The sequence below is a fragment of the uncultured Bacillus sp. genome (genome assembly GCF_958411575.1).
GTDB lineage: Bacteria > Bacillota > Bacilli > Bacillales > Bacillaceae > Bacillus > Bacillus spizizenii.
Map to the genome: position 1 here is coordinate 57672 of NZ_CATYRA010000011.1, position 57671 is coordinate 115342.

The following is a 57671-nucleotide window of genomic DNA, read 5'->3' on the forward strand; positions in this document are numbered from 1 at the left end:
TTGTTGAGCGGGAGAATATACCGTTTCGTTCAATTGAAATTACAGGATTTAAAAGAAAGCTGTCATTTGAAAACGTCAAGACTGTGATGCGTTTTCTGAAGGGTGTAAAAAAGAGCAAATCGTATTTAGCGGAATTTAAGCCCGATGCCGTGATTGGAACGGGCGGTTACGTATGCGGGCCGGTTGTCTATGCCGCTGCAAAAATGGGAATTCCGACTATTGTCCATGAACAAAACAGCCTGCCGGGCATCACGAATAAGTTTCTTTCAAAATATGTTAATAAAGTAGCGATTTGTTTTGAAGAAGCAAAATCACATTTTCCTGGCGAGAAAGTTGTATTTACGGGAAACCCGAGAGCCTCTGAAGTCGTCTCAATAAAGACGGGCCGATCAATGGCTGAATTTGGGCTTTCTGAAGAGAAAAAAACGGTTTTAATCTTTGGAGGAAGCCGAGGCGCTGCACCGATTAACCGTGCTGTCATTGACATGCAGGATGCGCTGAAAACAAGAGACTATCAAGTGCTATATATCACCGGTGAAGTTCACTATGAAAAAGTGATGAGTGAGCTGAATAGCAAGGGTGCCGCTGATAATATGGTCACAAAGCCGTTTCTTCATCAAATGCCAGAGTATTTAAAGGCCATTGATGTCATTGTGGCCAGAGCCGGTGCGACGACGATTGCCGAAATTACTGCTCTCGGTATCCCAAGTGTCCTGATCCCAAGCCCATATGTAACAGCGAATCACCAAGAGGTCAATGCCAGATCTCTCGGCCAGCATGATGCAGCGATTGTTCTGAAAGAAACAGAGCTCAACGGTGAAAAGCTGATTGATGCGCTTGACCGGATTGTATTGAATGAGCAAACGTTAAAGGAAATGAGCGAACGGACAAAGTCACTCGGTGTTCCTGACGCGGCTGCCCGTTTATACAGCGTACTCGAAGAATTGAAAAAATAATAGAAAAGCAAATGGAATGCGGAGGTTTACGATGGAGAAAGTGATACAAGAATTAAAAGAACGCGAAGTCGGCAAGGTTCTTGCAAACGAACCGCTCGCGAATCATACAACGATGAAAATCGGCGGACCTGCGGATGTATTGGTCATTCCAAGCAGTGTAGATGCTGTCAAAGATATCATGGACGTGATTAAAAAATATGATGTGAAGTGGACAGTCATCGGCCGTGGATCAAATCTTCTTGTTTTAGATGAGGGAATCAGAGGCGTAGTGATTAAGCTGGGGGTAGGTCTTGACCATCTGGAGCTTGAAGGGGAGCAAGTGACGGTCGGAGGCGGTTATTCAGTGGTTCGTCTTGCTACATCATTGAGCAAAAAAGGCTTGTCCGGTTTGGAATTTGCTGCCGGTATTCCAGGATCAGTCGGTGGAGCAGTTTACATGAATGCCGGCGCTCACGGCTCTGATATGAGCGAAATTCTCGTCAAAGCACATATTTTGTTTGAAGACGGCACGATTGAGTGGCTGACAAATGAGCAGATGGATTTCAGCTACAGAACATCTGTATTGCAAAAGAAACGCCCGGGCGTTTGCCTTGAAGCTGTTCTGCAGCTGGAGCAGAAGGATAAAGAATCAATCGTTCAGCAAATGCAAAGCAATAAAGACTACAGAAAAAATACACAGCCGTATTCAAGCCCTTGTGCGGGAAGCATATTCAGAAATCCGCTTCCGAATCATGCCGGAAACCTTGTAGAAAAAGCAGGCTTGAAAGGATATCAAATCGGCGGTGCAAAGATATCGGAAATGCACGGAAACTTCATCGTCAATGCGGGCGGAGCATCAGCAAAAGATGTGCTTGATCTCATTGACCATGTGAAAAAGACAATCCGTGAAAAATACGAGATTGATATGCACACAGAGGTTGAAATCATCGGTGAAAATCGCTGATTCAAGTTCTGACTGAAGCTGTTCATATGATATACTGTAAGCAAACGACAAACGGCATCCATAGTATGCCGTTTGTTTTGGAATAGACAGACTTTTAACAGCTGTTTCATTTGAATGAGGTGAACAGGCAATGAACCCGGGTCATGACCGAGAAAAAATCGTAAACATTGAGGAACGGATTCCTAAAATTAAAGAGCAGCGGAAACAGAAGGCCAACCGCCGTCTCATTTCATTTATTATGCTCTTTTTTATTATGGTGCTGATCATCGTGTACCTGCAGACGCCAATCAGTAAAGTATCAACAATCTCTGTTACAGGGAATGAGAATGTATCCAAAAAGGAAATTATCGAGCTTTCCGATATTAACAGCGGAGATACTGAGTTTTGGAGTTTGGACAAGAAAAAAACAGAAAAGAAGATTCAGCAAAATAAATTAGTAAAAAAAGCGGAGATCAGCAAATCGCTTCCTAATAAAATCAACATTGCGATCGAAGAATATAAAGCGATTGCTTATTTAGAAAAAGACGATGTGTACTATGAAGTGCTTGAAAACGGTTCAGTTCTGCCAAACGAAGTAACGCCGGATGATGCCGGACCGATACTGGTAAATTGGACAAACGCGAAGAAACGGTCTCAAATGGCCAAGCAGCTGGATGCTTTGTCAAATTCGTTAAAACAGTCCATTTCAGAAATTTATTATACGCCTGTAAAAATGGATGAAAACCGTATTAAGTTGTACATGAACGACGGTTATGTTGTCACTGCGTCTATTAAAACCTTTGCAGACCGAATGAAAACGTATCCTTCTATCATTTCGCAGCTTAGCAGCAATAAAAAAGGAATTATTCATTTAGAAGTTGCCACCTACTTCGAAGAGTTTGGAAAAAACGATAAAGCTGCTAAAAAGGAAGATGAAAATTGAGGGGTAAATCAGCAGTCCTCCTTTCTTTGATTATGCTTATCGCAGGCTTTTTGATATCATTTTCTTTTCAAATGACAAAAGAAAACAGCAAAAGCGCGGCTGAGACGGAAGAGTGGAAAAAAGAATATGCGCTGAGAGATGAACTCCTGAAGCAGGAGAAAGAAAATAAAAATCTTGAAAAAGAATTGTATCAAAAGCAAAACAAAGTCCGTCAGGCGGAAAATAAGCTGAAGAAAGAAAAGACGGAATACTATAACGTCCTCGAAGATACAGAAAAATATAGAATGTATATTGGGGAAGTCGGTGTGCAGGGAGAGGGCGTTGAGGTGACCTTGGAAGATGCGTCCTACATACCGGAAGGGGAGAATGTGAACAGTTACATCGTTCACGAAAGCCATATCTTTCAAGTGGTAAACGAACTGTATATCTCGGGTGCGGCGGCCGTCGCCGTTAATGGCCAGCGTTTGACACATGATTCCTATATCAAGTGCAATGGCCCTGTTGTAACGGTAGACGGGGTGCAGCATCCCGCCCCATTTACGATATCTGCTATTGGAGATCCTGATGTCCTGCTGCCTTCGTTAAATATAGCAGGAGGCCTGATCGATCAGCTGTCAATGGATCATATTTCTGTTTCCGCAGAAAAAGAGAAAGACGTACAAATGAAACCGATTCTGAAAACGAAGGAATGACTGAAAAAGCGGGTGAAACAGATTGAAAATAAAGCGTTCCTTCATAAGCATCAGTGTGCTTATGGTCATCTTCGGCCTCATGATAGCTGTTCAGTTTAACTCATTAAAGCACCCTCAAGTCCGAGATACAAGAGATATGTGGGATATAAGGGAAGAGCTAACGTCAGAGCAGAAGAAGCAGGAAAAGCTGCTGGCTGAAATAAACAAATATGATAAACTGCTCAATAGCTATTCGCAAACAAAAGAAATGACAAAAGAAACTGCGCTCAATAATACCTTGCAAACCTTAAAAAAAACAGCCGGGATGACCGATATAACAGGTAGCGGAATTGTCATCACCATTTCCCCGCTTTTTTCTGAAAGCTTAACAGGAGAGCCGATCGAAAATCCGCCTCCAGATTTGCTGAAGAAGCTGATCAATGAACTCAACTCCTTCGGTGCAGAGCATATTTCAATTAATGAGCGAAGAGTTGTGAATCATACCGTCATTAGGGATATAAACGGCACAACGAAAATAGACGGATACGGCCTTGACGATTATCCTTTAACAGTAAAAGTGCTTGCCAAAGATCCGGACATGCTGTACAGCAGAGTGAAGGGGTCAGGACTTGAGGACCTTTTTGCATCTGAAAATTTAGCATTAAAAGCCGGTAAATCTGACAGCAACCTGACACTAAAAGCATACGACAGATCATTAGATGTACAACAGCTGAAACCGCTTAAAGACTGAAAAGGAGGAGAATTGTCATGTGGCTGCCCGTGCTGGGACTGGTGCTCGGAATAGCGATCGGACTGATGACAAACCTAACGATACCGAGTGAATATTCAAACTACTTATCGCTCGCGGTGCTTGCCGCACTTGATACATTAATCGGCGGTATCAGGGCGCATTTACAAGGTACATATGATGAAATGGTATTTGTTTCCGGTTTCTTTTTTAATATTATATTGGCAATAAGTTTAGCTTTTCTGGGAGTCCATCTTGGTGTAGACTTGTATTTAGCAGGTATATTCGCATTTGGAGTCAGATTATTTCAGAATATAGCCGTTATCAGAAGATATCTACTAACAAAGTGGACTCTTTCTAAAAAAAATAAAAAAAATGTGATATAAAAGAGGATATACATAGGATATAACGAATATTTTCAATAAACATAAAATGTGAAGAGCACATAAGGAATATTCCGTTGTTATTTTTTGTTACACACTTGTAAAGCCACATTCATTGTATTGTTGTTCCGCAAATAATAGAATAGAAATGATCGAAATGTGAGGAGGTGCCATAGAATGAACAACAATGAACTTTACGTCAGTCTTGACATCGGTACGTCCAATACAAAAGTGATCGTCGGAGAAATGACAGATGATTCCCTTAATATTATCGGTGTGGGAAATGTGCCGTCTGAAGGGTTGAAAAAAGGCTCAATCGTTGATATAGATGAGACTGTTCATTCTATAAGAAAAGCGTTTGACCAAGCTGAAAGAATGGTAGGTTTTCCGCTTAGAAAAGCTATTGTCGGCGTTAATGGAAATTATATCAATATTCAAGATACAAATGGTGTTGTAGCAGTTTCTAGTGAAAATAAAGAAATTCAAGTTGAAGATGTGCGCCGTGTCATGGAGGCGGCACAGGTTGTTTCAATACCTCACGAACAGCTGATAGTAGACGTCATTCCTAAACAATTTATCGTTGATGGAAGAGATGAAATCACCGATCCGAAAAAAATGCTGGGTGTGCGTTTAGAAGTTGAGGGCACCTTGATCACCGGTTCAAAAACAATCTTACATAACTTACTCCGCTGTGTTGAAAGAGCCGGTATTGAAATAACTGATATTTGCCTTCAGCCGTTGGCAGCCGGTTCTGCTGCATTATCAAAGGACGAGAAAAACCTTGGTGTGGCTCTCATTGATATAGGGGGAGGGTCAACAACCATTGCCGTATTCCAGAACGGACATCTCACTTCTACCCGTGTCATTCCTCTCGGAGGCGAAAATATCACCAAAGATATCTCCATCGGATTGAGAACGTCAACAGAAGAAGCAGAACGCGTGAAAAAGCAATTTGGACATGCCTACTATGACGAAGCCTCGGAAGATGAAGTATTTGAGGTAACCGTTATAGGCACTAATCAAAAACAAACATTTACACAGCAGGAAGCAGCGAATATCATTGAAGCAAGACTAGAAGAAATTCTTGACATTGTTTCAGAAGAGCTTAGCAGTATGGGCATTACCGATCTGCCGGGAGGCTTCGTGCTGACAGGGGGACAAGCAGCAATGCCGGGTGTCATGTCATTGGCACAGGATGTGCTGCAAAACAATGTCAGAGTGGCAAGCCCGAATTATATCGGTGTAAGAGATCCTCAATATATGACGGGAGTGGGCCTGATCCAATTCGCCTGCCGAAATGCAAGAATCCAAGGCAGAAAAATAGGCTTCAAGATGCCTGAAGAAGCGATACAGGAAATTGCAGTCTCATCATCAGAGGAACAAGAGCAGCATCATCACCAAAATGAGGTGCAGCAGCGGCCAAAAGGAAAACAAAAAACACAAGCCGAACATAATAAACAGAGCAAAATGAAAAAACTATTAAGCATGTTTTGGGAATAGATAGATAGTCATTCGGCAGATTAGGAGGATTTAGCATGTTGGAGTTCGAAACAAACATAGACGGCTTAGCATCAATTAAAGTAATCGGAGTAGGAGGCGGCGGTAACAACGCCGTTAACCGAATGATTGAAAATGAAGTGCAAGGAGTAGAGTACATTGCGGTAAATACGGACGCTCAAGCTCTTAACCTGTCAAAAGCAGAAGTGAAAATGCAAATCGGCGCAAAACTGACTAGAGGATTGGGAGCAGGTGCGAATCCGGAAGTCGGAAAAAAAGCCGCTGAAGAAAGCAAGGAGCAGATTGAAGAAGCGTTAAAAGGCGCTGACATGGTATTCGTGACAGCTGGTATGGGCGGCGGAACAGGAACAGGTGCCGCGCCGGTTATCGCACAAATCGCGAAAGACTTAGGCGCATTAACAGTTGGAGTTGTTACAAGACCGTTTACATTCGAAGGACGCAAAAGACAGCTTCAGGCTGCAGGCGGGATCTCAGCAATGAAAGAAGCGGTGGATACACTGATCGTGATCCCGAACGACCGTATCCTTGAAATTGTTGATAAAAACACACCGATGCTTGAAGCATTCCGTGAAGCGGATAACGTACTCCGCCAAGGGGTTCAAGGTATTTCAGACTTGATTGCTACACCTGGTCTTATCAACCTTGACTTCGCTGATGTGAAAACAATCATGTCAAACAAAGGATCTGCTTTAATGGGTATCGGTATTGCGACTGGAGAAAACCGCGCGGCAGAGGCAGCGAAAAAAGCAATCTCCAGCCCGCTTCTTGAAGCAGCCATTGACGGTGCGCAAGGTGTCCTTATGAACATCACTGGAGGAACAAACCTCAGCCTATATGAAGTGCAGGAAGCAGCAGACATTGTCGCTTCTGCATCTGACCAAGACGTAAACATGATTTTCGGTTCTGTTATTAATGAAAATCTAAAAGACGAGATTGTGGTGACAGTGATTGCGACTGGTTTTATCGAACAAGAGAAGGACGTGACGAAATCTCAGCGTCCAAGCTTAAACCAAAGCATTAAAACACATAATCAAAGTGTTCCAAAGCGTGAGCCAAAACGTGAGGAGCCTCAGCAACAAAACACAGTAAGCCGTCATACTTCACAGCCGGCTGATGATACGCTTGACATCCCGACATTCTTAAGAAACCGCAATAAACGCGGCTAATGTAAAGGACAAAATCGTTTTCGATTTTGTCCTTTTTGTTTTTCTCCAAGATTTTTCTTCTTGAAAGTCTTTTTCCCTATGTCTTCCTTCGCATACCAACAAAAAGGACTATTAGACCCATTTATATTTCATGACAATTATATCATTTTCATATATATGGAAGTTAAATGACATAAAACGACAATATCTGTAATGCAGATTGTCTACAGTTAACGTACAGCGATGTTCTGACAAACCATTCATTTTTAAAAGGAGGGACGACATTTTTTTACAAAGTATTTTGAAAAAGGGGGATAAAAATGAGGAAAAAAACGAAAAACAGACTCATCAGCTCTGTTTTAAGTACGGTTGTCATCGGTTCACTGCTGTTTCCGGGTGTAGCCGGGGCAAGCAGCAAAGGCGCTTTAACTTCTGTTAAGCAGGAGCTTCAATCTGCTGAATCCATTCAGAACAAGATCTCGAGTTCATTAAAGAAAAGCTTTAAGAAGAAAGAAAAAATGACCTTTCTGATTAAATTTAAAGATCAAGCTGACACAGAAAAAGCGGCAAAAGCGGCTGTTAAAAAAGCGAAATCGAAGAAGCTGACTGCCGCTAAGACGGAATATCAAAAGCGTTCTGCCGTTGTGTCATCTTTAAAAGTCACAGCCGATGAATCCCAGAGAGATGTCTTAACATACTTGAACAGCCAGAAAAATAAGGGAAATGCAGACCAAATTCACTCTTATTATGTAGTGAATGGGATCGCTGTTCATGCCTCAAAAGAAGTGATGGAAAAAGTAGCGCAGTTCCCCGAAGTGGAAAAGGTGCTTCCAAATGAGAAACGGCAGTTGTTTAAGTCATCCTCTCCATTTAATATGAAAAAAGCGCAAAAAGCTGTCAAAGCAACTGACGGTGTGGAATGGAATGTAGGCCAAATCGACGCTCCGAAAGCTTGGGCACTTGGATATGACGGAACTGGTACGGTTGTCGCGTCCATTGATACAGGCGTGGAATGGAACCATCCGGCATTAAAAGAGAAATATCGCGGATATAATCCGGAACATCCTGATGAGCCGGATCATGAAATGAACTGGTATGATGCCGTAGCAGGGGAAGCAAGCCCTTATGATGATTTGGCTCATGGAACCCACGTGACAGGTACGATGGTGGGATCTGAACCCGATGGAACGAATCAAATCGGTGTAGCGCCTGGCGCAAAATGGATTGCTGTAAAAGCGTTCTCCGAAGATGGCGGCACTGATGCTGACATTTTGGAAGCGGGTGAATGGGTTTTAGCTCCAAAGGACGCAGAGGGCAATCCTCACCCGGAAATGGCTCCTGATGTTGTCAATAACTCATGGGGCGGGGGCTCAGGACTTGATGAATGGTACAGAGATATGGTCAATGCCTGGCGTGCGGCCGATATTTTCCCTGAGTTTTCAGCGGGGAATACGGATCTCTTTATTCCGGGCGGACCTGGTTCTATCGCAAACCCGGCAAACTATCCGGAATCGTTTGCAACTGGCGCGACTGATATTAACAAAAAGCTCGCTGACTTTTCTCTTCAAGGGCCATCTCCATATGATGAAATAAAGCCGGAAATTTCTGCACCGGGCGTAAATATCCGGTCTTCCGTTCCCGGCCAGACATATGAGGACGGATGGGACGGCACATCAATGGCAGGACCGCATGTGTCTGCTGTTGCTGCACTGCTGAAACAGGCGGATGCCTCACTTTCTGTCGATGAGATGGAGGATATATTAACCAGCACGGCTGAACCGCTGACGGATTCAACATTTCCTGATTCTCCGAATAACGGATACGGTCATGGTTTGGTGAACGCTTTTGATGCTGTATCAGCTGTTACAGATGGTTTAGGAAAAGCAGAAGGACAAGTTTCTGTAGAGGGAGATGATCAAGAGCCTCCTGTCTATCAGCATGAGAAAGTAACAGAAGCCTATGAGGGAGCGAGCCTGCCGCTTACTTTGACAGCTGAAGACAATGTAAGTGTGACTTCTGTAAAACTGTCTTATAAGCTGGATCAAGGTGAATGGACACAAGTAACGGCTAAGCGAATCAGCGGTGATCACCTGAAAGGGACCTATCAGGCAGAGATTCCAAACATAAAAGGAGCTGCACTAAGCTACAAGTGGATTATTCAGGACTTTGGCGGCCATGTCGTTGAGTCTGACACATACGATGTACCAGTGAAACCAAGCATCACTGTGGGATATAAGCAGGACTTTGAAACTGCACCCGGCGGCTGGATTGCGAGCGGAACAAATAATAGCTGGGAATGGGGAGTTCCGTCAGTTGGCCCAAATACTGCAGCATCCGGAGAAAAAGTATACGGAACAAATTTGGCAGGAAACTATGCCAACTCAGCAAACATGAATCTCGTGATGCCTCCTGTTCAAGTCCCGGATTCAGGAAACCTGTTTCTCCAATTTAAAAGCTGGCACAATTTAGAGGATGATTTTGATTACGGCTACGTTTTTGTTTTGCCTGAAGATGAAAAGAATTGGGAGCAGACTGGTGTCTATAATGGAAAGACATCAAGCTGGACTGACGAAGAAATTGATTTATCTGCCTATAAAGGCCAAAACATTCAAGTGATGTTTAACCTCCAATCTGATGAAAGTATTACAAAAGAGGGCTGGTACATTGATGATGTAGTGCTTTCTGACAAATCGGCCGGAAAAACAGCCAAAAAGAATAAGCTGGGTGTCGAAAAGCGGTCTGGGAAGCAAAAGAAAAAGCCAATAAATCCGAAAAAAGCTAAGCCATCTGCAAACACAACGGTAAAACATCAGGGTAAAGATATACAGCCTCAAGTTTTGCCGCTCAGGGCACAAGTTAGTGTGGTAGAAACAGGGAAATCGACATATTCAGATCAATCCACAGGGCAGTACACGCTGACGCACAAAGCGGGAGACTATACGCTTATGGCAGAAGCATACGGCTATCAATCGAAAACACAAAAAGTTTCTCTGCAGGCAGATCAGACGACACAAGCTAATTTTACGTTAGAGGAAATGAAGAAGGGCACATTAAAAGGAACAGTCATTAATAAAACGACAGGAGATCCGGTAAAAGGAGCCTCCGTTTATGTAGTAGAAGATGCTGCGGTTGAACCGGCCACGACAAACGACAAAGGCGAATATACGCTTGAGGCCTATGAAGGCGCTTATACGATTAAAGTCGCTGCACCGGGTTATTACAGCGATGAATTTTCCGTTGATTTAAAAGGTGATGTGACAAAAGAGACTGTACTGAAGCCTTTTGTTGGTTATCCGGGTGAGATTGCATATGATGACGGAACGGCGGAGAATGCCAATTCCTATTTTGCTGCCGGTAACGGATGGGCCGTCAAAATGACGCTGGCTGACGGCAAGGAAAAAGGCATGCTTACAGGAGGACTGTTCCGATTCTGGGATACAGAGTTTCCTGATCCTGGCGGCACAGAGTTTAAGGTTGAGGTATACGATGCTACAGGAGAAAACGGAGCACCGGGTAAGAAAATTGCCGGGCCATTTAACGCTGAAGCACTTCGCAATGGCGAATGGACCAAGGTAGATCTCAGTTCAAAAGGGATTATGGTCGATAAAGACTTTTATCTTGTGTATATCCAGTCGAAACCTGACCCGTATTCACCTGGACTGGCTATGGATGAAACCGGTCAGAATTCCGGCCGCAACTGGCAGTATATAGACGGAAAATGGCAGCCAGGTGATGAAGCAGACGGCAACTATATGATCCGCTCATTAGTTGATTATGAAGCTGCTGTACCTGAGATTACTTCACCGGCAGACAAATCATATACAAATAAGGAGAGCGTCACCATAAAAGGAAAAGCCTCTCCTGGTACAACGGTACACATTTATAATGGAGAGAAGGAAGCAGGAGAAACGAAAGCTGCTGCGGATGGCACGTTCCAGGCAGGCATCACACTCAGCAAGGGCGAAAATGAGCTGACGGCAACTGCATCAACAGACAACGGAACAACGGATGCCTCCAGCCCGATCACGGTCACGCTTGATCAAGACAAGCCAGAATTAACGCTGGATAATCCAAAGGATGGCGAGAAAACAAATAAAGAAACGCTGACTGTCAAAGGGGCTGTATCCGATGACAATCTGAAAGAAGTCAAGGTGAATGGCAAAAAAGCAACGGTAACTGATGGTTCATACTCGGCCCGTATTCTTTTGGAGAACGGAAGCAATGAAATCAAGGTGACTGCTACAGACTTAGCAGGCAACAAAACAACGAAAAAGGCTGTTATTGATGTCAACTTTAACCATCCTGTCATCTCCGGATTGATTCCGGGAGAGGACAAAATCTTAAAAGCCGGTGATTCTGTGAAAATCGCTTTCTCAAGCGCTGAAGATTTGGATGCAACGTTTGTCATTCGTCTGCCTTTGACAAATGCAAGAGCGAGTGTACAAAATGCCACAGAGCTCCCGCTAAGAGAAATTTCTCCTGGGAGATATGAAGGCTATTGGACAGCCACTTCTTCTATTAAAGCAAACGGAGCAAAAGTAGAAGTGATTGTACGAGATGATTATGGAAATGAAACAAGAAAAACAGCGAACGGAAAACTTTATATCAATACTGAAAATTAAGTGTAAAAAAGCTGCTGCTAAAGGCAGCTTTTTTTATATCCTTTCATTCATTTCCTCGACAAATTAAGCAGATATCCCTGAAAAATTGTATTTTCCTCTCAACATTAATTGACAGACTTTCCCACGGAGCTTGCTTTATACTATGAAACAAGAAGGGGAACAGCGTGATGCAAGAAAGAAAGGAGTCAGATGTGAAAATCTATTTAGATGTCATTTGGCTGTTAAACTTTTGTTTTGATGCACTTTTGCTTTTGCTCACGGCATTTATTTTAAAACGGCATGTGAAAAAAAGAAGACTGATAGGCGGAGCGTTCATCGGTTCCAGTATCGTCCTTTTGATGTTTACTCCTTTTTCGCCGATCGTTGAACATCCGGCAGGTAAGCTGGCTTTTTCAGTTGTTATTGTGATGGTGACATTTGGCTTTAAGAGATTCCGCTATTTCTTTCAAAATTTGTTTTCCTTTTATTTTGCGACTTTTTTAATGGGAGGAGGAATTATCGGGGCCCATTCTTTGCTGCAGTCAAATTCTGTTGTTCGAAACGGTGTCATGATTACCAATCAAACTGGGTTTGGAGATCCGATCAGCTGGTTGTTTATTGTTGCTGGCTTTCCAGCATTATGGTTTTTTTCTAAGAGAAGAATTGAAGATATTGAAACAAAAAACATTCAATATGAGGAACGAGTCAGCGTACAGGCGGATTTGGGCGGCCAAACGCTTCATGTCAGAGGGCTGATTGATTCCGGTAATCAGCTGTACGATCCGCTTACTAAAACGCCGGTCATGATTATTCACATTGATAAACTGGAACCGATTTTCGGAGCAGCCGAAACGATGATCATTCGGAACACAGATCCATTGGAAGCCACCCAACAGCTCGATGATTCGTTTCGTTTTTTAGATAAACTGAGGCTGATTCCATACAGGGGAGTAGGTCAGCAAAATCAATTTTTACTATGCGTTAAACCGGATCACGTAACGATTATAACGAAAGAAGAAATGGTTTCTGCGGATAAATGCTTAATCGGCATCAGCACAACAAAGCTATCGGCAGATGGAGAGTTTGACGCAATTATTCATCCGAAAATGCTTTCGGGCAAGGCCATCAAACATGTTTCATAATGTTCGCAAATGTCCGTTACTTATCATACTCAAACGACGTGACATTTAGAAGGGAGAGGAAGATGAAAAAACTGAAATTGCGATTGACGCATCTCTGGTATAAGCTGCTGATGAAACTTGGGCTGAAAAGTGATGAAGTCTATTACATAGGTGGGAGTGAAGCCCTGCCGCCTCCATTATCTAAAGATGAGGAGCAGGTTCTGTTAATGAAGCTCCCAAACGGCGATCAGGCGGCTCGCGCTATTTTGATTGAACGCAATTTGCGCCTGGTCGTCTATATCGCCCGTAAATTTGAAAATACGGGAATTAATATAGAGGATTTAATCAGCATCGGTACCATCGGATTAATCAAAGCTGTGAATACGTTCAATCCAGAAAAGAAAATCAAGCTGGCGACCTATGCCTCCCGCTGTATAGAAAACGAAATCCTGATGTATTTAAGGAGAAACAACAAAATCCGTTCAGAGGTTTCCTTTGATGAGCCGCTTAATATTGATTGGGACGGCAATGAGCTTTTGCTTTCTGATGTGCTTGGCACTGACGATGACATCATCACAAAAGACATAGAAGCTAACGTAGATAAAAAGCTTTTGAAAAAAGCGCTTGAACAGCTCAATGAGAGAGAAAAACAAATCATGGAACTCCGTTTTGGTCTTGTCGGCGAAGAGGAAAAGACCCAAAAGGATGTAGCGGATATGATGGGGATTTCCCAGTCCTATATTTCTCGTCTTGAGAAACGAATCATTAAAAGATTGCGAAAAGAATTCAACAAAATGGTGTAAAAAATTTTTTGCGGGTAATCCCTTGATTCTACAAGGATTTGCCAATTGTGACTTTTTTTCGGTCTGAGTAAAGTGCATATTTTTCCCACCCAAGGAGATACTTAACGTTGTACAGCAGCTCCTGTAGGGAGGGAAAAAAGTGTCGAGAAATAAAGTCGAAATCTGCGGGGTGGATACCTCCAAATTACCAGTACTCAAGAATGAAGAGATGAGAAAGCTGTTTAGGCAGCTGCAGGATGAAGGCGATGATTCAGCAAGAGAAAAGCTTGTAAACGGGAACTTGCGTCTTGTCTTAAGTGTCATTCAAAGATTTAATAACAGAGGAGAGTATGTTGATGACTTATTTCAGGTCGGCTGCATCGGACTAATGAAATCCATTGATAATTTTGACCTAAGCCACAATGTTAAGTTTTCAACATACGCTGTACCTATGATTATCGGAGAGATCCGCAGGTATTTACGCGATAATAACCCGATCCGTGTCTCAAGATCACTCCGGGATATCGCTTATAAGGCACTTCAGGTAAGAGAGCGGTTAATCAGTGAGACAAGCAAGGAGCCGACTGCAGAAGACATCGCAAAAGTTCTTGAAGTACCGCATGAGGAAATCGTGTTTGCGCTTGATGCCATCCAGGATCCGGTTTCTCTATTTGAACCGATCTATAACGACGGTGGAGACCCGATCTATGTGATGGATCAAATCAGTGATGAGCGCAATAAAGATTCACAATGGATTGAAGAGCTGGCTTTAAAAGAGGGCATGAGAAGACTGAATGATAGGGAAAAAATGATCCTGAGAAAGCGATTCTTCCAAGGGAAAACTCAAATGGAAGTAGCCGAGGAAATCGGGATTTCCCAAGCACAGGTGTCCAGACTTGAAAAAGCGGCTATCAAACAAATGAATAAAAATATCCATCAATAATGAAATAGAAAGCCTTTAAAACGATTGTGTTTTAAAGGCTTTTCTATTGATTGCGGGCGGTTTACGTTTTGGAAAAAATAAGGTATCCTAGTTCGTACAAAGTTTTATGAAAATTTAAATAATTATAAAAGGGCAGTAAAGAGGAGGACCACGATGATTTTGCAGCTTGACAATGTCTCACTAAAACGGAATGGAAAATGGATACTGAGAGATATTCATTGGAAGGTGGAAGAAAAGGAAAATTGGGTGCTTTACGGACTGAATGGCGCCGGAAAGACAGCCCTGTTAAATATGCTTTGCTCATATTATTTTCCAACATCGGGCGAGATGGAGGTGCTTGGCCATGAATTTGGTAAAACGGAGCTTGGAGAGAAACTTAGACGGAAAATCGGCCTCGTCTCAGCGGCGCTTCAGCAAAAATTTTATCCGGCAGATTCAGCATTTGAAATTGCTTTGAGCGGAGCTTACGCTTCGATTGGATTATATGAAACACCAAGTGCAGAAATCAGGGAAAAAGCGATTGGTTTGTTAGAGGACTTGGGAGCAATTGAATTTGCCGACCGCCGCTATGAAACCCTTTCTCAAGGAGAAAAACAAAGAGCCCTGATTGCAAGAGCGCTTATGGCTGATCCGGAGCTGCTGATACTGGACGAACCGGTCACAGGGCTGGATTTTATTGCCCGGGAAAAGCTGTTAGACACGATTACATACATTGCAAATAAAGAAAATGCGCCATCGATCCTTTACGTGACTCATCATGCGGAAGAAATTTTGCCGGTCTTTGACAAAGCCCTTTTGTTAAAACAGGGAGAGGTCTTTAAATCGGGAGCAATAAAGGAAATGCTTACTGATCACATACTTTCCGCTTTTTTTGATACGCCAATCCATGTATTATGGAATCAGGATCGGCCGTTTTTAACAAGAGCCGAGCCGATAACGAATGCCTGACAAACACATATCGATTCATCCTAGGGGTGCTTTGCGAAGCTGAGAGAGACATTTGTCTTAACCCTTTTGACCTGATCTGGATCATGCCAGCGGAGGGAAGCGGTGAAAAAACGGAGTACATAGGACTCTGTTTGTTTTTATTAAGCCGTTTCATAACATTTGAAACGGCTTTTTTGATTTTAAAGAATAGGAGCGGATCGCATTGAATCAACAAATAGACTCTCTGTTAACAAAGGTGGAAGATCAAAAGGAGGAGCTTATTCAGCTAGCAAAAACGCTGATTTCCTATAAAACACCTGCTCCGCCTGCAAGAAATACCGACGGCATTCAGTCTTGGATTGCTGGGTTTTTAAAGGAAATGCGATTCTCGATCGATAAATGGGACGTGTACCCAGGAGATCCCAATGTTGTAGGTCTACTAAAGGGAACAGATTCAGCAGATTATCATAGCTTGATCATCAATGGCCATGTAGATGTGGCAGAGGTAAAAGAGGATGAGGAGTGGGAGCATGATCCGTTTCATCCAATTGAAAAAAACGGTCTCTTAATCGGGCGGGGCGCTTCTGATATGAAAGGCGGAATGGCGTGTGTGCTGTTTGCGGTGAAATTGATTCGTGAAGCCGACATTGAACTTCCCGGTGATTTTATTCTGCAATCGGTTATCGGGGAGGAAGTTGGAGAAGCCGGCACGCTTGAATGCTGCAAGAGGGGCTATCATGCTGATTTTGCAGTTGTCGCGGATACGAGCGATATGCATATTCAAGGTCAAGGCGGTGTCATTACAGGATGGATTGAAATCAAAAGCAGTCAAACGTTTCATGATGGGACGAGGCGGAATATGATTCACGCAGGCGGAGGAACATTCGGGGCAAGCGCAATTGAAAAAATGGCAAAAATCATTGCGGGGCTCGGAGAACTGGAGCGCCACTGGTCTATCATGAAAAGGTATCCCGGTTTTAAACCAGGCACAAATACGATAAACCCGGCTGTCATAGAAGGCGGCAGACATGCGGCTTTTATAGCGGACGAGTGCCGGCTGTGGATCACAGTCCATTTTTACCCGAATGAAACTCATGAACAAGTGGCAGCAGAAATAGAAGATTACATTAACCGGCTGAGTGACAGTGATATTTGGCTTAGGGAAAACCGCCCTGTCTTCAAGTGGGGAGGTTCATCTATGATTGAAGACAGAGGAGAAATTTTTCCGGCACTGGAAGTTGACCCTGGCCACCCAGGCGTATCAGCGCTTACAGCGTCTCATGAGAAAGTGAAACGTGAGCGCCCGGTTATGGACGTTTCTCAATCCGTTACAGACGGAGGATGGCTGTATAATGCCGGCATTCCAAGCGTGATTTACGGACCTGGAGATCTGCATAATGCACACGCCGTGAACGAGGAGGTATCGATTGAGCAACTGGTAGATTATACGAAAATTATGCTCAATTTTATCATCAGCTGGTGCAGCCGTAAAAAAGAACAGTGACCATGAAAATTTCTTCTTGCTGACAAGGTTCAGCCTGCCCGTTCATATACTTGAAAAAAGGACGGAAAAAGGACGTGATGGAATGATCAGCATTTCAGAATTTCAGGTGAAGGATGTCGTCAATGTCTCAAACGGAAAAAAGCTGGGGAGCATTGGTGATATAGATATCAATGTGACCACTGGAAAAATTCAGGCGATCATACTAGGTGGAAATGGGAAAGTTCTCGGATTTTTTGGAAAAGAAGAGGAATTGGTCATTCCATGGCGAAATATAGTAAAAATCGGGGAAGATGTAATCTTGGTCCGATTAAATGAACCGCATGCATAACTTGTTCGTCTGCTGCGGATTGGCAAATGCCGGAAGTCTGGATTCTTCCGGCACATTTCATTTAGAAATATACAAATCGGCGCTCAACGAATGCAGAAAGATGTGGTAAAATAAGTGGGAAATTCCGCTTTTTTAAATGTTTGTCGAAAGGTTGGATCATCATGAATACATATCACCCATTCAGTCTTACCACACCCTCGACACTCATGATACAAGACTGGACACAAACGAATCAAAACAACAGAGAAGTCATTGCCGGATTTACTACGAAAAACGGCGGTGTCAGCCAAAAGCCTTTTGAATCGTTAAATACAGGATTGCACGTTCATGACAAAGATGCAGATGTAGTTAAAAATCGTGAATATATTGCCGATATGTTTAATATTGATTTGCAGTCTTGGGTATTTGCTGATCAGACACATGATAATCGCGTTCAGAAAGTGACGCAGAGGGATAGGGGAAAAGGCGCCCGTGAGTATCACACGGCTCTAAAAGCAACGGACGGGCTCTATACAAATGAAAAGAATGTGTTTTTGGCATTATGTTTTGCTGATTGTGTGCCTCTTTTCTTTTATAATCCGGTTAAATCGCTTGTCGGGGTCGCCCATGCCGGGTGGAAAGGCACTGTCAAACAGATTGGCAGAGAAATGGTGAAGCAATGGACCGAGCAAGAAGGTTCAAATCTCTCAGATATTTATGCTGTTATTGGACCGTCTATCAGCGGAGCATGCTATACAGTAGACGATCGTGTTATGGATGCTGTCCGGGCATTGCCGGTTTCCGCAGAACGTGCCGTAAATCAGACGGCACAGGCACAATATCAGCTTGACCTGAAAGAGCTGAACCGCCTTATATTGATCGACAGCGGTTTGGCAAATGAACAGATTTCTGTCAGTGGTTTATGCACGGAAAGTGAGCCGTCTCTTTTCTATTCTCATCGCCGCGAACAGGGGAAAACTGGACGGATGATGTCCTTTATCGGAATGAAGGAGGCATAAAAGATCTTGCGTGTTGTTGAATATTTACGACATATAAACGAACGAATAAACGAAGCATGTAACAGATCGGGCCGCAGCTCCGATGAAGTTACGGTTATTGCAGTCACAAAATATGTATCGCCTGAAAGAGCACAGGAGGCAGTGGATGCGGGCATCACCTGCCTCGGAGAGAATCGGGATGCGGAACTGCTCCGTAAACAGGAAATGATAAAAGGGGATCCGGAATGGCATTTTATCGGCAGTCTGCAATCAAGAAAAGCAAAAGCTGTCGTCAATTCGGTTTCCTATATCCATTCCTTAGACCGGCTCTCATTAGCTAAAGAAATTGAAAAACGGGCTGAAGGTACTGTCCAATGCTTTGTACAGGTCAATACCTCTCTTGAGCCTTCTAAACACGGCATGAAAAAAGAAGAAGTCATTCCATTCATACAGGAGCTTTCCGGTTTCGAACACATCGTTGTGGCCGGACTGATGACTATGGCTCCGCTGACTGATGATCAAGATGAGATCAGAAGCTGTTTCAGAGCGCTGAGAGAACTCCGTGATCAGGTTCAGGAGCTGAAACAGCCGAACGCTCCGTGTACTGAACTGTCGATGGGCATGTCAAATGATTTTGAAATTGCAATTGAAGAAGGGGCTACTTATATTAGAATCGGCTCATCGTTAGTCGGAAATGAAACAGGGGGTGTACAGCAATGAGTATGAAAAATAACTGAAAAACTTTTTCTCAATGGAAGATGAAGAATACGAATATGAATATATTGAGACAGAGCAAGAATCTCATGAAGAGCATGAGCAAAAGGAAAAACCGGCTTATACCGCAAACAAACCTGCGGGCAAACAGAATGTAGTGAGCTTGCAAAGTGTTCAGAAATCCTCTAAAGTGGTGTTGAGTGAGCCGCGCGTTTATGCGGAGGCGCAGGAAATAGCCGACCATTTGAAGAACCGGCGGGCAGTTGTCGTCAATCTTCAGCGGATACAGCATGACCAGGCTAAGCGGATTGTTGACTTTTTAAGCGGAACCGTTTATGCCATTGGCGGCGATATTCAAAGAATCGGCTCGGATATTTTCCTCTGCACGCCTGACAACGTAGATGTATCAGGCACAATTTCTGAGCTCATATCTGAAGACGAACATCAGAGGTGGTAAAGCGAGATGATCCTTTATCAAGTTTTTTCGGTTTTAAGCTTATTAATTACAATATACTCATTTGCCCTGATCATATATATTTTTATGTCATGGGTGCCGAGTACAAGGGAAACGGCAGTCGGGCGGTTTTTAGCTTCGATTTGTGAACCATATCTTGAACCATTCAGAAAAATCATCCCTCCGATCGCCATGCTGGATATTTCACCGATCGTAGCTATACTTGTGCTTCGGTTTGCAACAACCGGCTTGTGGGGGCTTTATCGCATGATTGCGTTTTAATGTGACAGTTTGATAGGGGCTTGGCAGCAGCCAAGCCTCTTTACATAGAAGGGAAAGACGATGAGCGATATATATCAGCACTTCAGAAAAGACGAGCGGGCCTTTATTGATCAGGCGCTCGAATGGAAAAGTATTGTCCAGGAGCAGTACAGGATGAAGCTGACTGACTTTTTAGATCCCCGAGAGCAGGTCATCCTCTCTGCTGTTACCGGACAGGCAGACGTCGGGCTTGCTTTTTCCGGCGGCTATGACAGAGCGGAACGAAAACGGGCGATTCTGTATCCAGAGTACCTCACTCCGGAAGAATCGGATTTTGAACTGCAGGCGTTTAACGTCCGTTATGCTGAAAAGTTTGTCTCTGTAGAACACCGTTCTCTGCTTGGTGCATTAATGGGCATAGGCTTAAAGCGGCAAAAGTTTGGTGACATCGTGTTTTCTGAGACATCAGTGCAATTGATTGTCTCAGCCGATACCGCTGATTTTGTGGCTGCACAGCTGACCCAAGCAGGCAAAGCGGCGGTCAGCCTAGAGAAAATTGACTTGTCAGACCTTAACATTCCAGCAGTTGATGTCGAAATAAGAGATGACACGGTTTCTTCTTTAAGGCTTGACGCCGTCTGCGCCTCTATGAGCAGACAATCTCGCCAGAAATCACAGACGCTTGTGAAAAACGGCCTCGTGAAAGTGAACTGGAAGGTAGTTGAGGATCCTTCATACATGGTGGCAGAAGGGGACATGCTCTCTGTCAGAGGCTTTGGACGATGCAGCTTAACAAAAATCGAAGGAAAAACCAAAAAAGACAAATGGAGAGTCACGTTTGAACGACAAAAATAGTCGGTTTTTCAGTTTTTTTCTCCATCTGTGCGAAATTTGTTTTATAATGTGAACTAGATAACCGTACTGAAATGTAAAAATGGAGGTGGCATCATGCCATTAACGCCAAATGATATTCACAACAAGACGTTTACAAAAAGTTTTCGCGGATATGATGAAGATGAAGTAAATGAATTCCTAGCACAAGTCAGAAAAGATTACGAAATCGTTCTCCGTAAGAAAACTGAGCTTGAAGCAAAAGTCAATGAACTTGATGAGAGAATCGGACACTTTGCCAATATTGAAGAAACGCTGAATAAATCGATTTTAGTTGCTCAAGAAGCGGCTGAAGACGTAAAACGCAATTCTCAGAAAGAAGCAAAACTGATCGTTCGGGAAGCAGAGAAAAATGCTGATCGCATTATCAACGAATCTTTATCAAAATCAAGAAAAATTGCCATGGAAATTGAAGAGCTGAAAAAACAGTCTAAAGTTTTCAGAACACGTTTCCAAATGCTGATTGAAGCTCAGCTCGATCTTCTGAAAAATGACGATTGGGATCATCTGCTTGAGTATGAAGTCGACGCAGTATTTGAGGAAAAGGAATAAATTCTCTGATTACCTTGACATTTTCTTAACTTGTCGAATATAATACGTTCATAAATTCAGATGAAAAAACGGTTGAAAGGGACAGTCATGCTTCCTTCAGGCCTTTATAGCGACCCGGAGATGGTGAGAGTCCGGGATGGCCGGAATCATGTAGATCAGCCCTTAAGTTTCCTTTCTGAACTCACAGTAGGTTAGGACGTTCATCACGTTACGATGCTCGAGAGGAAAAAGTGTATGCTTGCTTTTTCTAAAAGGGTGGTACCGCGAGATAAGCTTTCTCGTCCCTTATGGGATGAGAGGGCTTTTTTTATTTTCTGAAAAAATGCAGTGGAGGAATGAAAATGGATTTTAAAGATACGCTCTTAATGCCGAAAACAGATTTCCCGATGCGTGGAAATTTGCCAAACCGTGAGCCTGACATTCAAAAGAAATGGGAGGAAGAAGATATCTACCGTCTTGTACAGGAACGGACAAAAGACCGCCCGAAATTTGTTTTACATGACGGACCTCCGTATGCAAACGGCGATATCCATATGGGACACGCGCTTAACAAGATTTTGAAGGACTTCATTGTCCGCTACAAATCAATGAGCGGATACAACGCGCCGTATGTACCGGGCTGGGATACACACGGATTGCCGATTGAAACGGCTCTCACAAAAAACAAAAAAGTCAACCGCAAAGAAATGTCAGTAGCGGAATTCCGCAAACTGTGCGAAGAGTACGCTTGGAAGCAAATCGAGGGACAGCGTGAGCAGTTTAAACGCCTTGGTGTCCGCGGTGATTGGGAAAACCCATATGTGACATTAAAACCGGAATACGAAGCGCAGCAAATCCGCGTATTTGGTGAGATGGCAAAACGAGGTTACATTTATAAAGGTCTTAAACCGGTTAACTGGTCACCTTCAAGTGAATCTGCTTTGGCTGAAGCCGAGATCGAATATCAAGACAAACGTTCAGCATCTATTTACGTTGCTTTCGGTGTGAAAGACGGAAAAGGCGTTCTTGAAAACGGCGAGCGCCTCATCATTTGGACAACAACACCTTGGACAATTCCGGCGAACCTCGGAATTTCAGTGCACCCTGATCTTGAGTACAGCGTGATTGCAGTAGGTGAAAATCGCTTTGTCGTAGCAAGTGCTTTAGTCGAAAATGTTGCATCTGCATGCGGATTTGATCAATATGAAGTGACAAGAACGATCAAAGGGAAAGACCTTGAGAACATTATCGCCGAACACCCGCTATATGGCAGAGACTCTCTCGTTATGCTTGGCGAACATGTAACAACTGATGCCGGAACAGGCTGTGTTCATACAGCGCCGGGACACGGGGAAGATGACTTTATCATCGGCCAAAAATACGGTTTAGATGTGCTATGCCCAGTTGATGCAAAAGGTGTAATGACAAGCGAAGCTCCAGGCTTTGAAGGCATGTTCTATGATGATGCGAACAAAGCGATCACACAGCAGCTTGATGAAAAAGGTGCGCTTGTGAAGCTTGAATTCATTACTCACTCTTATCCGCACGATTGGAGAACAAAGAAACCAACCATTTTCAGAGCGACAGCGCAATGGTTTGCGTCTATTAAAGATTTCAGATCAGACCTGCTGGATGCCATTAAAGAAACCAAATGGGTTCCTGAATGGGGCGAGCAGCGTTTGCACAACATGGTTCGTGACCGCGGAGACTGGTGTATTTCCAGACAGCGTGCATGGGGTGTGCCGATCCCGGTATTTTATGCTGAAAACGGAGAACCGATTATTACAGATGAAACCATTGAACATGTTTCTGAATTGTTCAGACAGCACGGATCAAACATTTGGTTTGAAAAAGAAGCGAAGGATCTTCTTCCGGAAGGCTTTACGCATCCTGGCAGCCCGAACGGCACATTTACAAAAGAACAGGACATCATGGATGTTTGGTTTGATTCAGGATCTTCTCATCAAGCAGTGCTTGAAGAGCGTGAAGATCTCGTTCGCCCGGCTGATTTATATCTAGAAGGATCTGACCAATATCGCGGTTGGTTTAACTCATCTCTTTCTACAGCAGTAGCTGTAACAGGAAAAGCGCCATATAAAGGAGTGCTCAGCCATGGGTTCGCACTGGATGGAGAAGGACGCAAGATGAGTAAATCGATCGGTAACGTCGTTGTTCCAGCTAAAGTTATGAAACAGCTTGGTGCCGACATCTTGAGATTATGGGTGTCTTCAGTTGATTATCAGGCGGACGTTCGCGTATCTGACGCCATTTTGAAGCAGGTTGCTGAAGTATACCGTAAAATCCGCAATACGTTCCGTTTCCTTCATGGCAACTTATTCGATTTTGATCCAAAAACGAATGCGGTAGCTGTCGAAGACCTTCGCGAAGTGGACCAATATATGCTGATTAAACTGAACAAACTGATTGATAAAGTGAAAAAAGCGTATGACGAGTACGAATTTGCAGTTGTGTATCACAGCATCCATAATTTCTGCACAATCGAATTGAGCTCGTTCTATCTTGATTTCGCAAAAGATATTGTGTACATCGAGCATGCGGATCATCCGGATAGACGCAGCATGCAGACAGTATTCTATGAAACGCTTCTTGCATTAGTGAAGCTTTCAGCGCCTATCCTTCCTCATACGGCTGACGAATTATGGTCTCATTTAACATTTGTTGAAGAGCAGAGCGTTCAGCTGACAGATATGCCGGAAACAATAACGGTTCCAAACAGCGAAGCGACAGAAGATAAATTTGACCGCTTTATGGCTTTCCGTGATGATGTCCTAAAAGCGTTAGAAACTGCGCGGAATGAAAAAATTATCGGTAAATCATTGGAAGCCAACCTGAAATTGTATCCAAATAAAGAAAACCAAGAGCTCTTGGCTTCCATTAAAGAAAATCTTTCTCAGCTGTTTATTGTTTCTGAACTGACAATCAGCGAAGAAAATGAAGCGCCGAACGATGCGCAAAGCTTTGCGACAGGTAAAATCGCTGTCGAGAAAGCTGAAGGTGAAATGTGTGAGAGATCACGTGTGATTTCAAAAGATGTAGGTGCAAATCCGAAATATCCTACACTTTCACTGCGAAACGCTGAAATCGTTGAAAAGTACTATCAAAAATAAAGGAAAAGGGCCCGGCGTAAAAGCCGGGCTTTTTTTTGTGCCAAGAGTGACATCGTTTAGAACGGCAGGAAAAATCTTATGGGCTTTAGATCATCATTCACAGGCAACAATATAGGTACTACGTTAAGAGCAGGAGTTGTGATGAATGAATGATCAACTGACCGCAATATATACGGAACTTCTTCTGACGAAAGAAGAATTACAGTCGAGATTATTTGAGTATTCTTGCTTTCAGGCTTCAACAAGCCCGCAAGCAGCAATCAATCATAAACAAAAAGCAACTCTGATCTATCACATTAAAGAAGAGCTTCAAGACGTTCTCCTCGCATTGTCCAAAATCGAAAACGGTACATTCGGATACTGCGAAGAAACTGGGGCTCCCATTCCCCTTTCAAAGCTTGCTGTGCTGCCGACTGCCCGTACAGCAAACGATTTTCTTTACTCTGTCCAATTTGAAAAAAAAACGCTTCCGCTGTGGAAATCAACGGATATCGAATATGGTCAGGCACTGTATGAATAACAGTGTCTGGCCGGTTAATATGCCTGATATTTCTTTACTCCAGTGCTTTTTATTGATAAAATGCATAATGGATTAAAGTAACCGTAAACTGGAGGAACGTTTGTGCTGTATTATGTGATCGCACTACTTATTATTGCAGCCGATCAATTGACAAAATGGCTTGTCGTTAAGAACATGGAGCTTGGACAAAGCATTCCGGTCATTGATCAGGTATTCTATATCACCTCCCATCGCAATACGGGTGCTGCATGGGGGATATTAGCCGGTCAGATGTGGTTTTTTTACCTCATTACAACCGCGGTTATTATTGGCATTGTTTATTACATACAGCGTTATACAAAAGGACAAAGGCTTCTTGGCGTGGCCCTCGGACTAATGCTTGGCGGTGCCATCGGCAACTTCATTGATCGGGCTGTCAGACAGGAAGTTGTGGATTTTATCCATGTCATTATTGTGAATTACAATTACCCGATTTTTAACATCGCAGACTCTTCATTATGTGTCGGCGTAATGCTTTTATTTATACAAATGCTGTTGGACAGCGGGAAAAAGAAAAAGGAGCAATAGCATGAATCAAATTGATATAACCGCTTCAGAAGAACAAAAAAGTGAGCGGATTGATAAATTTCTGGCATCGACTGAGAATGATTGGTCGAGAACACAGGTGCAGCAATGGGTGAAAGACGGACAAGTTGTCGTGAACGGAAGCCCTGTAAAATCGAATTATAAAATTCAGCCGGGGGATCAGGTGACCGTCACTGTGCCTGAGCCTGAAGCGCTCGACGTGCTGGCAGAACCTATGGATCTGGATATTTACTATGAAGATCAGGATGTGCTGGTCGTCAATAAACCTCGCGGAATGGTTGTGCACCCAGCTCCCGGGCATCTTACGGGTACACTTGTAAACGGCCTTATGGCTCATTGTACGGACCTTTCCGGAATAAATGGCGTGATGCGTCCGGGGATCGTCCATAGAATCGATAAGGACACGTCCGGCTTATTAATGGTGGCGAAGAATGATATGGCGCACGAGTCACTTGTAAACCAATTGGTCAACAAAACGGTCACGCGGAAATATACGGCAGTTGTCCATGGGCTTATTTCTCACGATGACGGCACAATTGACGCGCCGATCGGACGGGACAAGAAAGACCGTCAAAGCATGACTGTGACGCGTGATGGCAAAAATGCCGTCACTCATTTTCATGTGCTTGAGCGTTTTCAGGATTTTACGTTGGTGGAATGTCAGCTTGAAACCGGAAGAACGCATCAAATTCGTGTTCATATGAAATATATTGGATTTCCATTAGCCGGCGATCCAAAATACGGTCCGAGAAAAACGATCGATTTTAACGGTCAGGCCCTTCACGCCGGTATTTTAGGATTTGATCATCCTCGCACTGGCGAATATGTCGAATTTGAAGCGCCGCTTCCGGAGGATATGGCAGAATTAATCGAAAACCTGAGAAAAAACGATTGACAGACTGTTTCTTTTCTGAAATAATAAACGAAGCTGAATAGATTCTTTAAAACAGTCCAGAGAGGCTGAGAAGGATAACGGATAGACGGGATGCGTGTATATACGCGCACCTTGTCCTAGAACCCCTCTATGCTCTGGCAGGAGGGGTTTTTCTTCTATATGAACTGTGAGGTGTCACACATTGAATCAAAAAGCTGTCATTCTCGACGAACAGGCAATTAGACGGGCGTTGACCAGGATTGCTCACGAAATGATTGAACGCAATAAAGGAATGAATAACTGCATCCTTGTCGGCATCAAGACAAGAGGGATTTACTTGGCAAAACGCCTTGCGGAACGAATCGAACAGATTGAAGGGAATCCTGTAACAGTAGGTGAAATTGATATTACTCTATACAGAGACGATCTTTCCAAAAAAACGAGCAACGAAGAACCGCTTGTGAAAGGCGCAGATATTCCGGTAGACATCACAGATCAAAAAGTGATCCTCGTAGATGATGTTCTGTACACCGGAAGAACGGTCAGAGCAGGTATGGATGCGCTTGTTGATGTAGGCAGACCTTCCTCTATTCAGCTGGCTGTACTAGTTGACAGAGGACACCGGGAGCTGCCGATACGAGCGGATTATATCGGGAAAAACATCCCGACATCAAAAGCTGAAAAGGTTATGGTTCAGCTTGATGAGGTAGATCAAAACGATCTCGTCGCCATTTATGAAAATGAATAATAGATCACCTTTTTAAAGGCAATCCAGAGAGGTTGCAAAGAGGTGCACAACAAAGTCCCGAAAGTGTTCGGCAGGTCTTTGTATGCCTCTTTGCGTAAAAATAGCAAAGAGGTTTTTTTATACAGTCATTGAGTCAACCTAAAATGAAAGTTAACAATCAGGGGGAAAATCATCATGAGTAAGAAAAAAGTAAATTTAGGAGTCAGGGATGTCCCGACACCTTTCTCTTGGGTTTCATTCAGTCTGCAGCATTTGTTTGCCATGTTTGGCTCAACGATTTTGGTACCGAAGCTGGTCGGAATGAGTCCTGCTGTGGCACTGGTGACAAGCGGCATCGGGACACTTGCTTATCTTCTTATAACGAAAGGGCAAATTCCGGCGTATCTCGGTTCATCCTTTGCCTTTATTTCTCCGATCATACTGGTAAAAGCGACCGGCGGGCCGGGAGCGGCAATGGTCGGGGCGTTTCTTGCAGGGCTAGTATACGGACTGATTGCCTTATTGATCAGGCAGCTTGGAACCGGTTGGCTGATGAAGATTCTCCCGCCTGTAGTCGTAGGCCCCGTTATTATCGTCATCGGGCTGGGGCTGGCAAGTACTGCAGTAAACATGGCGATGTATGCTGATCCGAACGCGAGTGAATTGGTCTACAGCTTAAAGCACTTCAGTGTCGCAGGAGTTACGCTGGCGATCACGATTATTTGCGCAATTTTCTTACGAGGATTTTTAAGCCTGATTCCGGTTCTGATCGGAATCATCGGCGGATACCTGTTTGCCCTTACTCAAGGGATTGTCAACTTCCAGCCGGTGCTTGACGCGAAATGGTTTGCAGTGCCTGAATTTATCATCCCGTTTAAAGACTATTCACCGTCAGTAACACTCGGCATCGCAGCAGCAATGGTTCCCGTCGCGTTTGTGACAATGTCGGAGCATATCGGCCACCAAATGGTGCTGAGCAAAGTTGTTGGACAAGATTTCATTAAAAAGCCGGGGCTGCATCGCTCCATTATGGGTGACAGCGTGGCGACAATCCTTGCTTCCCTGATCGGCGGTCCGCCGACAACGACTTACGGGGAAAACATTGGCGTGCTGGCCATCACAAGAGTATTCAGCGTCTTTGTCATCGGCGGCGCGGCGGTGATTGCCCTTTGCTTCGGCTTTATCGGCAAAATCTCAGCACTGATCAGTTCAGTGCCGTCAGCGGTCATGGGAGGCGTCTCCTTCCTGCTGTTTGGAATCATCGCTTCGAGCGGTCTAAGAATGCTGATTGACAACAAAATTGATTATGAAAACAACAGAAACCTTATTATTACATCAGTTATCCTTGTGATCGGTGTAGGAGGGGCTTTTATCCAAGTGTCTCAAGGAGGATTCCAAGTGTCAGGAATGGCGCTTGCCGCAATTGTCGGTGTCATCTTAAACCTGATTCTTCCGCAGGCGAAGGAAGAGCAGGCGGACACATCTGAACAACATCATATCTAAAACCTTTTAATGAAAGTCCAGAGAGGCTTGGAAGGGTTATAAAGAGACGGAAGCTTCAATGCTGCCCTCTATTTAACCATACCCCGAGTCTATCTAAGACCGGGGTTTTTTCAGCCTTAAAGTTGAAACGAGAGGGGAAAGAACATGAAGCATTTAACGACGATGAGTGAACTCAACATTGAGGAAATCAAAGATTTGCTTCAAACAGCACAAGACCTCAAAAGCGGAAATACAGACAATCAGCTTACGGGAAAGTTTGCTGCGAACCTGTTTTTCGAACCAAGCACGAGAACGCGATTCAGCTTTGAGGTCGCAGAAAAAAAGCTGGGTATGAATGTGCTGAATCTTGATGGAACAAGCACAAGCGTGCAAAAAGGAGAAACCTTATATGACACCATCCGAACGCTCGAATCAATCGGTGTGGACGTGTGCGTCATCAGGCACAGTGAGGATGAGTACTACAAAGAGCTTGTCGGACATGTAAATATCCCGATTCTGAATGCGGGAGACGGGTGCGGCCAGCATCCGACACAATCACTGCTTGATTTAATGACAATTAATGAAGAGTTCCATACGTTCAAAGGGCTTACCGTCTCCATTCACGGCGATATCAAGCACAGCAGAGTGGCTAGATCAAATGCGGAAGTTTTGACAAGACTAGGTGCCCGTGTCCTGTTTTCAGGCCCTTCGGAATGGCAGGATGAAGAAAATCCATTCGGCACGTATGTCTCAATGGATGAAGCAGTTGAGTCTTCCGATGTCGTCATGCTGCTTCGCATTCAAAATGAAAGACACCAGTCCACTGTAAGTCAGGACGGCTATTTAAACAAATACGGCTTGACCGTAGAGCGGGCTGAGCGTATGAAGCAGCATGCGATTATTATGCATCCAGCTCCGGTAAACAGAGGAGTGGAGATTGATGACTGCTTAGTAGAAAGCGAAAAATCAAGAATCTTCAAGCAAATGCAAAATGGCGTATTTATCAGAATGGCAGTGATACAGCGTGCCTTACAAACCAAAGTGAAAAGAGGAGAAGCAGCGTATGTCATATCTCATTAAAAACGGCTGGATACTTAACGAAAATGGTGAAAAAACAGAGGTGGATATTCGAGTGACTGGAGAAATCATTTCCGAAATCGGCAGGCTTGATGCAGCGGATGAAGAAACCATAATTGATGCAAAAGGCTTGCTCGTTTCTCCTGGGTTTGTTGATCTCCACGTACACTTCAGAGAGCCAGGCGGAGAAAAAAAAGAAACCATTGAAACCGGAGCAAAAGCAGCGGCGCGCGGCGGCTATACAACAGTAGCAGCAATGCCGAATACGCGGCCGGTTCCTGATACGAAGGAGCAGATGGAATGGGTGCAAAACCGTATTAAAGAAACATCATGTGTCAGAGTTCTTCCATATGCATCCATTACGATCAGACAAATCGGTGATGAGATGACAAACTTTGAAGCTTTAAAAGAAGCCGGAGCATTTGCTTTTACAGATGACGGCGTCGGTATACAGACAGCAGGAATGATGTATGAAGCGATGAAACGGGCAGCTGCGATCGACAAAGCGATTGTCGCACATTGCGAAGACAACTCCTTAATTTACGGAGGAAGCGTTCATGAGGGGACATTCTCCAAAGCGAACGGGCTCAACGGCATTCCTTCTGTGTGTGAATCCGTTCATATTGCCCGCGATGTATTGCTGGCTGAGGCGGCAAACTGCCATTATCATGTATGCCATATCAGCACGAAAGAATCCGTCAGAGTCGTGCGTGATGCGAAAAAAGCGGGAATTCGGGTGACAGCAGAAGTTTCACCTCACCATTTACTGCTTTGTGATGAAGACATTCCGGGGCTGGATACCAATTATAAAATGAATCCTCCGCTCCGCGGCGCAGAGGACAGAGCTGCTTTAATCGAAGGTCTTTTAGACGGAACGATTGATTTTATTGCAACAGACCATGCGCCGCATACAGAAGAAGAGAAAAATACAGAAATGAGGCTGGCGCCATTTGGAATTGTCGGCTTAGAAACAGCGTTCCCGCTCTTATACACACACTTTGTCAAAAATGGCAGCTGGTCGCTGAAACAGCTGATTGATTACATGACAATCAAACCATGCGAAGCGTTCGGTCTCCCATATGGAACATTACAAACGGGGCGAGTTGCCGACATTACGTTAATCGATTTGGAAAAAGAAGCAGTTATAGACAAAGAGACGTTTTTATCAAAAGGAAAAAACACACCATTTAACGGCATCAGCTGCACCGGCTGGCCGGTCGCTACAATTGCGGCAGGGAAGCTTGCTTATGAAGAAGGGAGACTTGTCAAATGAAGAGACGATTAGTACTGGAAAACGGAGCGGTATTTGAGGGCAAAGCCTTCGGGAGCTTGGAGCACAGCATGGGGGAAGTCGTTTTCAATACCGGTATGACAGGCTATCAGGAAATTTTGTCAGACCCTTCTTATTGCGGGCAGATTGTTACGTTAACATATCCGCTTATCGGAAATTACGGCATTAACCGTGATGACTTTGAATCCATTACACCTTTTGTTAAAGGATTGATTGTAAGAGAATTATGTGAACTGCCTTCCAACTGGCGTTCAGCGTACACATTGGATGAGTATTTAAAAATGAAAAACATTCCGGGACTGCAAGGAATTGATACAAGAAAGTTGACGAGAATGATCCGCACGGCCGGCGCGCTAAAAGGAACGTTTGCCTCACCTGATGAAGATATCGAATCGGTACTGAAAAGACTGAACGAAACTGAACTGCCGAGAAATCAAGTATCCCAAGTGTCAGCTAAAACAGCATACCCTAGTCCGGGAAGAGGTAAACGCATTGTCCTGGTGGACTTTGGCATGAAGCACGGCATTTTAAGAGAGCTGAACAAACGGAAATGCGATGTCATCGTTGTGCCTTACAACGTAACAGCAGAAGAAGTCCTTCAGCTGAAGCCAGACGGCATCATGCTATCTAACGGACCTGGAGATCCGAAAGATGTGCCTGAAGCGATTGAAATGATTAAAGGTGTTCTTGGAAAAGTGCCATTATTCGGAATATGTCTCGGTCACCAGTTATTCGCGCTGGCGTGCGGAGCGAATACTGAAAAAATGAAATTTGGCCACAGGGGCTCAAACCACCCGGTAAAAGAGCTGGCTACCGGAAAAGTCGCCTTAACATCTCAAAACCATGGCTATACAGTCTCATCCATCAGCGAAACAGAACTGGAAGTGACACATATCGCAATTAACGACGATACGATTGAAGGGCTGAAGCATAAAACACTGCCGGCATTTACGGTTCAATATCATCCTGAAGCCTCACCTGGTCCTGAGGATGCCAACCATCTATTTGACAGATTCATCGAAATGATCGAAACAACAGAGAAAGAAGGGGAAGCGGTATGCCAAAACGCGTAGACATTAACAAAATTTTAGTAATCGGATCTGGACCGATCATCATCGGCCAAGCAGCAGAATTTGACTATGCGGGAACACAAGCCTGCCTTGCTTTGAAAGAAGAAGGCTATGAGGTCATCCTTGTCAACTCAAACCCTGCCACGATCATGACAGATACAGAAATGGCTGACCGGGTTTACATCGAACCGCTCACTCCTGAATTCCTGACACGAATCATCAGAAAAGAGCGCCCGGATGCTATTCTTCCTACTCTTGGGGGCCAAACCGGTTTGAATCTTGCGGTTGAGCTTTCTGAAAGAGGCGTACTGGCAGAATGCGGCGTCGAAGTGCTTGGCACGAAGCTGTCTGCGATTCAGCAGGCTGAAGACCGCGATTTGTTCAGAACACTTATGAATGATCTGAATGAACCGGTGCCAGAAAGTGAGATTATCCACTCTCTGGAAGAAGCAGAAAACTTCGTCAGTCAAATTGGTTTCCCTGTCATTGTCCGCCCGGCATATACACTAGGCGGAACAGGCGGAGGCATCTGTTCGAATGAAACCGAACTGAAAGAAATTGTTGAGAACGGCTTAAAATTAAGCCCGGTGCATCAATGTCTGCTTGAAAAAAGCATCGCGGGCTATAAAGAAATCGAGTATGAAGTGATGAGAGACAGCCAGGACCACGCGATTGTCGTTTGTAATATGGAGAACATTGATCCAGTCGGAATCCACACTGGAGACAGTATTGTTGTCGCGCCAAGCCAAACGCTGAGTGACCGCGAATATCAGCTCTTGCGGAATGTATCGTTAAAACTGATCCGCGCGCTTGGAATCGAAGGTGGATGTAACGTACAGCTCGCTTTAGATCCAGACAGCTTCCAATACTACATTATTGAAGTAAACCCGCGGGTCAGCCGTTCATCTGCCCTTGCCTCAAAAGCAACAGGATATCCGATTGCAAAGCTCGCTGCTAAAATCGCTGTCGGCCTTTCATTAGATGAAATGATGAACCCGGTGACAGGAAAAACATATGCAGCATTTGAACCGGCTCTTGACTACGTCGTATCCAAAATTCCGCGCTGGCCGTTTGATAAGTTTGAATCAGCAAACAGAAAGCTCGGCACGCAAATGAAAGCGACGGGAGAGGTCATGGCGATTGGCCGCACGCTTGAAGAGTCATTGCTGAAGGCTGTGCGTTCACTGGAAGCGGATGTGTATCATCTTGAATTGAAAGACGCTGCTGACATTTCCGATGAGCTTCTTGAAAAACGAATTAAAAAGGCCGGTGATGAACGCTTATTCTACTTAGCTGAAGCGTACAGAAGAGGCTACACGGTAGAAGACCTCCATGAATTTTCCGCGATTGACGTCTTCTTCCTGCATAAGCTGTTCGGAATCGTACAGTTTGAAAAAGAATTGAAGGCAAATCTGGGTGATACTGACGTACTGAGGCGGGCAAAAGAACTCGGATTCTCTGATAAGTACATCAGCCGTGAGTGGGAAATGAAAGAATCGGAGCTTTACAGCTTAAGAAAACAAGCGGGAATTGCGCCGGTATTCAAAATGGTGGATACGTGCGCGGCGGAATTTGAATCAGAAACGCCATACTTCTACAGCACATATGAAGAGGAAAATGAATCTGTCGTTACAGAAAAGAAAAGTGTGATAGTGCTTGGTTCGGGGCCGATTCGAATCGGTCAGGGTGTTGAATTCGACTATGCGACTGTTCACTCTGTATGGGCAATTAAACAAGCAGGCTATGAAGCCATTATTGTCAATAACAACCCGGAAACCGTTTCAACAGACTTCAGTATCTCAGACAAGCTGTACTTCGAACCGCTTACGATTGAAGATGTCATGCACATCATTGACCTCGAACAGCCAATGGGCGTTGTCGTACAGTTCGGCGGACAAACTGCCATTAACCTTGCTGACGAGCTTTCTGCACGTGGAGTGAAAATCCTTGGGACTTCGTTAGAAGATTTAGACCGTGCGGAAGATCGGGATAAATTTGAACAAGCGCTTGGAGAACTCGGTGTTCCGCAGCCGCTTGGCAAAACAGCGACATCAGTTGATCAGGCGGTAAGCATCGCGAGTAATATCAGCTATCCGGTACTGGTGCGCCCTTCCTATGTACTTGGCGGCCGGGCGATGGAGATTGTTTATCATGAAGAAGAACTGCTTCATTACATGAAAAACGCAGTCAAAATCAATCCGCAGCACCCTGTATTAATTGACAGGTATTTAACTGGGAAAGAAATTGAAGTAGATGCAGTATCTGACGGTGAAACAGTCGTCATTCCGGGAATTATGGAGCACATTGAACGTGCGGGCGTTCACTCCGGAGACTCAATCGCTGTTTATCCGCCTCAGTCTCTCACAGAGGACATTAAGAAAAAAATTGAACAATACACAATCGCACTAGCTAAAGGGCTGAACATTGTCGGTTTGCTCAATATTCAATTCGTCTTATCACAAGGCGAAGTGTACGTGCTCGAAGTAAATCCGAGATCAAGCAGAACCGTACCGTTCTTAAGCAAAATCACGGGTATTCCAATGGCGAACCTTGCTACAAAAGTCATTCTCGGCCAAAAGCTGGCTGCGTTTGGCTATACAGAGGGCCTTCAGCCTGAACAGCAAGGTGTATTTGTAAAAGCGCCGGTCTTCTCCTTCGCTAAGCTGAGAAGAGTGGACATTACGTTAGGGCCTGAAATGAAATCAACAGGTGAGGTCATGGGGAAAGATTCCACCCTTGAAAAAGCGCTTTATAAAGCTCTGATTGCATCAGGCATTCAAATCCCTAACTACGGATCCGTGCTTTTAACAGTGGCTGACAAGGACAAAGAAGAAGGGCTCGCCATCGCTAAGCGGTTCCATGCGATCGGCTACAACATTTTAGCGACGGAAGGTACAGCAGGTTATCTGAAAGAAGCTTCGATTCCGGCGAAGGTTGTTGGTAAAATCGGCCAAGACGGCCCGAACTTGCTTGATGTGATTAGAAACGGAGAAGCACAGTTTGTCATCAATACGCTGACAAAAGGAAAGCAGCCGGCAAGAGACGGATTTAGAATCAGACGTGAATCAGTAGAAAATGGTGTTGCCTGCTTAACATCTTTAGATACGGCTGAAGCGATACTGCGAGTGCTGGAAAGCATGACATTCCGTGCTGATCAAATGCCGGCAGTCAACACAAATCAGGAGGCGGCAGTCACTATATGAAAAAAGCGTATTTGACAGTATGTTCAAACCAGCAAATTGCAGACCGGGTGTATCATATGGTTCTGAAAGGGGAGCTTGTCCAAGGGTTTACAACCCCGGGACAGTTCCTTCATCTTAAAGTGAGCGAAGCGGTTACGCCTCTTTTGAGAAGACCAATCAGCATCGCTGACGTCAACTTTGAAAAAAATGAAGTCACCATCATTTATCGAGTAGATGGGGAAGGAACAAGACTCTTGTCGATGAAGCACCAGGGAGAACTTGTGGATGTCCTCGGACCTTTGGGAAATGGCTTTCCTGTCAATGAAGTCCAACCCGGAAAGACGGCTTTGCTGGTAGGAGGCGGTGTAGGTGTCCCGCCTCTCCAAGAGCTGTCGAAACGCTTGAAAGAAAAAGGGGTAAAGGTCATACACGTGTTAGGGTTCCAATCGGCAAAGGATGTTTTTTACGAAAAAGAGTGCCGACAGTATGGAGACACGTATGTGGCAACAGCTGACGGAAGCTACGGGGAAACCGGGTTTGTCACAGATGTCATAAAACAGAAGAATCTAGAGTTTGATATTCTCCTCAGCTGCGGGCCAACACCGATGCTGAAGGCATTAAAACAGGAGTATGCACATAAAGAAGTTTACCTGTCTATGGAGGAACGAATGGGCTGCGGAATCGGCGCCTGCTTCGCGTGTGTGTGCCATACAAACGAAAGTGAGACATCCTACGTAAAAGTATGTCTCGACGGACCTGTATTTAAAGCTCAGGAGGTGGCGCTGTAATGCTAGAGGTCAAACTGCCTGGACTTGAATTGAAAAATCCGATCATTCCTGCATCAGGCTGCTTCGGTTTTGGAAAAGAATTTGCGCGTTTTTATGATTTATCTTGTCTCGGAGCCATTATGATCAAAGCTACGACAAAGGAACCTCGCTTCGGGAACCCGACGCCTAGGGTAGCTGAGACTGGCGCTGGAATGCTCAATGCGATCGGTCTCCAAAATCCGGGGCTGGAAAGCGTTTTGCAAAATGAGCTGCCGTGGCTTGAACAGTTTGATACGCCGATCATTGCAAATGTCGCAGGTTCTCAAGTCGAGGATTATGTTGAAGTCGCAGAGCATATCAGCAAAGCGCCTAATGTTCATGCACTTGAATTGAACATTTCCTGTCCTAATGTGAAAACAGGCGGAATTGCTTTTGGCACGAATCCTGAAATGGCTGCTGATTTGACGAAGGCGGTTAAAGAGGTTTCGGATGTACCCGTTTATGTAAAGCTTTCCCCAAACGTGGCAAATATCACAGAAATTGCATCTGCGATCGAAGAGGCGGGAGCGGATGGTCTAACGATGATTAACACATTAATCGGCATGAGGCTTGATTTAAAATCAGGAAAGCCGATATTAGCGAATAAAACAGGGGGGCTTTCCGGACCTGCCGTGAAGCCGGTTGCTATTCGCATGGTGTACGAAGTCAGTCAAGCGGTCAATATCCCGATTATCGGAATGGGAGGCGTGCAGACGGCCGAAGATGCACTGGAGTTTCTTCTCGCGGGAGCAAGCGCGGTCGCTGTCGGAACAGCAAACTTTGTAAATCCTTTTGCATGCCCGGACATTATTGAACAGCTTCCATCTGTTTTGCTTCAATACGGCTATCAATCAATTGAAGAATGCATCGGAAGGAGCTGGAACCATGAAAAACAACCTGCCCATCATCGCGCTTGATTTTGCATCAGCTGAAGAAACACTTGCGTTCTTAGCGCCTTTTCAGCTAGAACCGTTATTTGTAAAGGTTGGAATGGAGCTTTTTTATCAAGAAGGACCATCTATAGTTAAACAATTAAAAGAAAGAAATTGCGAGCTGTTTTTAGATTTAAAGCTTCATGACATCCCGACCACTGTAAACAAAGCGATGAAGCGCCTTGCCGGTCTCGGGGTGGACCTCGTCAATGTTCATGCGGCCGGGGGCGAAAAAATGATGCAAGCAGCTCTGGAAGGCTTAGAAGAAGGAACGCCGTCCGGAAAAAAACGCCCGTCACTTATCGCGGTAACCCAGCTGACAAGCACATCTGAACAAATGATGAAGAATGAACTGCTGATCGAAAAACCTCTGATCGACACGGTTGTGCACTACAGCAAGCTGGCAGAAGAAAGCGGACTTGATGGAGTGGTCTGCTCTGTTCATGAAGCAAAAGCCATTTACCAAGCGGTGTCGCCTTCATTTCTGACTGTCACTCCGGGGATCAGGATGTCAGAGGACGCTGCGAATGACCAAATTCGCGTAGCGACACCTGCAATTGCAAGAGAGAAAGGTTCATCAGCGATTGTGGTAGGACGCTCGATTACAAAAGCGAAAGACCCAGTAAAAGCCTATGAAGCTGTCAGACTCGAATGGGAGGGAATCAAATCATGAAACAAATCATCGCAAAACATCTATTAGATATCCAAGCTGTATTTTTACGCCCGAACGAGCCATTTACATGGGCGAGCGGCATTTTATCGCCAATCTACTGTGACAACCGCCTTACGCTATCTTTCCCGGAGGTCAGAAATGATGTCGCTTCAGGCATCAGCAAGCTTGTCGAAGAGCATTTTCCTGAAACTGAAATGATTGCTGGAACAGCAACAGCAGGTATTCCTCATGCTGCTCTGGCCGCTGACCGTTTGAATCTTCCGATGTGTTATGTGAGAAGCAAGCCGAAAGCGCATGGAAAAGGCAATCAGATTGAGGGAGCTGTTCAAACGGGGCAAAAAACTGTCGTCATTGAAGACTTAATTTCCACAGGAGGAAGCGTGCTTGAAGCTGCGGCAGCTTTACAAGCGGCTGGCTGTGAAGTGCTCGGTGTCGTCTCAATTTTTACTTACGGACTCCCTAAAGCGCAGGAAGCCTTCGCAAAGGCAGAACTGCCATACTACTCTTTAACTGATTATGATACGCTCACAGAGGTCGCGCTCGAAAACGGAAATATTCATTCAGACGATCTAGAAAAGCTGAAAACGTGGAAACAAAATCCCGAGTCAAAAGATTGGTTTAAAAAATAAGAAATAAATTTCGGTAATGTAAATAGGCTTCAAAGCCTTGCTGTACTTGAAAACAGGCCTCTCGGCCTGTTTTTTTATTAATCCTATAAAAAAAGTCGGGTTGACTTATGTTAGAATTGTGCTAAAATTTACTACAAATCTAAAAACTTATCAAGAGCGGCTGAGGGACTGGACCTATGAAGCCCGGCAACCTGCATAGTTTGTAAGGTGCTACTTCCAGCAAAATGAATTCCATTTTGAAAGATAAGGGCTACATGCTGTTCCTGTCTTTCTTTCCGCCGGATTGAAAGTTTTTTATTTTAAGAGGAAAAAAGGCTGTTTGTGATAGCAGCCGCGTATCACAATACAATTGGGAAAAGACAACCGGCAGAAAGCTACTGTTTGTTTGTCTCCGAAAGGAGGAAAGAAGAAATGTTAACGTACGATAATTGGGAAGAACCAACGATTACATTTCCGGAAGACGATCCTTATAAAGGAGCGCTGTCAGTTTTAAAGTGGGCATACGGCCATTACGGCAATCAGCTTGTTTATGCCTGCAGTTTCGGAATTGAGGGAATCGTTCTGATTGACTTAATTTATAAAGTGAAAAAAGACGCAGAGATTGTGTTTCTTGATACAGGACTTCATTTTAAAGAAACCTATGAAACGATTGAACGAGTGAAAGAACGTTATCCAGGTCTTAATATCATCCTGAAAAAACCAGACCTTACCCTTGAGGAGCAGGCCGAAGAACATGGTGACAAACTGTGGGAAAGAGAGCCGAATCAGTGCTGCTATCTTAGAAAGGTTGTTCCTTTAAGAGAGGCGCTTTCAGGACACCCAGCCTGGCTTTCCGGTCTGCGCCGCGATCAAGGGCCAAGCCGTGCCAATACGAATTTCTTAAACAAAGACGAAAAATTCAAATCAGTAAAAGTATGCCCGCTTATCCATTGGACTTGGAAAGACATTTGGAGATACACATCCCGGAATGAGCTGGACTACAATCCGCTTCATGACCAAGGGTATCCAAGTATTGGCTGCGCGCCTTGTACGGCTCCTGCTTTTACCGCAGAAGATTTACGTTCAGGGAGATGGAATGGTATGGCGAAAACAGAATGCGGACTGCATGAATAAGGAGCTGCAAAATGGAACTAGCCGCTATTTTATTTAGCTTATTTTTCGCGATGAATATTGGTGCAAGCGGCGCTGCAGCTTCGATGGGAGTTGCTTACGGCTCTGGAGCCATCAAAAAGAAAACCTACGCTTTGATCCTATGCGCAGTCGGTGTGCTGGCCGGGGCGGTCATTGGCGGGGGTGAGGTTGTAAAAACCATCAGCTCCGGGATTATCCCCGAGCAGACGATTACACTGACGATTGTTTGCATCATTATTGGAGCCGCTGCGCTGTCGCTCTTTACGGCTAATCTCCTCGGCATTCCTTTGTCGACAAGTGAAGTAACAGTCGGCGCAGTTGTCGGCGTGGGAGTGGCTTACAAAGTATTGTTTGTGAACAACCTGCTGGTCATTGTGTCGTTTTGGATTTTTGTCCCGCTGTTCGCTTTCGGTTTCACATATTTTGTATCTAAGCTGTTTCGTTATTTTAAGATTGAAATTAAATCTTCTAAAAAGCAAAAAATCCTTGGCATTGTTTTGTTAGGTGCCGGATTTTTTGAAGCATTCTCTGCCGGTATGAACAACGTGGCAAATGCCGTTGGCCCATTAGTGGCGGCCGGTGTGCTGGATGTGACGAAAGGAACCTTGTACGGGGGAGCTTTTGTTGCTCTCGGCGCGTTGTTATTAGGTCGGCGGGTGTTAGAAACCAACGGGAAGAAAATTACGAGATTCTCAAAAGGAGAAGGCATTCTCTTATCCGGTACAGGAGCCGGACTGGTGATCATCAGTTCTGTATTTGGGATGCCGGTGCCATTGGCGCAAGTCACGTCATCGTCTATTATCGGAATAGGCATGGCAAAAAACGGTCCGAACGTGTTCCATAAACAAGTTGTTCAAACGATGCTGAAGGTATGGATCGTATCGCCGTTTTTATCTTTATCAATTTCTTATCTGCTTGTATCCTTGTTTTTAAAAGCGGATTATTATTCAATCTTTATCATGGTAAGTGTGCTTTTAGCGGCGGGCGGTGCCGTCAGCCTGACGAAGGCCATACGTAAAGAGAGACGCTCTGTCCACGAACAAGGCGGAGGAATCTGATCATTAATCTGAGTTATTTTATATGTTAACTAGGAGGAAATCGATATTATGAGCTTAGCACCACACGGAGGAACATTAGTAAACAGAGTAGATGAATCATATGATGTGAGCAGCATTCAAAAAGAAATTGAACTTGATTTGATTTCTTTTGCAGATTTGGAATTAATCGGAATCGGTGCATACAGCCCGATCGAAGGCTTCTTTAATGAAAGAGATTACGTATCTGTTGTCGAAAGCATGCGTCTTTCTTCCGGCGTTGTCTGGTCCCTTCCAATCACGCTTCCGGTTGATGCGCAAAAAGCAGCGGAACTGTCAGTCGGTGAAACGGTAAAGTTAACGTATGAAGGAGAAACATATGGCGTTATCCAAATCGAAGACCTGTACGTGCCTGACAAACAAAAAGAAGCTGTCAATGTGTATAAAACGGATGAGCAGGAGCACCCGGGTGTTAAAAAGCTTTTCAGCCGCGGCAATACATACGTCGGCGGACCAATCACATTGATTAAAAAAGCTTCAAAACAGTTCCCTGAGTTTACGTTTGAACCAGCGGAAACAAGACGCCAGTTTGCAGAAAAAGGCTGGGAAACCATTGTTGGTTTCCAAACAAGAAATCCTGTTCACAGAGCGCATGAATACATTCAAAAAACGGCTCTTGAAACAGTAGACGGCTTGTTCTTAAACCCGCTGGTAGGTGAAACAAAATCTGATGACATCCCAGCTGATGTGCGGATGGAAAGCTACCAAGTGCTTCTTGACAATTATTACCCGAAAGACCGCGTGTTCCTCGGCGTCTTCTTAGCGGCGATGCGTTATGCAGGACCGAGAGAAGCGATTTTCCACGCACTTGTCAGAAAGAACTACGGCTGCACGCATTTCATTGTCGGCCGCGATCACGCAGGTGTAGGTGACTATTACGGAACATACGAGGCACAGGAGCTGTTTGACACATTTAAACCTGAAGAGCTCGGGATTACACCGCTGAAATTTGAGCACAGCTTCTTCTGTGAAAAATGCGGAAACATGGGAACGGGGAAAACGTGCCCTCACGGCAGAGAACATCACGTCATTTTATCAGGAACTAAGGTAAGAGGCATGCTGAGAGACGGTGTGCTCCCGCCTGCAGAATTCAGCCGCGCAGAAGTTGTAGAAGTGTTAATCAGAGGGATGAAGAAAAAAGAAGAAGCAGGCGTATCTTAAGGAGGACTGGCAGTGACAAATCGCGATATCGTATGGCATGAAGCCTCTATTACAAAAGAAGAGTATCAGCAAAAAAACAAGCACAAAAGCTCCATTCTCTGGCTGACAGGGTTGAGCGGTTCAGGCAAATCAACTATTGCCAATGCCGCTGCGAGAGAATTGTTTGAGCAGGGCTACCAAGTCATTGTGCTGGACGGGGATAATATCCGTCACGGCTTAAATAAGGATCTTGGTTTTTCTGATGAAGACCGAAAAGAAAATATCCGCCGAATCGGAGAGGTGGCAAAGCTTTTTGTTCAGCAGGGCACCATTGTGATTACTGCTTTTATCTCTCCTTTCCGCGAGGACAGAGAACAGGTTCGCCATCTTGTGGAAGCAGGCGAATTCAATGAAGTATACATTAAATGCGACCTCGATATTTGTGAACAAAGAGATCCGAAAGGGCTTTATAAAAAAGCAAGAAACGGGGAAATTCCGTTCTTTACAGGAATTGATTCTCCTTATGAAGAGCCGGATGCACCGGAGCTCGTTCTTGATTCAGGACAGCATGACCGTGAAGCTTGCAAAAACCAGCTGATCGAGTTTGTTAAACAAAAACTGAGCTAAATATGATCTGCAGTGTTCTTCTCAGATGCCGGAATGCAAACGAGAACAACATCACAGTGAATGTTCTGGAAGAACTCGAATAGATCGGGGGAAATACGATGGGGAAAGTATATATTGTAGGAGCGGGTCCCGGTGACCCTGATCTGCTCACAATTAAAGCGCTAAATGCCATTGAAAAAGCTGATGTCATCTTATATGACAGATTAGTAAATAAAGAGATTTTACAATATGCCAAAGAGCAAGCAGACCTGATCTACTGCGGGAAGCTTCCAGATCTTCATACGATGAAGCAGGAAACCATCAATCGATTTCTTGTAAAGTATGCGCAAAAAGGGAAAACCGTTGTTAGACTGAAAGGCGGAGACCCTTTTGTGTTCGGCAGGGGAGGGGAAGAAGCGGAATGTCTCTCTGAAAACGGAATTCCGTTTGAAATCATCCCCGGCATTACGTCAGGAATTGCGGCAGCAGCTTATGCCGGGATTCCTGTTACTCATCGGGATGCGGGCTCTAACGTCGCTTTTGTAACTGGTCATTATAAAAAAGACGAAGATTTTGAGGAAAAGTGGAAAGCGCTCGCTACAGGAATTGATACACTTGTCATCTATATGGGTATCAAAAACGTGCAGCAGATTGAAAGAAAACTTCTTGAAAACGGCCGGGACGGTTCTACGCCGGCAGCCTTTATTCACTGGGGAACAACGGACAAGCAAAAATCTGTTTTTTGTACAGTTGACACCCTTTCAGAAACGGTGATAAAAGAAGACATTAAAAATCCGAGTTTAATTGTCATTGGAAATGTTGTAAATTATCACTATAAGCTGGAATGGTTTGAATCTGAGCTGAAAAAACACGATTTAAGCGAGGCGTTGTAAAAATGAAACAAGCGATTTTATATGTCGGTCACGGCAGCCGAGTAAAAAAGGCGCAGCAAGAAGCCGCAGCCTTTTTGGAAGGATGCAAGGCGCACGTTTCTGCGCCTGTACAAGAAATCAGTTTTTTAGAGCTTCAGGAGCCGACAATTGAGACAGGGTTTGAAGCATGTGTGAAGCAAGGCGCCACTCATATCGCAGTGGTGCCTCTGCTTCTTTTAACAGCTGCGCATGCAAAACATGATATACCGGAAGAAATTGCGCGTGCTGCATCCCGATATCCTTCAATCCGTATTTCATATGGAAAGCCGATCGGGATTGACGAAGAAGTAGTCAAAGCTGTATATCACCGAATGAAGGACATAGGTGTTCCGTATGAAAATGCCAGAGTGGTGCTTATCGGAAGGGGAAGTTCAGATCCCGATGTAAAAAGAGACGTAACCGGTATTGCCAATCTTCTTCAAAACATGATTCCGGTCAAGGAAGTCATCCCGTGCTTTTTGACAGCATGCGGTCCGAATTACAAAGAGGTTCTTTCAGAACTTAAAAAAGATGACGGCGTGACAACCTTTGTTGTGCCATATTTGCTTTTTACCGGCATGCTGATGAATGAAATCGAACGAGAGGTTCAGACATTAAAGGCTGATAATCCAAATGTCTACCTTTCTTCTTATATCGGTTTCCACCCTCATGTGAAAAACGCATTTTTGAACCGTGTGAGAGAAACTGCCGAAAATCCAGAGGGACAATTTGATTTTGACGGAGGTTCATATGCTCCCGCTGCACATTAGCCTGGAAAAGAAGAAGGTTGTCATTGCGGGCGGCGGCGGCATCGCTCTCAGAAGGCTGAAAACGGTGCTTTCTGAGGGAGCTGATATTACGCTTGTCAGTCCGGATGTTGAACCGGAAATCAAGCAGATGGCAGAAAATCGCCGTATCAGATGGGTCTGCCGTACGATTGAAAAAGAAGATTATCTCGATGCTTTTTTGATTATTGCCGCGACGGATAACGCGGCAGTGAACAAAGAAATTGTTCAAACCGCTTCGCCTTTTCAGCTTGTCAATTGTGTCAGTGACGCTGAGCTTGGCAATGTATATATGCCGAAAATCGTAAAAAGAGGGCATGTAACGGTGTCTGTCTCTACAAGCGGAGCCAGTCCAAAGCACACAAAAGAGCTTGCTGAAAAAGTGGATAAACTGATTGAAGGCGATTTTGTTGCTGAAGTTGACAGGCTTTATCAGGTAAGAAGAAAGAAATAAGCCAGAGCATACAATGCTCTGGCTTTTCTTTGTGCTGCTAGCTTTTTTTCAGCTTGATGACAGTATCTGCATCAGGTGTGACAAAGACAGTATGCTGGCTGTCATAGGTGACGAAGCCGGGCTTCGCGCCGTTCGGTTTTTTAACATGCCTAATTTTTGTATAATCTACAGGCACTGAACTTGAATCTTTAGCTTTTGAAAAATAAGCTGCAATGGTCGCTGCTTCAATGATTGTTTGCTCATCCGGTTCGCTGCTTCTGATTACAACGTGGGAGCCTGGAATATCTTTCGTGTGAAGCCAAATATCGTCTCTGGCTGCCGCTCTTGTTGTTAAATATTCATTTTGGCGGTTGTTTTTACCCACTAAAATTGTCAGGCCTGTAGAGGATTCATATGTTTCTAAAACCGGGTTGTGCGGTTTTTGTTTTTTCTGTCCTTTTTGCTGCTTAGGGCGTAAATATTTGCCCTCCACAAGCTCCTCCCTAATTTCGCTGATATCACGAGGAGAAGCGGACGAAAGCTGCTGAATCAGCTGGTCAAAGTATTCGATCTCTTCCTGCGCCAGCCTGATTTGCTCCTCGACAACTGCGACCGAATTTTTCGCTTTTTGATACTTCGTGAAGTAGGCCTGAGCGTTTTCAGAAGGCGTTTTGTTCGGGTTTAAAGGAATCGTGATTGTCGGACTTTCTTCATCGTAATAGTTGATGACCTCAGCCTGTTTATCACCTTTTTTCAGCATATATAAATTAGCAGTTAACAGCTCCCCGTAAAGCTGAAATTCCTTCGCGTTTTCCGAATACTCCAGTGTTTTCTCTAATTTTTTGATTTTGTTGGCATTTTTCTTCCGTTCATTGACAACAAATCGTTCAAGATCCTGGGCCTGCTGTTTGACCCGGTCTCGTTCAGCTTTTCCGAAGTAAAAACGGTCGAGCAGCTCGCTTAATGAATCAAAACGGCGCGCTTCGCCTTTGAGGTGAGTCAGCTCCAGCAGGTAAAAATATTCCTTTGCGTTTACAGTTGTAATGTTGGGAATAAAGCGGTGCTCTTTTACTTCGGCAAAAAGCTCCAGCAATGATTTTGGCAGTGTGACTTTGTTGGCTAGACCCGCTCTGTGAACCGCTTCTTTGGCAAAGAGCGGAGACACACCTGAAAAGTGTTCGACAATTTGTTTATCCAGCCGTCCTTCTTGAAAACTGAGATGACGTAAAATATCGTCTTCTGTCGCCTCAAGCGGAGAGATTTTGTTCTGGGCTGGCGGAAGCTTATAATCTTGGCCAGGCAGTACTGTACGGTAGCTGTTCATTGACGGCGATAAATGCTTAAGCCCGTCGATGATCACATTTTCTGCTCCGTCTGTCAAAATGATATTACTGTGGCGTCCCATAATTTCTACATAAAGCTTTCGGACGGTTTCATCGCCAATTTCGTTTCGGCTTTTGATATGAAAAATCATAATGCGGTCTAAGCCCGCTTGTTCAATTTTTTCAATAAATCCGCCTTCGATATGCTTTCTCAGCAGCATGCAAAACATTGGCGGTTCGCTTGGGTTTTCATAAGCTTGCGTCGTGATGTGCACCCGTGAATAGCTCGGGTGTGCCGATAATAATAGTTTTTGGTTTTTTCCATTGACGCGGATGTGAAAAATCACATCGTGCTTATATGGCTGATGGATTTTCGTAATTCGTCCGCCCGTCATTTTCTCGTTAAGTTCGTGTGTCATTCCGTATGTAAACATGCCATCAAACGACATATGCAATACACCCTCTCATTCTTCCTGCATTCGATAATTATAGCATGAAATGGGACGAGTCAGAATAAGCATGCTTATAGAGTGATATCTCTATAAGAGAGCAGGGGAGTGGACGAGCGGAATGAAGTTTCATGAAATGGGACAAACAGATTTACTAGAGGCAACCAATACGTCCATGAAACAAGGATTAACAGAAAAAGAGGTGAAAAAACGCCTCGATAAGCATGGACCAAACGAGATGCAAGAAGGAAAAAAAACATCAGCGCTTCTCTTGTTTTTCGCGCAGTTCAAAGATTTTATGGTGCTTGTGCTTTTGGCGGCAACGTTAATCTCAGGATTTCTTGGTGAATACGTAGACGCGGTTGCGATTATTGCGATTGTGTTTGTGAATGGCATACTCGGTTTCTTTCAAGAAAGGCGGGCTGAGCAATCTCTTCAGGCTTTAAAAGAGCTTTCAACACCGCATGTCATGGCGCTCAGGGAAGGAAGCTGGACAAAGATTCCTTCTAAGGAACTTGTGCCGGGCGATATTGTGAAATTTACGAGCGGTGACAGGATTGGAGCAGACGTTCGAATTGTCGAAGCAAGAAGCCTTGAAATAGAAGAATCAGCGCTGACTGGGGAATCCATCCCGGTTGTGAAGCATGCCGATAAATTGAAAAAACCGGATGTTTCGCTCGGCGATATTACGAATATGGCATTTATGGGAACGATTGTGACCCGCGGCAGCGGTGTCGGGGTCGTCGTCGGCACCGGAATGAATACGGCAATGGGCAAAATTGCCGACATGCTTGAATCGGCAGGGACACTGTCAACCCCGCTGCAAAGAAGACTGGAGCAGCTCGGGAAGATTTTAATTGTTGTTGCATTGCTTCTGACGGTACTTGTCGTTGCTGTCGGTGTCATCCAGGGTCACGATCTGTACAGCATGTTTTTAGCGGGTGTGTCGTTAGCAGTAGCCGCGATTCCGGAGGGGCTCCCGGCGATTGTAACAGTGGCACTGTCGCTTGGCGTACAGCGGATGATTAAGCAAAAATCAATCGTAAGAAAGCTCCCTGCGGTTGAAACGCTTGGGTGTGCGTCTATCATTTGTTCGGATAAAACAGGGACAATGACGCAAAACAAAATGACGGTGACACATGTCTGGTCCGGAGGGAAAACATGGAGAGTGACGGGGGCAGGCTATGAACCGAATGGAAGCTTCACACTGAACGAAAAAGAGATCAGTGTGAATGAGCATATGCCGCTTCAACAGATGCTTCTGTTCGGAGCGCTTTGTAACAACTCCAATATTGAGAAAAGAGACGGCGAATATGTGCTTGACGGAGATCCAACAGAGGGAGCGCTGCTCACCGCGGCAAGAAAGGGCGGTTTCTCAAAGGAGTTTGTTGACTCACATTACCGAGTGATTGAAGAGTTTCCGTTTGATTCGGCACGGAAAATGATGACTGTCATTGTAGAGGATCAGGACAGAAAGCGGTATATCATTACAAAAGGTGCACCAGATGTCCTGATGCAACGCTCTTCCCGTATTTTTTATGACGGCTCAGCAGCTCTTTTCTCAAATGAGAGAAAAGCAGAAACAGAGGCGGTATTAAGACATCTGGCATCCCAGGCGCTCAGAACGATAGCGGTCGCCTACAGGCCGATAAAAGCAGGTGAAACACCGTCTATGGAGCAGGCGGAAAAAGATCTGACGATGCTCGGTCTTTCGGGCATTATTGATCCGCCGCGGCCGGAAGTCAGACAGGCGATTAAAGAATGCCGTGAAGCGGGAATTAAGACCGTCATGATTACAGGCGATCATGTGGAGACAGCTAAAGCGATAGCGAAAGACTTGCGCCTCCTTCCGAAAAGCGGCAAAATCATGGACGGCAAGATGCTGAATGAGCTTTCTCAAGAAGAGCTTTCTAATGTGGTGGAGGATGTGTATGTATTTGCCCGCGTTTCTCCTGAGCATAAACTAAAAATCGTAAAAGCCTATCAGGAAAACGGGCATATTGTGGCGATGACGGGAGACGGCGTTAATGACGCCCCAGCCATTAAACAAGCTGACATCGGAGTCGCTATGGGTATTACAGGGACAGATGTGGCAAAAGAAGCGTCATCTCTTGTTCTCGTGGATGATAATTTTGCGACGATCAAATCTGCGATAAAAGAGGGCAGAAACATCTATGAAAATATCAGAAAATTTATCAGATATCTGTTGGCTTCTAACGTCGGAGAAATTCTTGTCATGCTGTTTGCGATGCTGCTTGCCCTTCCTTTGCCGCTCGTGCCGATTCAGATTTTGTGGGTCAACTTGGTGACGGACGGATTGCCGGCAATGGCTCTCGGCATGGATCAGCCGGAAGGAGACGTGATGAAGCGGAAGCCCCGTCATCCGAAAGAAGGAGTGTTTGCCCGCAAGCTTGGATGGAAGGTCGTCTCCAGAGGGTTTTTAATCGGAGCAGCCACTATTTTAGCGTTTATCATTGTGTATCACCGGAATCCGGAGAATTTGCCTTATGCCCAGACGATCGCGTTTGCCACTTTGGTGCTGGCTCAGCTTATTCACGTTTTTGATTGTCGCAGCGAGACCTCTGTTTTTTCCAGAAATCCGTTTCAAAATCTGTACTTACTGGGCGCAGTATTGTCATCAATTTTGCTGATGCTTGTTGTGATCTACTATCCGCCGCTTCAGCCAATTTTCCATACCGTTGCCATCACGCCTGGAGACTGGATGCTCGTCATCGGTATGTCCGCCATCCCTACTTTTTTGCTGGCTGGGTCACTTTTGACAAGAAAAAAGTAAATTCATATGATATAATCTTAGGGGTAATAGCATGTCTATTGCCCTTTTATTATGAGAACAGGGAAGAATTGGGTGTTTTAAAATGATACGAAGTATGACAGGCTTCGGCAGTGCAAGCAAAACACAAGATGATCTCTCTGTAAGCGTTGAACTTAAATCTGTGAACTACAGGTTTAAAGAAGTGAACGCTCGTTTGCCAAGGCCTTTGCTATATTTTGAAGATAAGCTGAAACAGACCATTCTGCAGCATATCCAGCGCGGAAGAATTGAGCTTTTCGTATCAGTTGACAGCGATATGCTTGTAGAGAAAAGGCTTGAAATTGATTGGCCGCTGCTCGATGAGTTTGTCGCAGCTGCGGGAGAAATGAAGAAGCGGTATCAATTGTCTGCAGAGCCTGATGTAATGGATTTCTTTAAGCTTGACCATGTCGTCCAGATTCATGAAGAACAGACGCAAACTGACAAGCTGGAGGCGTTAATCACTGCTGCTGCAGAGGAAGCGGTAAAAGGTCTCTGTGAAATGCGTGATAAAGAGGGGCTGCTTTTAGCGAAAGACTGCCTGAAGCATATTGATCAGCTTGAAGAGCTGGTGAAAGAAACTGAATTGCTGGCAGCGGATGTCGTATCTCGTTATCGGGAACGGCTGTACGCCAGAATAAAAGAATGGACTGAAGATGTATTAGACGAGAGCCGGCTTGTAACAGAATGCGCAATTTTTGCAGACCGCTCTGATATCACTGAAGAGATTACCAGGCTGAAGAGCCACTTCGCCCAGTTTCGTGATATATTAGCTGGTGGCGGAGCTGTCGGGCGCAAACTCGACTTTCTCGTTCAGGAGCTGAATCGGGAAGCAAATACAATCGGCTCAAAAGCAAATGATCATCAGATCACAAAGCTTGTCGTCGAAATGAAAAGTTCTATTGAAAAAATAAAAGAACAAGTGCAAAATATAGAATAGTGACTGTGCGTATTGTTTACAGACGGTCTTACTAGGCTAAACTAGAGACGTCTATTTTACAGGGGGAACGTAGAAGATGACGATTAAACTGATTAATATCGGATTTGGCAATATTATCTCCGCTAATCGGATGATTTCGATTGTCAGCCCGGAGTCTGCGCCAATCAAACGGATGATTCAGGATGCAAGAGACCGCGGAATGCTAATTGACGCTACATACGGACGAAGAACCCGTGCAGTTGTCGTCATGGATAGTGATCACATTATCTTATCTGCCGTCCAGCCTGAGACAGTTGCACACAGACTTTCTGTTAAAGAAGAAATTATGGATGAAGGGCAGGGATAATTGCCGCATGAAAGAAAGAGGGTTATTAATCGTTCTCTCAGGTCCCTCAGGAGTTGGTAAAGGAACGGTTCGGCAAGCGATTTTTTCGCAGGAAGACACAAAATTTGAATACTCGATTTCAGTAACCACAAGAAGTCCGCGAGAGGGCGAAGTGAACGGAGTCGATTATTTTTTCAAAACGAGAGAAGAATTCGAGCAAATGATTGCAGACAACAAGCTGCTTGAATGGGCAGAGTATGTCGGCAATTATTACGGAACGCCTGTCGATTATGTTGAACAGACGCTTCAAGAAGGAAAAGACGTCTTTTTAGAAATCGAAGTTCAAGGCGCTCTTCAAGTGAGAAATGCTTTCCCGGAAGGCCTGTTTATTTTCCTTGCGCCTCCAAGCCTTTCTGAACTAAAGAACAGAATTGTGACAAGAGGAACGGAAACAGACGCTCTGATTGAAAATCGAATGAAAGCCGCAAAAGCTGAGATCGAAATGATGGATGCTTATGATTATGTCGTTGAAAACGATAATGTCGAAAAGGCTTGTGATAAAATCAAAGCAATCGTTCTCGCTGAACATTTGAAGCGCGAGCGCGTTGCGCCTAGATATAAGAAAATGCTGGAGGTTGAATAACCAATGTTAGATCCGTCAATTGACTCTTTAATGAATAAATTAGATTCCAAATACACGCTTGTGACTGTTTCTGCGAGACGTGCCCGAGAAATGCAAATCAAAAAAGACCAAATGATTGAACATACGATTTCACACAAATATGTAGGCAAAGCTTTAGAAGAAATTGATGCAGGCCTGCTTTCGTTTGAAAAGGAAGACCGCGAATAGTAGCACCAGTAGCAACCTATATCATGTAGGTTGTTATTTTTTTCCGTGCGGTTTTTGTAAAGTGCAGAGGGGGAGAAGTCATTGCTTAACAATCGAAATGTGTTACTTTGCGTGAGCGGAGGCATCGCTGTTTATAAAGCCTGTGCGTTAACGAGCAGGCTGGTTCAGGCAGGAGCAAATGTCAAAGTGATTATGACTGAGTCAGCTTGCCGATTCGTTTCACCGCTGACATTTCAGGCATTGAGCCGCCACGAAGTCTATACAGATACATTTAAAGAACAAAATCCAAGCGTCATTTCTCATATTGATGCCGCAGACTGGGCCGACTTGGTTATCGTGGCGCCGGCTACGGCTAATGTAATTGGAAAACTGGCAAACGGTATTGCTGATGATATGCTGACAACAACATTGTTAGCAGCAACGGCTCCCGTGTGGATCGCACCGGCGATGAACGTGCACATGTATGACCATCCAGCAGTTAAACGAAATATATCTGTTCTTTATCAGGATGGCTATCGTTTTATTGAGCCAAGCGAGGGCTATTTAGCATGCGGTTACGTAGGAAAAGGCAGATTGGAAGAGCCTGAAAATATCGTGAAGCTAGCTGAAAAGCATTTTGCTGAAGAAAAAATTGCTCCTTTAGAAGGCAAACATGTGGTCATTACAGCTGGCCCGACACGGGAAGCGATTGATCCTGTCCGATTTTTCACCAATAAATCAACGGGCAAGATGGGATACGCATTAGCGGAGGCTGCTGTCCAGCTCGGCGCACGGGTAACTTTAATCTCTGGCCCTGTTTCGCTGGATCAGCCGAAAGGCCTTGCTCAGTTTATCCCTGTTCAATCGGCTGCGGATATGCGCGAAGCAGTACTCTCTGTGTATGACTCGAGTGATATTGTCATCAAAACAGCTGCGGTAGCCGATTTTACGCCGAAAACAGTATTTGACCATAAAATGAAAAAACAAGACGGCGGTATGACCCTGGAACTGGAAAGAACGGTCGATATTTTAAAAGAATTAGGCGAGAGAAAGCAGGAGCAGCTGTTAGTCGGATTTGCAGCTGAAACTCAGGATGTTGAACACTATGCCCGTAAAAAGCTCGCTGCCAAAAATCTTGATATGATTGTGGCTAACGATGTGAAAGCAAATGGGGCCGGTTTTGGTGCTGATACGAATATCGTAACAATCTTTTTCAAAGACGGACGCAAACGCGAGCTTCCGATCATGTCGAAGCTTGATGTTTCTTTTGAAATCCTTCAGGAAATCGCAGTTCTCTCAAAACAAACCGGAGAGCACTCATGAATTTTGCCGAAGTCATCGTTGATGTCAGCACCAAAAATATAGACAGGCCTTTTGATTACAAAATCCCAGACCATCTCAAAGGCATGATCAAAACGGGCATGCGAGTCATTGTTCCGTTTGGTCCCCGTAAAATTCAAGGGTTTGTGACAGCTGTGAAAGAAGCATCTGATCTCTCGGGGAAATCTGTCAAGGAGGTAGAGGATTTATTAGATCTTACACCTGTTTTGACAGAGGAGCTTATGAATCTGTCATCATGGCTGTCTGACAAAACGCTGTCTTTTAAAATAACGGCGCTTCAAGCGATGCTGCCTGCCGCATTAAAGGCGAAATATGAAAAAGAACTAAGGGTCGCATATGATGCCGAGCTACCTCCGCAAGTGGAACGGCTGTTTTCTGAAACAAAGACTCTTCTGTATTCGGATATACCCGATCACGATACGCTGAAACTGATTCAAAAGCATGTTCAAAAAGGCAGCATTGATGTGACATATAAAGTTGCGCAAAAAGCCAACAAAAAAATGGTCAGGCATATTCAGGCAAATGCGAGTAAAGAAGAGCTTAGCAAGCAGGCTGAGGGCTTATCCCGCCAAGCAGCCAAGCAGCAGGCGATTCTTCACTTTTTCATCGCAGAGCCTGAAGGGGTGAAAATCCCTGCAGCGGATTTGTGCAATAAAACAGACGCGAGCTCTGCGACCATCAAAACCCTTATCCAAAAGAGGCTTTTGAAGGAAAGCTATGAAGAGGTTTACAGAGATCCCTATCAGGACAAAATGTTCAAAAAAACAGAGCCGCTCCCGCTGACAGACGAACAGAGCGCTGCCTTTCAGCCAATACGTCAGACATTGGACAACGATGAGCATAAAGTGTTCCTTCTTCACGGCGTAACTGGAAGCGGAAAAACAGAAATTTATCTGCAATCAATTGAGAAAGTACTGGCGAAAGGAAAAGAAGCCATTGTCCTCGTACCGGAAATCTCACTGACTCCACAGATGGTCAATCGCTTCAAGGGCCGTTTTGGCTCTCAGGTGGCAGTCATGCACAGCGGATTATCCACAGGGGAAAAATATGATGAGTGGCGTAAAATCCACCGGAAGGAAGTGCGGCTTGTCGTCGGCGCCAGATCGGCTATTTTTGCACCGTTTGAAAATCTCGGAATGATTATCATCGATGAAGAGCATGAGTCCTCTTATAAACAAGAAGAAATGCCGCGCTATCATGCGAAAGAGGTGGCGATCAAGCGGGCTGAGCATCACAGCTGTCCGGTTGTACTGGGCAGTGCTACGCCGACATTAGAGTCATATGCACGTGCGCAAAAGGGTGTATACGAGCTTCTTTCGCTGAAGCACCGCGTGAACCATCAGGTGATGCCTGAGGTTTCGCTTGTTGATATGAGAGAGGAGCTCAGAAGCGGCAATCGCTCAATGTTTTCAGTTGAATTGATGGAAAAGCTTGAAGAAACGATTTCCAAGGGCGAGCAGGCTGTGCTGTTTTTAAATAAAAGAGGCTATTCTTCATTTGTGATGTGCAGGGATTGCGGATATGTCCCACAATGCCCGCACTGCGACATTTCTATGACATACCATCGTTACGGGCAAAGGCTGAAATGCCATTATTGCGGACATGAAGAGCCTGTCCCGCATACTTGTCCAGAATGTGCAAGCGAGCATATCCGCTTTTTTGGGACGGGGACACAGCGAGTGGAGGAAGAGCTGACAAAAGTTCTGCCAAATGCGAGAGTGATTCGAATGGATGTTGATACGACTTCAAGGAAGGGCGCCCATGAAAAATTATTGTCAGCTTTCGGAGAAGGAAAAGCGGATATTCTTCTCGGAACGCAAATGATCGCGAAAGGGCTTGATTTTCCGAATGTCACACTTGTCGGAGTGTTAAGTGCTGATACCACACTCCATATTCCTGATTTCAGATCGGCCGAAAAAACATTTCAGCTGTTAACGCAAGTCAGCGGCCGGGCAGGCAGGCATGAAAAACCCGGCCAAGTCATCATTCAAACGTATACACCGTCCCATTACAGCATCCAGCTGACGAAGACGCACGATTATGAAACGTTCTATCAGCATGAAATGGCGCACAGGAGAGAGCAATCCTATCCGCCTTATTACTATTTGGCTCTTGTGACTGTTTCTCATGAGGAAGTAGCGAAAGCAGCTGTTACGGCTGAAAAAATCGCTCACTTTTTGAAAGCAAACTGCGGAGCTGACACGAAAATTCTCGGGCCAAGCGCGTCGCCGATAGCCAGGATCAAAGATAGATATCGCTATCAATGCGTGATAAAATACAAACAGGAAACCCAGGTATCCGCTTTATTAAAAAAGATACTGGAACATTATAAACGAGAAATTGAACAAAAGCATGTAATGATTTCAATTGATATGAATCCTTATATGATGATGTAAGATCTCACGTCTTGGAGGGTAACAAATTGGCAGTAAAAAAGGTCGTCACACATCCAGCGGAGGTTTTGGAAACACCGACGGAAAGCGTGACTGTTTTTGATAAAAAGCTAAAAAAACTGCTGGATGATATGTACGACACCATGCTTGAAATGGATGGAGTCGGACTGGCAGCGCCGCAAATCGGCATCTTAAAAAGAGTGGCTGTCGTGGATATCGGGGATAACAGCGGCAGAATTGATCTCGTTAATCCCGAGATTTTAGAAAAAAGCGGTGAGCAAACCGGAATTGAAGGATGCCTGAGCTTTCCTGGCGTCTATGGTGATGTCACACGTGCTGATTATGTCAAAGTACGTGCGTTTAACCGTCAGGGAAAACCGTTCATTCTGGAAGCGCGTGGCTTTTTAGCGAGAGCCGTACAGCACGAAATGGACCATTTAGACGGTGTGCTGTTTACATCTAAGATAAGTAAATACTATACAGAAGATGAACTAGCGGATATGGAAGGATGATTTGATGACGAGAATCGTATTTATGGGGACGCCGGATTTTTCAGTTCCTGTTTTAAGAACCCTGATAGAGGATGGTTATGAAGTAGTGGGGGTCGTCACACAGCCTGACCGTCCGAAGGGCAGAAAAAAAGTGCTGACACCTCCTCCGGTAAAAGAAGAGGCATTGCGTCACGGCATCCCGGTTCTTCAGCCGGAAAAAGTCAGATTAAAAGAAGAAATTGAGAAAGTGTTGGCGTTAAAGCCTGACCTTATTGTAACAGCGGCATTTGGACAAATTTTGCCCAAGGAGCTTCTCGACAGCCCGAAATACGGCTGCATTAACGTTCACGCGTCTCTTTTGCCGGAATTGCGCGGCGGTGCTCCGATCCATTACTCCATTCTGCAGGGAAAGAAAAAAACTGGGGTTACTATTATGTATATGGTAGAAAAATTGGATGCCGGCGATATGATCTCAAAAGTGGAAGTGGACATCGAAGAAACCGACAATGTCGGAACGCTGCATGATAAATTAAGCGTAGCTGGCGCAAAGCTATTGTCTGAAACGGTTCCAAACGTTATTGCCGGCAGCATATCACCTGAAAAGCAAGATGAAGAGAAAGCGACATATGCGCCTAACATCAAAAGAGAGCAAGAGCTGCTCGACTGGTCTAGAACGGGTGAAGAGCTTTACAACCAGGTCCGCGGCTTAAATCCTTGGCCTGTTGCCTATACGACTCTTAATGGACAAAACTTGAAAGTGTGGGCGTCGAAAAAAACACCCGCACCTACAAAAGCTGAGCCCGGTACAGTTGTTGCGGTTGAAAAGGAAGGCATTATCGTTGCCACAGGCAACGATACGGCCCTGTTATTAACCGAACTTCAGCCAGCCGGCAAAAAACGCATGAAAGGCGAGGATTTTGTGCGCGGCGCTCATGTTGAAGCTGGTGAAAAGTTAGGAGTAAACAATGAAAAAAAATAGTGTTCGTGATATCGCCCTTGAGGCACTGATCAAACTAGAACAAAACCAGGCATACAGCAACCTGCTCCTGAAATCGGTGATTAAATCAAATGAACTGAGTGATCAGGACAGAGCGCTTTTGACTGAACTTGTCTACGGGACATTGCAAAACAAGATCGCGCTTGATTATATGCTCAAACCGTTTATTAATAAGCCTCAAAAAGTAAAGCCGTGGGTGATTCAGCTTCTTCGCCTATCCTTATATCAAATGGAGTATCTGGAGAAGATTCCAGACAGGGCTGCCATTCATGAAGCGGTCGAGATTGCTAAAATCCGCGGACATAAGGGCATTGCTTCATTTGTCAACGGTGTGCTTCGTTCCATACAGCGCGAAGGTGTTCCATCCTTTGACGCCATCGAAGATCCTGTCCGCCGGTTGGCGACAGAGACAAGCCATCCGGAATGGCTCGTAAAAGAGTGGACGGATGCGTATGGATTTGATGCGGCTGAAAAGATTTGCCGCATCCACCTCATTCCGCCAAGGCAGACACTGCGTGTCAATCAAATGAAAGCAGATAGAGCGGATTTGCTTGATCAAATGGCTGCTGAGGGAATCGAAGTTGAAAATGGTGACCTCGCAGAAGACGCGGTGAAGCTCTTAAAGGGGTCAATCGCTGGAACTCATTTCTTCCAAAACGGTGAAGTTTCCATTCAGGATGAGAGCTCCATGCTCGTTGCCCGCGCCCTTGATCCTAAGCCCGGTGAAACGGTGCTTGACGCGTGTGCCGCGCCTGGAGGAAAGTCGGCTCATATCGGAGAATTGATGGAGAACAAGGGAAGCGTTACATCACTTGATCTTCACAAGCATAAAGTGAAGCTGATCAAAGAAGCGGCAGACAGGCTTGGCCTTACAATCATTGACGCGAAAACAATGGATGCGAGAAAAGCAGGAGAAACGTTTGAAAATGGACAGTTTGACCGGATATTGGTCGATGCCCCGTGCTCAGGTTTTGGCGTGATCCGAAGAAAGCCGGACATGAAGTACACGAAAAAGCCTGACGACAGCACACGGCTTGCTGAAATCCAGCTGTCGATCTTGAGGGAAATCGCACCATTAGTAAAAAAAGGTGGCACTCTTGTCTACAGTACGTGTACAATGGACCGGACAGAAAATGAAGAAGTAATACATGCGTTTATACAAGAACATCCTGATTTTGAACCCGATTTGTCTCTTGAAAAGCGGCTGCCCGAAAAGGCGAGACCCTTTGTTCGGGATGGAAGGGTGCAAATCCTTCCTCATTATTTCGGAACAGATGGTTTCTTTATTTGCAGCATGAGAAAGAAGGGATAACAATGGCAGAACTTAAAAAAACAAAAGCAAGAAAAGAATTGCGGACAGAGCGTCCGTCTATTTA

Annotated in this window: 53 protein-coding genes, 1 pseudogene, 2 riboswitches and 1 other annotated feature (2 of these 57 cut by a window edge); of the genes and pseudogenes, 53 read left to right on the forward strand and 1 reads right to left on the reverse strand. The window is 44.7% G+C overall.

Features of this window, described 5'->3' with window-relative positions; translation table 11 throughout:
- From murG to sirC, 42 genes and pseudogenes are all read left to right on the forward strand, one after another.
- Window positions 1-956 carry the 3' portion of an undecaprenyldiphospho-muramoylpentapeptide beta-N-acetylglucosaminyltransferase gene (gene murG / locus Q5C82_RS16855; RefSeq protein WP_003221423.1) on the forward strand. 136 nt of this gene lie to the left of the window's left edge, so 956 of the gene's 1092 nt are visible here — the last part of the coding sequence; its start codon lies off the left edge, out of view; it ends in the stop codon at window positions 954-956.
- A gap of 31 nt (window positions 957-987) precedes the next feature.
- The gene (gene murB / locus Q5C82_RS16860) at window positions 988-1899 is read left to right on the forward strand and encodes a UDP-N-acetylmuramate dehydrogenase (protein ID WP_003221425.1); all 912 of its coding nucleotides are present in this window, start codon (window positions 988-990) and stop codon (window positions 1897-1899) included.
- A gap of 130 nt (window positions 1900-2029) precedes the next feature.
- Entirely contained in the window at window positions 2030-2821 is a 792-nt protein-coding gene (gene divIB / locus Q5C82_RS16865; RefSeq protein WP_003221428.1) for a cell division protein DivIB, read from the forward strand.
- Window positions 2818-3513 (forward strand): DUF881 domain-containing protein, encoded by a 696-nt coding sequence (locus tag Q5C82_RS16870; RefSeq protein ID WP_003221430.1) that lies wholly within the window; start codon window positions 2818-2820, stop codon window positions 3511-3513. Before divIB ends, Q5C82_RS16870 begins: the two co-directional genes overlap by 4 nt.
- A gap of 22 nt (window positions 3514-3535) precedes the next feature.
- Window positions 3536-4243 (forward strand): DUF881 domain-containing protein, encoded by a 708-nt coding sequence (locus Q5C82_RS16875; RefSeq protein WP_003221432.1) that lies wholly within the window; start codon window positions 3536-3538, stop codon window positions 4241-4243.
- 17 nt (window positions 4244-4260) lie between these two features.
- Window positions 4261-4626 carry a small basic family protein gene (locus Q5C82_RS16880; protein WP_003221434.1) on the forward strand — a complete coding sequence of 122 codons (366 nt, stop codon included), beginning with the start codon at window positions 4261-4263 and terminating at the stop codon, window positions 4624-4626.
- 174 nt (window positions 4627-4800) lie between these two features.
- Complete coding sequence (gene ftsA, locus Q5C82_RS16885) at window positions 4801-6123, forward strand: cell division protein FtsA (protein WP_003221436.1); 1323 nt, start codon at window positions 4801-4803, stop codon at window positions 6121-6123.
- A gap of 35 nt (window positions 6124-6158) precedes the next feature.
- A complete protein-coding gene (ftsZ, locus tag Q5C82_RS16890) occupies window positions 6159-7307 on the forward strand; it encodes a cell division protein FtsZ (RefSeq protein WP_003221440.1) in 1149 nt (382 codons plus the stop codon).
- Window positions 7308-7606: 299 nt separating this feature from the next.
- Window positions 7607-11908, forward strand: coding sequence for a S8 family peptidase (locus tag Q5C82_RS16895; RefSeq protein ID WP_003221442.1), 4302 nt, complete (start codon window positions 7607-7609; stop codon window positions 11906-11908).
- Between the two features lie 191 nt (window positions 11909-12099).
- The gene (spoIIGA, locus tag Q5C82_RS16900) at window positions 12100-13029 is read left to right on the forward strand and encodes a sigma-E processing peptidase SpoIIGA (protein ID WP_032727329.1); all 930 of its coding nucleotides are present in this window, start codon (window positions 12100-12102) and stop codon (window positions 13027-13029) included.
- A 62-nt stretch (window positions 13030-13091) separates the two neighbouring features.
- Window positions 13092-13811: an RNA polymerase sporulation sigma factor SigE gene (gene sigE / locus Q5C82_RS16905; protein WP_003221446.1), complete on the forward strand. Its 720-nt coding sequence runs from the start codon at window positions 13092-13094 to the stop codon at window positions 13809-13811.
- 139 nt (window positions 13812-13950) lie between these two features.
- The gene (gene sigG / locus Q5C82_RS16910) at window positions 13951-14733 is read left to right on the forward strand and encodes an RNA polymerase sporulation sigma factor SigG (protein WP_003221449.1); all 783 of its coding nucleotides are present in this window, start codon (window positions 13951-13953) and stop codon (window positions 14731-14733) included.
- A gap of 153 nt (window positions 14734-14886) precedes the next feature.
- Window positions 14887-15681 carry an ABC transporter ATP-binding protein gene (locus Q5C82_RS16915; protein ID WP_003221451.1) on the forward strand — a complete coding sequence of 265 codons (795 nt, stop codon included), beginning with the start codon at window positions 14887-14889 and terminating at the stop codon, window positions 15679-15681.
- 12 nt (window positions 15682-15693) lie between these two features.
- Window positions 15694-15796: riboswitch (TPP riboswitch) on the forward strand.
- 87 nt (window positions 15797-15883) lie between these two features.
- Window positions 15884-17164, forward strand: a complete 1281-nt coding sequence (locus Q5C82_RS16920) for an acetylornithine deacetylase (protein WP_003221453.1) — start codon at window positions 15884-15886, stop codon at window positions 17162-17164.
- Between the two features lie 82 nt (window positions 17165-17246).
- Entirely contained in the window at window positions 17247-17492 is a 246-nt protein-coding gene (locus Q5C82_RS16925; protein ID WP_003221455.1) for a YlmC/YmxH family sporulation protein, read from the forward strand.
- Window positions 17493-17653: 161 nt separating this feature from the next.
- The gene (gene pgeF, locus Q5C82_RS16930) at window positions 17654-18490 is read left to right on the forward strand and encodes a peptidoglycan editing factor PgeF (RefSeq protein WP_003221457.1); all 837 of its coding nucleotides are present in this window, start codon (window positions 17654-17656) and stop codon (window positions 18488-18490) included.
- 6 nt (window positions 18491-18496) lie between these two features.
- On the forward strand, window positions 18497-19189 hold the full coding sequence (locus tag Q5C82_RS16935; RefSeq protein WP_003221459.1) for a YggS family pyridoxal phosphate-dependent enzyme: 693 nt from the start codon (window positions 18497-18499) through the stop codon (window positions 19187-19189).
- A pseudogene (sepF, locus tag Q5C82_RS16940) lies at window positions 19186-19640 on the forward strand (cell division protein SepF). The gene Q5C82_RS16935 and the pseudogene sepF overlap by 4 nt, the downstream one beginning before the upstream one ends.
- A gap of 6 nt (window positions 19641-19646) precedes the next feature.
- Window positions 19647-19919, forward strand: coding sequence for a YggT family protein (locus Q5C82_RS16945; protein ID WP_003221463.1), 273 nt, complete (start codon window positions 19647-19649; stop codon window positions 19917-19919).
- 60 nt (window positions 19920-19979) lie between these two features.
- On the forward strand, window positions 19980-20753 hold the full coding sequence (locus Q5C82_RS16950; RefSeq protein ID WP_003221465.1) for an RNA-binding protein: 774 nt from the start codon (window positions 19980-19982) through the stop codon (window positions 20751-20753).
- Window positions 20754-20846: 93 nt separating this feature from the next.
- Window positions 20847-21341, forward strand: a complete 495-nt coding sequence (divIVA, locus tag Q5C82_RS16955) for a septum site-determining protein DivIVA (RefSeq protein ID WP_003221468.1) — start codon at window positions 20847-20849, stop codon at window positions 21339-21341.
- Between the two features lie 62 nt (window positions 21342-21403).
- Window positions 21404-21630 (forward strand) — a binding site (T-box leader).
- Between the two features lie 52 nt (window positions 21631-21682).
- Complete coding sequence (gene ileS / locus Q5C82_RS16960; protein WP_003221469.1) at window positions 21683-24448, forward strand: isoleucine--tRNA ligase; 2766 nt, start codon at window positions 21683-21685, stop codon at window positions 24446-24448.
- 145 nt (window positions 24449-24593) lie between these two features.
- Window positions 24594-24968: a sporulation-related RNA polymerase-binding protein YlyA gene (gene ylyA / locus Q5C82_RS16965; RefSeq protein WP_003221471.1), complete on the forward strand. Its 375-nt coding sequence runs from the start codon at window positions 24594-24596 to the stop codon at window positions 24966-24968.
- A 102-nt stretch (window positions 24969-25070) separates the two neighbouring features.
- Window positions 25071-25535 (forward strand): signal peptidase II, encoded by a 465-nt coding sequence (gene lspA, locus Q5C82_RS16970; RefSeq protein WP_003221473.1) that lies wholly within the window; start codon window positions 25071-25073, stop codon window positions 25533-25535.
- 1 nt (window position 25536) lies between these two features.
- Entirely contained in the window at window positions 25537-26448 is a 912-nt protein-coding gene (locus Q5C82_RS16975; RefSeq protein WP_003221475.1) for an RluA family pseudouridine synthase, read from the forward strand.
- A gap of 181 nt (window positions 26449-26629) precedes the next feature.
- Window positions 26630-27175: a bifunctional pyrimidine operon transcriptional regulator/uracil phosphoribosyltransferase gene (gene pyrR, locus Q5C82_RS16980; protein WP_003221477.1), complete on the forward strand. Its 546-nt coding sequence runs from the start codon at window positions 26630-26632 to the stop codon at window positions 27173-27175.
- A gap of 174 nt (window positions 27176-27349) precedes the next feature.
- Window positions 27350-28657 carry a uracil permease PyrP gene (pyrP, locus tag Q5C82_RS16985; protein ID WP_003221479.1) on the forward strand — a complete coding sequence of 436 codons (1308 nt, stop codon included), beginning with the start codon at window positions 27350-27352 and terminating at the stop codon, window positions 28655-28657.
- 144 nt (window positions 28658-28801) lie between these two features.
- Window positions 28802-29716, forward strand: a complete 915-nt coding sequence (locus Q5C82_RS16990; protein ID WP_003221482.1) for an aspartate carbamoyltransferase catalytic subunit — start codon at window positions 28802-28804, stop codon at window positions 29714-29716.
- Window positions 29700-30986 carry a dihydroorotase gene (locus tag Q5C82_RS16995; protein WP_003221483.1) on the forward strand — a complete coding sequence of 429 codons (1287 nt, stop codon included), beginning with the start codon at window positions 29700-29702 and terminating at the stop codon, window positions 30984-30986. Before Q5C82_RS16990 ends, Q5C82_RS16995 begins: the two co-directional genes overlap by 17 nt.
- Window positions 30983-32077, forward strand: a complete 1095-nt coding sequence (locus Q5C82_RS17000; protein WP_003221485.1) for a carbamoyl phosphate synthase small subunit — start codon at window positions 30983-30985, stop codon at window positions 32075-32077. The genes Q5C82_RS16995 and Q5C82_RS17000 overlap by 4 nt, the downstream gene beginning before the upstream one ends.
- Entirely contained in the window at window positions 32062-35277 is a 3216-nt protein-coding gene (gene carB, locus Q5C82_RS17005; RefSeq protein WP_003221488.1) for a carbamoyl-phosphate synthase (glutamine-hydrolyzing) large subunit, read from the forward strand. Before Q5C82_RS17000 ends, carB begins: the two co-directional genes overlap by 16 nt.
- Complete coding sequence (gene pyrK, locus Q5C82_RS17010; RefSeq protein WP_003221490.1) at window positions 35274-36044, forward strand: dihydroorotate oxidase B electron transfer subunit; 771 nt, start codon at window positions 35274-35276, stop codon at window positions 36042-36044. The genes carB and pyrK overlap by 4 nt, the downstream gene beginning before the upstream one ends.
- Window positions 36044-36979, forward strand: a complete 936-nt coding sequence (locus Q5C82_RS17015) for a dihydroorotate dehydrogenase (protein ID WP_003221492.1) — start codon at window positions 36044-36046, stop codon at window positions 36977-36979. Before pyrK ends, Q5C82_RS17015 begins: the two co-directional genes overlap by 1 nt.
- Entirely contained in the window at window positions 36948-37667 is a 720-nt protein-coding gene (pyrF, locus tag Q5C82_RS17020; RefSeq protein WP_003221494.1) for an orotidine-5'-phosphate decarboxylase, read from the forward strand. Before Q5C82_RS17015 ends, pyrF begins: the two co-directional genes overlap by 32 nt.
- Window positions 37664-38296 (forward strand): orotate phosphoribosyltransferase, encoded by a 633-nt coding sequence (gene pyrE / locus Q5C82_RS17025; protein WP_003221496.1) that lies wholly within the window; start codon window positions 37664-37666, stop codon window positions 38294-38296. Before pyrF ends, pyrE begins: the two co-directional genes overlap by 4 nt.
- 144 nt (window positions 38297-38440) lie before the next feature.
- Window positions 38441-38546: riboswitch (SAM riboswitch) on the forward strand.
- 161 nt (window positions 38547-38707) lie between these two features.
- Entirely contained in the window at window positions 38708-39409 is a 702-nt protein-coding gene (locus tag Q5C82_RS17030; RefSeq protein WP_003221498.1) for a phosphoadenylyl-sulfate reductase, read from the forward strand.
- Between the two features lie 11 nt (window positions 39410-39420).
- A complete protein-coding gene (cysP, locus tag Q5C82_RS17035) occupies window positions 39421-40485 on the forward strand; it encodes a sulfate permease (RefSeq protein WP_003221500.1) in 1065 nt (354 codons plus the stop codon).
- Window positions 40486-40533: 48 nt separating this feature from the next.
- Window positions 40534-41682: a sulfate adenylyltransferase gene (sat, locus tag Q5C82_RS17040; RefSeq protein WP_003221502.1), complete on the forward strand. Its 1149-nt coding sequence runs from the start codon at window positions 40534-40536 to the stop codon at window positions 41680-41682.
- A 12-nt stretch (window positions 41683-41694) separates the two neighbouring features.
- Window positions 41695-42288, forward strand: coding sequence for an adenylyl-sulfate kinase (gene cysC, locus Q5C82_RS17045; RefSeq protein WP_003221504.1), 594 nt, complete (start codon window positions 41695-41697; stop codon window positions 42286-42288).
- A gap of 98 nt (window positions 42289-42386) precedes the next feature.
- Window positions 42387-43160, forward strand: a complete 774-nt coding sequence (gene cobA / locus Q5C82_RS17050; RefSeq protein WP_003221506.1) for a uroporphyrinogen-III C-methyltransferase — start codon at window positions 42387-42389, stop codon at window positions 43158-43160.
- Window positions 43161-43162: 2 nt separating this feature from the next.
- Window positions 43163-43948, forward strand: coding sequence for a sirohydrochlorin chelatase (gene sirB, locus Q5C82_RS17055; protein WP_003221508.1), 786 nt, complete (start codon window positions 43163-43165; stop codon window positions 43946-43948).
- The gene (sirC, locus tag Q5C82_RS17060; RefSeq protein WP_003221510.1) at window positions 43929-44417 is read left to right on the forward strand and encodes a precorrin-2 dehydrogenase; all 489 of its coding nucleotides are present in this window, start codon (window positions 43929-43931) and stop codon (window positions 44415-44417) included. Before sirB ends, sirC begins: the two co-directional genes overlap by 20 nt.
- Before the next feature lie 37 nt (window positions 44418-44454).
- Here sirC and rqcH read toward each other — a convergent pair whose 3' ends face one another.
- Window positions 44455-46167, reverse strand: coding sequence for a tRNA modification protein RqcH (gene rqcH, locus Q5C82_RS17065; RefSeq protein ID WP_003221512.1), 1713 nt, complete (start codon window positions 46165-46167; stop codon window positions 44455-44457).
- A 121-nt stretch (window positions 46168-46288) separates the two neighbouring features.
- Here rqcH and Q5C82_RS17070 point away from each other — a divergent pair, with 121 nt between their 5' ends.
- The 11 genes from Q5C82_RS17070 to rlmN form a co-directional block, all read left to right on the forward strand.
- Entirely contained in the window at window positions 46289-48961 is a 2673-nt protein-coding gene (locus tag Q5C82_RS17070; RefSeq protein ID WP_003221513.1) for a calcium-translocating P-type ATPase, SERCA-type, read from the forward strand.
- An 82-nt stretch (window positions 48962-49043) separates the two neighbouring features.
- The gene (locus Q5C82_RS17075) at window positions 49044-49919 is read left to right on the forward strand and encodes a YicC/YloC family endoribonuclease (RefSeq protein ID WP_003221516.1); all 876 of its coding nucleotides are present in this window, start codon (window positions 49044-49046) and stop codon (window positions 49917-49919) included.
- A gap of 76 nt (window positions 49920-49995) precedes the next feature.
- Window positions 49996-50265 carry an extracellular matrix/biofilm regulator RemA gene (gene remA / locus Q5C82_RS17080; protein WP_003154355.1) on the forward strand — a complete coding sequence of 90 codons (270 nt, stop codon included), beginning with the start codon at window positions 49996-49998 and terminating at the stop codon, window positions 50263-50265.
- 7 nt (window positions 50266-50272) lie between these two features.
- The gene (gene gmk / locus Q5C82_RS17085) at window positions 50273-50887 is read left to right on the forward strand and encodes a guanylate kinase (protein ID WP_003221518.1); all 615 of its coding nucleotides are present in this window, start codon (window positions 50273-50275) and stop codon (window positions 50885-50887) included.
- Window positions 50888-50890: 3 nt separating this feature from the next.
- Window positions 50891-51094 carry a DNA-directed RNA polymerase subunit omega gene (rpoZ, locus tag Q5C82_RS17090; protein WP_003221520.1) on the forward strand — a complete coding sequence of 68 codons (204 nt, stop codon included), beginning with the start codon at window positions 50891-50893 and terminating at the stop codon, window positions 51092-51094.
- An 81-nt stretch (window positions 51095-51175) separates the two neighbouring features.
- Window positions 51176-52396, forward strand: a complete 1221-nt coding sequence (gene coaBC / locus Q5C82_RS17095; RefSeq protein WP_003221525.1) for a bifunctional phosphopantothenoylcysteine decarboxylase/phosphopantothenate--cysteine ligase CoaBC — start codon at window positions 51176-51178, stop codon at window positions 52394-52396.
- Entirely contained in the window at window positions 52393-54810 is a 2418-nt protein-coding gene (gene priA / locus Q5C82_RS17100; protein WP_003221527.1) for a primosomal protein N', read from the forward strand. The genes coaBC and priA overlap by 4 nt, the downstream gene beginning before the upstream one ends.
- 26 nt (window positions 54811-54836) lie before the next feature.
- Window positions 54837-55319 (forward strand): peptide deformylase, encoded by a 483-nt coding sequence (gene def / locus Q5C82_RS17105; RefSeq protein ID WP_003221528.1) that lies wholly within the window; start codon window positions 54837-54839, stop codon window positions 55317-55319.
- Between the two features lie 4 nt (window positions 55320-55323).
- Window positions 55324-56277, forward strand: coding sequence for a methionyl-tRNA formyltransferase (gene fmt / locus Q5C82_RS17110; protein ID WP_013307976.1), 954 nt, complete (start codon window positions 55324-55326; stop codon window positions 56275-56277).
- A complete protein-coding gene (rsmB, locus tag Q5C82_RS17115) occupies window positions 56264-57607 on the forward strand; it encodes a 16S rRNA (cytosine(967)-C(5))-methyltransferase RsmB (RefSeq protein WP_003221529.1) in 1344 nt (447 codons plus the stop codon). Before fmt ends, rsmB begins: the two co-directional genes overlap by 14 nt.
- A gap of 2 nt (window positions 57608-57609) precedes the next feature.
- Window positions 57610-57671: the start of a 23S rRNA (adenine(2503)-C(2))-methyltransferase RlmN gene (rlmN, locus tag Q5C82_RS17120; RefSeq protein ID WP_003221531.1), read on the forward strand. The gene runs 1030 nt beyond the window's last position; 62 of the gene's 1092 nt are visible here — the first part of the coding sequence; it begins with the start codon at window positions 57610-57612; the stop codon falls past the right edge of the window.

Excerpts from the sequence above, each read along its gene's own strand:
- murB (WP_003221425.1), top strand. The coding sequence starts at position 988 with ATGGAGAAAGTGATACAAGAATTAAAAGAACGCGAAGTCGGCAAGGTT.
- divIB (WP_003221428.1), top strand. The coding sequence starts at position 2,030 with ATGAACCCGGGTCATGACCGAGAAAAAATCGTAAACATTGAGGAACGG.
- Q5C82_RS16880 (WP_003221434.1), top strand. The coding sequence starts at position 4,261 with ATGTGGCTGCCCGTGCTGGGACTGGTGCTCGGAATAGCGATCGGACTG.
- ftsA (WP_003221436.1), top strand. The coding sequence starts at position 4,801 with ATGAACAACAATGAACTTTACGTCAGTCTTGACATCGGTACGTCCAAT.
- ftsZ (WP_003221440.1), top strand. The coding sequence starts at position 6,159 with ATGTTGGAGTTCGAAACAAACATAGACGGCTTAGCATCAATTAAAGTA.
- Q5C82_RS16895 (WP_003221442.1), top strand. The coding sequence starts at position 7,607 with ATGAGGAAAAAAACGAAAAACAGACTCATCAGCTCTGTTTTAAGTACG.
- sigE (WP_003221446.1), top strand. The coding sequence starts at position 13,092 with ATGAAAAAACTGAAATTGCGATTGACGCATCTCTGGTATAAGCTGCTG.
- Q5C82_RS16915 (WP_003221451.1), top strand. The coding sequence starts at position 14,887 with ATGATTTTGCAGCTTGACAATGTCTCACTAAAACGGAATGGAAAATGG.
- Q5C82_RS16925 (WP_003221455.1), top strand. The coding sequence starts at position 17,247 with ATGATCAGCATTTCAGAATTTCAGGTGAAGGATGTCGTCAATGTCTCA.
- pgeF (WP_003221457.1), top strand. The coding sequence starts at position 17,654 with ATGAATACATATCACCCATTCAGTCTTACCACACCCTCGACACTCATG.
- Q5C82_RS16945 (WP_003221463.1), top strand. The coding sequence starts at position 19,647 with ATGATCCTTTATCAAGTTTTTTCGGTTTTAAGCTTATTAATTACAATA.
- Q5C82_RS16950 (WP_003221465.1), top strand. The coding sequence starts at position 19,980 with ATGAGCGATATATATCAGCACTTCAGAAAAGACGAGCGGGCCTTTATT.
- divIVA (WP_003221468.1), top strand. The coding sequence starts at position 20,847 with ATGCCATTAACGCCAAATGATATTCACAACAAGACGTTTACAAAAAGT.
- ileS (WP_003221469.1), top strand. The coding sequence starts at position 21,683 with ATGGATTTTAAAGATACGCTCTTAATGCCGAAAACAGATTTCCCGATG.
- ylyA (WP_003221471.1), top strand. The coding sequence starts at position 24,594 with ATGAATGATCAACTGACCGCAATATATACGGAACTTCTTCTGACGAAA.
- Q5C82_RS16975 (WP_003221475.1), top strand. The coding sequence starts at position 25,537 with ATGAATCAAATTGATATAACCGCTTCAGAAGAACAAAAAAGTGAGCGG.
- pyrP (WP_003221479.1), top strand. The coding sequence starts at position 27,350 with ATGAGTAAGAAAAAAGTAAATTTAGGAGTCAGGGATGTCCCGACACCT.
- Q5C82_RS16990 (WP_003221482.1), top strand. The coding sequence starts at position 28,802 with ATGAAGCATTTAACGACGATGAGTGAACTCAACATTGAGGAAATCAAA.
- Q5C82_RS16995 (WP_003221483.1), top strand. The coding sequence starts at position 29,700 with ATGTCATATCTCATTAAAAACGGCTGGATACTTAACGAAAATGGTGAA.
- Q5C82_RS17000 (WP_003221485.1), top strand. The coding sequence starts at position 30,983 with ATGAAGAGACGATTAGTACTGGAAAACGGAGCGGTATTTGAGGGCAAA.
- carB (WP_003221488.1), top strand. The coding sequence starts at position 32,062 with ATGCCAAAACGCGTAGACATTAACAAAATTTTAGTAATCGGATCTGGA.
- pyrK (WP_003221490.1), top strand. The coding sequence starts at position 35,274 with ATGAAAAAAGCGTATTTGACAGTATGTTCAAACCAGCAAATTGCAGAC.
- Q5C82_RS17015 (WP_003221492.1), top strand. The coding sequence starts at position 36,044 with ATGCTAGAGGTCAAACTGCCTGGACTTGAATTGAAAAATCCGATCATT.
- pyrF (WP_003221494.1), top strand. The coding sequence starts at position 36,948 with ATGAAAAACAACCTGCCCATCATCGCGCTTGATTTTGCATCAGCTGAA.
- pyrE (WP_003221496.1), top strand. The coding sequence starts at position 37,664 with ATGAAACAAATCATCGCAAAACATCTATTAGATATCCAAGCTGTATTT.
- Q5C82_RS17030 (WP_003221498.1), top strand. The coding sequence starts at position 38,708 with ATGTTAACGTACGATAATTGGGAAGAACCAACGATTACATTTCCGGAA.
- cysP (WP_003221500.1), top strand. The coding sequence starts at position 39,421 with ATGGAACTAGCCGCTATTTTATTTAGCTTATTTTTCGCGATGAATATT.
- sat (WP_003221502.1), top strand. The coding sequence starts at position 40,534 with ATGAGCTTAGCACCACACGGAGGAACATTAGTAAACAGAGTAGATGAA.
- cobA (WP_003221506.1), top strand. The coding sequence starts at position 42,387 with ATGGGGAAAGTATATATTGTAGGAGCGGGTCCCGGTGACCCTGATCTG.
- sirB (WP_003221508.1), top strand. The coding sequence starts at position 43,163 with ATGAAACAAGCGATTTTATATGTCGGTCACGGCAGCCGAGTAAAAAAG.
- sirC (WP_003221510.1), top strand. The coding sequence starts at position 43,929 with ATGCTCCCGCTGCACATTAGCCTGGAAAAGAAGAAGGTTGTCATTGCG.
- rqcH (WP_003221512.1), bottom strand. The coding sequence starts at position 46,167 with ATGTCGTTTGATGGCATGTTTACATACGGAATGACACACGAACTTAAC.
- Q5C82_RS17070 (WP_003221513.1), top strand. The coding sequence starts at position 46,289 with ATGAAGTTTCATGAAATGGGACAAACAGATTTACTAGAGGCAACCAAT.
- Q5C82_RS17075 (WP_003221516.1), top strand. The coding sequence starts at position 49,044 with ATGATACGAAGTATGACAGGCTTCGGCAGTGCAAGCAAAACACAAGAT.
- remA (WP_003154355.1), top strand. The coding sequence starts at position 49,996 with ATGACGATTAAACTGATTAATATCGGATTTGGCAATATTATCTCCGCT.
- gmk (WP_003221518.1), top strand. The coding sequence starts at position 50,273 with ATGAAAGAAAGAGGGTTATTAATCGTTCTCTCAGGTCCCTCAGGAGTT.
- rpoZ (WP_003221520.1), top strand. The coding sequence starts at position 50,891 with ATGTTAGATCCGTCAATTGACTCTTTAATGAATAAATTAGATTCCAAA.
- priA (WP_003221527.1), top strand. The coding sequence starts at position 52,393 with ATGAATTTTGCCGAAGTCATCGTTGATGTCAGCACCAAAAATATAGAC.
- fmt (WP_013307976.1), top strand. The coding sequence starts at position 55,324 with ATGACGAGAATCGTATTTATGGGGACGCCGGATTTTTCAGTTCCTGTT.
- rsmB (WP_003221529.1), top strand. The coding sequence starts at position 56,264 with ATGAAAAAAAATAGTGTTCGTGATATCGCCCTTGAGGCACTGATCAAA.